A 57,671-nucleotide genomic window follows, 5' to 3' on the forward strand; every position below is an offset into this window, starting at 1 on the left:
CCGATGCGGATCGGGGTGCCGGCCTCGCCCGCGGCCCGCGCGATCTCCTTGACCTTGTCGTCGAACTGCTTGATGTTCCCGGGGTTCACCCGCACCGCCGCGCAGCCCGCGTCGATCGCCGCGAACACGTACTTCGGCTGGAAGTGGATGTCCGCGATCACCGGGATCTGCGACTTCCTCGCGATCGTCGCCAGCGCGTCCGCGTCGTCCTGCGTCGGACACGCCACCCGCACGATCTGACAGCCCGACGCCGTCAGCTCCGCGATCTGCTGCAACGTCGCACCGATGTCGGACGTGCGCGTCGTGGTCATCGACTGCACCGACACCGGCGCGTCCCCGCCCACCGCGACCGACCCGACCCGGATGCGCCGCGAGGGGCGGCGCACCGCGAGCGGTCGGGCCGGCAGGCCGGGGAGACCCAGTGAGACCGGCTCTCCAGCGGTCATGGCGTCACCGGTTCCCGGAGATCGTCTCGCGCGCGGCGCGCAGGGACTCCTTCAGCGATCCCATGGTGGCGAGCACGGCGGTGGGCTCGTAGCCGCAGTGCGCCATGCAGTTGTCGCAGCGCGGGTCCTTACCTCGGCCGTACCTGTCCCAGTCGGTCTCCTCGATGAGCTGGCGGTACGTCGGTACATAGCCGTCGCTCATCAGGTAGCAGGGCCGCTGCCAGCCGAACAGGGAGTAGTTCGGGATGGCCCAGGCCGTGCAGGGGAAGTCCGCCTTGCCCTCCAGGAAGTCCAGGAAGAGCGGCGAGTGGTTCAGCCGCCAGCGGGCACGGTTCCCTCCGGCGAACGCCTTCTTGAAGAGTTCGCGGGTCTGCTCGACGCCCAGGAAGTGTTCCTGGTCGGGCGCCTTCTCGTAGGCGTAGGCGGGCGAGAGCATCATCTCGTCGACCTTCAGATCGTCGTTGAGGTAATTGAGGACCTCGATGACGGTCTGCGGTGTGTCGGTGTTGAAGAAGGTGGAATTCGTGGTGACCCGGAAACCGCGTTGCTTGGCCTCCTTGATCGCCGCCACCGCCTCGTCGAAGACGCCTTCCTTGGCGACCGATTCGTCGTGCCGTTCGCGCAGCCCGTCGATGTGCACGGCGAAGGCGAAATACGGGGAGGGGGTGAATTTCTCGATCTTCTTCCGCAGCAGCATCGCGTTGGTGCAGAGGAAGACGTACTTCTTCCGCGCCACCAGCTGCCGGACGATTTCGTCGATCTGCGGATGCATCAGCGGTTCACCGCCCGCGATGGAAACCATCGGGGCACCCGATTCGAGCACGGCGCCCACTGCCTGGGCGACCGGCATGCGCTGCTTGAGCACTCCGGCGGGGTGCTGGATCTTCCCACAGCCCTCGCATGCGAGGTTGCAGGCGAACAGGGGCTCCAGTTCCACGATGAGCGGGAACTTGTCCCGCTTGCGGAGCTTCTGTTCGGCGAGATACGTCGCAACCTTGATGGACTGACGGAGCGGCATGGCCATCTGGCTCACCTCCTGGGGAGCAACAAAGATCGGTGCCATTCGTAGAAAGCCGGTAGGACGGCACGGAGAACACGGAAAGCCGATATTCCACCGCGTACCGTGCCGATGCGGACGAGCTCGTGCTCCGGAGCATCCACGACCACCCGTACGGCGGCAACCGGACGTGGCCCGGACCGCAGGGCGGTGCGCAGGGTGGCGGCCGACTCCATGTCGACCGCGATCGCTCCGGTGGCCCGCAGTTCGGCCCGCTCGTGTCCGCGTACGACATGGGCGGAGCCGGCCAGCGGGCCGGTGTGGACGGTGCGGCCGGGAACCGCCCTGGCCAGTGCCTCGGCGAGCAGGCCCGGGGCGGTGCAGGCCGTCGTCCCTTCGGCCTCCCGGGTCTCGTCGGCGACCACCAGGTCCCCGGGGTGCATCCCCGGGGACAGTCCGGCGCAGAACCCGGAGGCCAGGACCGCCGCACCGGACGCGCGGCCGTGGGCCAGCGCCCGGCCCACGGCCTCCTCGGCGGCCCTGGGGCCCATGCCCGTGCGCAGGACGGTGACCGGGCCGGGGGCCGCGCCGGCCCTGCCCCGGCCGCTGTGCAGGGCGAACCGCTCGATGCCGAGCGCACAGGCGATCAGCAGCGGTGCCGCGGGCCCTGACGGCCCCGGGTCGTCGTCCATCAGACCCCCTTGCGGACGGCGAACGGTTCGCCGTACACGTACCGCCCGAGGGCGGTGAGCGGGAAGACCTGCCGGTAGAGGTGGTAGTTGATGGAGAAGTCCCAGGGGAAGCCGGTACCGGTGAAGTACGGCTCGTCCCAGGAGCCGTCGGCCCGTTGGGTGCCGGTCAGCCAGGACACCCCGCGCAGCACGGCCCCGCTGTCGCGCCGTCCGGCGGCGAGCAGCGCGAGCAGCGCCCACGCGGTCTGGGAGGCGGTCGAGGCGCCGTGCCCGATCCATTCGTCCTCGTGGTACGAGCGCAGGTCCTCGCCCCAGCCGCCGTCGTCGTTCTGCACGGACTCCAGCCAGTGGACCGCGCGCCGGATCGCCGGGTGCGTGACGGGCAGTCCGGCGGCGACCAGGGCGGGCACCACCGAGCCCGTCCCGTACACGTAGTTGACGCCCCAGCGGCCGAACCAGGCGCCGCCGGCCTCCTGTTCGGCGAGCAGCCACTCGACGCCGCGCCGGGTCGCGGGGTGTCCGGCCTTCCCCTCGACGGCGAGCATCTCCACCACGTGCCCGGTGACATCGGCGGACGGCGGGTCGATGACCTCGCCGAAGTCGCAGAAGGGCAGCCGGTTGGGGAAGGCGCTGGTGTTGTCCGCGTCGAACGCGCCCCAGGCCCCGTTGCGGGACTGCATCCCGACGTTCCAGCGCACGCCCCGCCTGATGGCGGCCTCGACGCGGGCCCGGTCGGGGTGGCGGACCCGGCGCAGCGCGAGGACCACTTCCGCGGTGTCGTCGATGTCCGGGTAGTTGTCGTTGTGGAACTCGAAGGCCCAGCCGCCCGGGTTGAGCCGGGGCCGGCGCACGGACCAGTCGCCGGGCCGGACGATCTCCTCGCCGAGCATCCAGTCCGCGGCCCTGACGAGGGCCGGGTGGTCGGGGCTGACCCCGGCGTCGGCGAGTGCGATGGTGGCGAGGCAGGTGTCCCACACCGGGGACTGGCAGGCCTCGATCATGCGGGCACCGTCCTCGCGCCAGACCGCGAACCGGTCGAGCGATTCGAGTCCGGCCCGCATCACCGGGTGGTCCAGGTCGTAGCCGAGCAGGTGCAGGGCGATGACGGAGTACACGGCGGGGGGCTGGATGCCGCCCCAGCAGCCGTCGTTCTCCTGGCGTTCGATGATCCAGCGGGACGCCGCGTTCATGGCGATCCGGCGCAGTCCGCGCGGGGCGAACCGGTGGTAGACGTGCAGTGCCCGGTCGAGGCGCTGGAAGACGCCGTCCCAGCTCGCCGCCGGGGCCGGGCGCCTGGGCGGGTTCGGGTTGGCCGGGTCGGTGTGCAGTTCGTCGAGCGCGAACGGGGCGGGGCGCACCGGCCGCTTCGCCGAGACGATGGTGAGCGGCACGATGGTCTGGCGGGCCCAGCAGCCGAAGTCGTAGATGTTGAGCGGGGCCCACTTGGGGAAGAACATCAGCTCGGGCGGGAGTTCCGGCAGGTCGTCCCATCTCCACCAGCCGAACAGGGCGAGCCAGATCCGGGTGAAGACGCGGGCGGCCGCGATGCCGCCCTGTTCCCTGATCCAGGCCGAGGCGCGGGCCATGTGCGGCTCGTCCGGCCGGTCCCCGGCCAGCCGCAGGGCCACGTACGCTTCGATGGTGGTGGAGAGTTCGCCGGGCCCGCCGTGGAAGGTGGCCCAGGTGCCGTCGCCCAGCTGTTCGCCGCGGATGAAGAGGCCGGTCGCCCGGACGGTCTCGGGGTCCTGGATGCCGAGGAATTGACGCAGGAGCAGGTCCTCGGCGTCCATGGTGACGTTGGTGGCGAGGTCGCCCTTCCACCAGCCCTGCTCGTCCTGCCTGCCGAGGAGGTGCTCCACCGAGCGTTCCGCGGCCCGCCGCGCGGCGGCGAACACGTCGTCCGCGGCGATGGTTGTGTCGGTCGGTTCACTGGCCGAGGCCGCGCGGGGGTTCACGGCCCCGGTGCTTCCGTCGGTCGTCGCTGTCATGGCTTCCCCTTCGTGCAGTCGGTCCTCTGCTGTGCTGGGGTCTCCGTCGGCCGGTGCCCGCGGGGCACCGGCCGGCGACTGCGATTCATATGGACCAGATGATGATCATCTCTTTCGTACGACGACGAAGTCCGCGAGCGCCGTGAGCTGCGCCCGCACGGTCTGCGGCATGTCGACCCGGTGCAGTGCCTCGATGGCGACCGCATGCTGTCGACGGGCCTCCTGGGCGGTCCACTCGCGGCCGCCCGCCTCCTCGATGAGTGCCGCGCGGGCGGCGAACTCCTCTTCGGAGAAGCTGTCGAAATCGCTGCTCTTGGCGTCGGCCGCGAGCAGTTCGCCCAGGCGTTCCGAGGCCGGGCCGCCCGCGGCGAGCGCGGCGACCACCGGCAGCGACTTCTTGCGCTGGCGCAGGTCGCTCCAGGTCTGCTTGCCGGTGGACTCGGGGTCGCCCCAGATGCCGAGCAGGTCGTCGACGGCCTGGAAGGCGAGGCCGAGGTGGTACCCGTACGCCTCCAGGGTGTCGGCGGTGCGGTCGTCGGCACCGCCGAGCACCGCGCCGATGGAGCAGGCGCAGGCGAGCAGGGCGCCGGTCTTGTTGCCCTCCATCTCCAGGCACTCCTCGACGGTGACCCGCTCGCGGTGCTCGTAGGAGATGTCCTGGGCCTGTCCGTCGATGAGCTTGCGGCTGGCGGCGGTCAGGCGGCGCGTGGCGCGGCCCGCCTCGACGGTGCCGAGCTCCAGCAGGATCTCGTTGGCGAGCGCGAAGAGCGCGTCGCCGACCAGGATCGCCTGGGCGGGGCCGTGCACCTTCCAGACCGTGTCGCGGTGCCGCCGCTGCTCGTCGCCGTCCATCAGGTCGTCGTGCAACAGCGAGAAGTTGTGCACGAGTTCGACGGCCACGGCGCCGGGGATCCCGGCCTCGGCCGCGGCGCCGGCCGCCTCCGCGGACAGCAGGGCGAGCGCCGGGCGGACGGCCTTGCCGCCGTCGCCCTCGGCCGCCCGTCCCTGGGCGTCGATCCAGCCGAAGTGATAGGCGGCGACGGTGTCCATGGGCGGTGCGAGCCGGTCGACGGCGGCCCGGAGCACCGGCGCGGAAAGGGCCCGTCCGCGCTCCAGAAGCGCGGTGACGTCCGTGGTGTCGGCCACGGTGTCGAAAGCCGGATTCGCCGGGGTCACTGACTCTCCTCTTGTTCCGGTGGTACTGCTCATGCCGCCTCCTGCAGCGGATGTTCATGGGAGCGGCCGAGCGCCCTCAACGCGGCGGACGCGGCGCTGAACCCACTGCGCACGGCACCCTCCATCGTCGCGGGCCAGCCGGTGGCCGTCCATGCTCCGGCCAGGCACAGGCCGGGGGCGCGCGTGGGGGCGCCTGGCCTCAGCCGGCCGACCCCGGGGGCGGGGGCGAAGGTCGCCGTACGCTCCCGGGTGACGAAGAAGTCCTGGACGCCGGCGCCGCGGGCGGCCGGCAGGAGCCGCTCCAGCTCGGGCAGGTAGCGCCTGCGCAGTTCGGCGACGGGGAGGTCGATCTCCTCGTGCGCGGCGGACTGGGACACGGCGAGGTACTGGCCGGGGCCGGTGAGCCCCGAGGCGTCGGTGCGGTCGAAGACCCACTGGACCGGGGAGCCGAGCGCGGTGAAGAAGGGGCGGCGCAGCACCTTGCGGTCGTAGACGACGTGCACGTTGAGGATCGGCGAGGTGCCGATCTCCAGGAGCCTGTCCGGTTCGTCGAGCGCGCCCCCGGGCAGCAGTCCGTGGGCCTCGCGCTGCGGGACGGCGAGGACGACGGTGTCGGCCCCGATGTGTTCGCCGTCGACGTGGACGGTCCAACCTCCGCCCTCCGCACGGGTGATGGCGGTGGCCTTGGTGCGCAGTTCGGTGCGTACTCCGACGGCGTCGAGGGCCTCGCGGGCCAACTTGTCGTGGATCTCGCCCAGGGGCACGCCTGCCCAGCCGATGTCGGCGGCGCCGGGGTCGGAGAGCAGCCCGGTCTTGAACACCTTCGCGGCGAGGGCCAGCGAGGAGTCGGGCGCGGTGGCGTTGAGCGTGGCGACGCCGACCAGGTCCCAGAGTGCCTCGACGGTGCGCGGCGACTGGCCGTGCCGGGCGAGCCAGCTGCCGAAGTCCGTGGTGTCGAGCGCCGGGTCGTCCGGGTCCAGGCGGCCGAGGGCCAGTGCGGCGCGCCCGACGCCCGCCCGTTCGGCGAGCGAGAGGTGCGGGTAGCCGGCGAGTCCGGCGGCGAGGTGGAACGGCACCGGCAGCGCGTTGCGGCGCAGCCGTCCCAGTCGGGGGCCCGAGGGGCGTCCGACGTCGAGGACGGGCACGTCCAGACGGTTTTGCAGGGGTGACAGCCGGGCGCCGCCGACCCGGTCGAGGAACCACTGGTAGGCGGTGCAGCAGCGCAGGTAGACGTGCTGGCCGTTGTCGATGGTCAGTTCGCCGCGCCGGAAGGAGAAGACGAGGCCGCCGAGGCGGGGGCGCCCTTCGAGGAGGGTCACCGCCAGCCCGGCGTCGGCGAGGCGCAGCGCCGCGGTGATCCCGGCGAGCCCGCCCCCGATCACGACCGCGCGGGAGGAACGCGGGGTGTCGTCCGTCATGCGTCCTCCTTTCGTCGGGTCACTTCAGTCAGGGACGCGTCGGAACCGCAGAGGGTTGACCACTCAACGATTGTGTCCGTGCTGCACATGGTGCGCGAGATCTCCGTACGGCGCATCAGACACGCCCCCGGCCCGTCCGCCGGGAGACGTACCGGGCGTCGAGGCCCGACAGCCCGCGCACCGCGACGTACGCCTTCTCGTGGCCCGGCAGCGAGACCCGGCCGCGCAGGACCGCCTCGGGGTCGCGCTCGATCCGGTCGAGCAGTCTGCGGTAGATGCCCGCCATGGCCGCGACGCACGCGCCGCTGCGCCGGTCGAGCATGGGCAGCAGCCGGTAGCCCTCGGCGAACAACGTGCGGGCCCGGCGCACCTCGAAGTGGACCAGTCCCGCGAAGTCGGCGCCCTGCGGCGGGGTGGCCCGGTGGAACCCCGCCGAGCAGCCGAACTTGGCGAGGTCGTCGGAGGGCAGGTACGTGCGCCCGTTGCCCGCGTCCTCGCGGACGTCGCGCAGGATGTTGGTGAGCTGGAGCGCGAGGCCGAGCGTGTCGGCGTACTCCGCGGCCCGGTCGGCGCCCGGCGCGCCGGGTTCCGTGCCGAAGACGCCGAGGCTGAGTCGGCCGATGGCACCCGCGACGCAGCGGCAGTAGACCTTGAGGTCGTCCCAGGTCTCGTACGTCGCCCCGCGCACGTCCATCAGCACGCCGTCGATCAGTTCGTCGAGCCCGCCGAGCGGGAGCGGGAACCTGCGCGCGGCGTCGGCGAGCGCGACGGCCACCGGGTCGGTGTCGTCCTCGTCCACCTCGCCGGCCCGGATCCGGTCCAGCACGGTGCGGGTGCCCTCCAGCCGGGTCCGCTTGGTCTCCGGATCGAGCTCGCCGTCACCGATGTCGTCGACACGACGGGAGAAGGCGTACAACGCCGACATGGCGTGCCGCTTCGCGGCCGGCAGCAGTCTGATGCCGTACGCGAAGTTGCGCGCCTGCTGTCCGGTGACCGCCTCGCAGTAACTGTATGCGGCCTGTACCGGTGCCGACATGTACGTCGTCTGACCCTCCACGGTCCGGCTCACCTTTCTCTACGCGCTCTTCGCAGGACAACTCCCACCTCGCGCAGCAGGCCGGGCCTGGTGGGCTTGGGCGGTCCGGGCAGTACGTCGAACCCGGCGGCCGTGATCGCGGCGAGGGCCGCGCGCCCTCCGCCCACGAATCCGGCGAGGAGCAGCTTGAGCCTGCCGTGCACACTGCCCACCAGGGGGATGCCCTCGTCCAGCAGCTGCCGGGCGCGTTCCGCTTCGTACGCGACCAGGGAACGCACCGACGCGTTCCCCGAGGGGGCCGCCAGATCGGCCTCTCCGACGCGGAACCGCGCCATGTCCTCGGCGGGCAGGTAGATCCGGTCGCGGCCGAGGTCCTCGGTGACGTCCTGGAGGTGTTCGATGATCTGCAGGGCCGTGCAGACGGCGTCGGAACGGCGGATGCGTTCGGGGCTGGCGGTCCCGGTGACCTGCAGGACCAGCCGGCCGACGGGGTTGGCGGACAGTTCGCAGTAGGCGAGCAGTTCGTCGTACGTCCCGTAGCGGCGGACCCGCTGGTCCTGCCGGTTCGCCTCGACGAGGCCGAGGAACGGCTCGGGGGTGAGTCCGCGGCGCCGCACGGTGGGGCGCAGTCCGCGCAGCAGGGGGTGGCGGGGGCCGTCGCCCGTGGTGTCGAAGACCCGGTGGAGATCGGCCTCGAAGGCGTCGAGCACGGCGAGCCGGTCATCGGCCGCCGCCGGGTCCAGACCGAGGTGGCGGGCGTCCGCCCCGCCCTCGGCGAGGTCCCCGTCGCCGATGTCGTCGACGAGGCGGGCGAAGCCGTACAGGGCCATCAGGTCGTCCCGCCAGGCCCGGGGCAGGAAGAAGGGGGCCACGGGGAAGTTCTCGTCGGCGGCCTTGTCGAGGGTGCCGGGCGCCGTGGCGTCGGGGTGTGCCTGCGGGGTGAGGGTCACCGGCGGCCGCCCGGTGCGGGGACGGCGTGAGCACCTCGGAGCTGGAGATCTTCCGTCATTGCCGTCACATCTCCCGTTCTACACTGCTGACCCAAAACATCCCATTCCGGACACGCCGCCCGCTCTGCCGAGTGCGGAGCGCTGCCTACGATCCGTACGGCCAGGCGGTATCGCCCCACTTGCCTCGAATCAGCACCGGTACAGCTTACGTTGTACAACGCTCATCCATACGGCGGGGTGCGGAGCACGCCGCGAGGGCGTTCCCCTCCCCGCCAACCTTTCCTGCACCCAAGGGGATTGACGTCATCCGCCGGTAGGAGATCTTGCCCCGGGCGTACCGCCGGGCGTGCAGGAGCACGGCGGTCGTCCATGATCCGGACAGCGGGACGGCCCCCGCCGGAATCCTCCGGCAGAGGCCGTCGCGGGACCGCGGGAGCGACTACTTCCCGGTCTCGCGCTCGTACGCCTTGAGCACCTCGTCCGTGGGGCCGTCCATCAGCAGCTCGCCCTTCTCCAGCCACAGGACCCGGTCGCAGGTGTCCCTGATGGACTTGTTGCTGTGGCTGACCAGGAACACGGTGCCCGCCTCCTTGCGGAGCTCCCGGATGCGCTTCTCGGAGCGGATCTGGAACTTGCGGTCACCGGTCGCCAGCGCCTCGTCGATCATGAGGACGTCGTGGTTCTTCGCGGCGGCGATGGAGAAGCGCAGCCGGGCGGCCATGCCGGAGGAGTACGTGCGCATCGGCAGGGTGATGAAGTCGCCCTTCTCGTTGATGCCGGAGAAGTCGACGATCCCCTGGTAGCGCTCGCGGATCTCCTCGCGGGACATGCCCATCGCGAGGCCGCCGAGCACCACGTTGCGCTCGCCGGTCAGGTCGCTCATCAGCGCCGCGTTCACGCCGAGCAGCGAGGGCTGGCCGTCGGTGTAGACCTTGCCCTTCTCGGTCGGCAGCAGCCCGGCGATGGCCCGCAGCAGCGTGGACTTGCCGGAGCCGTTGGTCCCGATGAGGCCGATCGCCTCGCCCCGGTAGGCGGTGAAGGTGACGCCGCGCACGGCGTGCACCTTGCGCACCCCTCGCGCCTCGCCCTTGCCGCGGCGCAGTATCCGGCTCAGCGCCGCGGTGGCGCTGCCCCTGCCGCCGCCCGCGCCGTTCACCCGGTAGACGATGTGCACATCGTCGGCGATGACGGTGGGGACGCGCCCCTGGGTCTTGTCGTCAGCCACGGCCGTACCGTTCCTCTGCCTTCCAGAAGTACACGAAGCCCACCAGGCCGACGACGAGCGCCCAGGCCAGCGCCACCATCCAGACGTGCGCCGGCAGGTTCTCCGCGCCGTACCCGTCGATCAGCGCGAAGCGGATCAGATCCATGTAGACGGCCGCCGGGTTGTACTGGAGGACGTCGGCGATCCAGGCCGGCTTGTCCTTGAGCATCACCGGGATGGAGAACATGACGCCCGAGGCGTACATCCAGGTCCGCATGACGAACGGCATCAGCTGGGCGAGGTCGGGGGTCTTGCTGCCGAGCCGGGCCATGATCAGCGCCAGACCGGTGTTGAAGACGAACTGCATGGCCAGCGCCGGGATGATCAGCAGCCAGGACAGGCTCGGGTAACTGCCGAAGACCACGGCCACGACCCCGAGCACGATCATCGAGAACAGCAGCTGCTGGAGCTGCTGCAGCGAGAACGAGACGGGCAGCGAGGCACGCGGGAAGTGCAGCGCCCGGACCAGGCCCAGGTTGCCGGAGATCGCCCGTACGCCCGCCATCACCGAGCTCTGGGTGAAGGTGAAGACGAAGACCCCGGTCACCAGGAACGGGATGAAGACCTCCTGGGTCATTCCCTTCCTGGTGCCCAGGATCAGTCCGAAGATCAAGTAGTAGACCAGGGCGTTGAGCAGCGGGGTCGCCACCTGCCACAGCTGGCCCAGCTTCGCCTGGCTGTACTGGGCGGTCAGCTTCGCCCTGGAGAACGCCATGATGAAGTGGCGCCGGCCCCAGAGCTGCCGGATGTACTCGAAGAGCCCCGGCCGGGCGCCGCTCACCGTGAGGCCGTACTTGGCGGCCAGCTCTGCCGGGCTCAGACCGTCGTCGGCGGATGGTGGGGTGCTCAGTGCGACCGCACCATCAGGGGTTGTGTCACTCACCAGATGAAACTCTCGTATTCAAGATGCGCAGCCAGTCGCGGGCGCGGCTCGGAGCGGACAGGTCCCATAGGGAAAACGTACGACTCATGCTCTCAGAAGGAGAGCTTCTCAGATCACGGGAGGTCGGCCGAGCCTGGTCAGCAGCCACACCGTGCGCCACTTCATCGGGCGGCGGGTGCCGCACGGGGTGGTCCAGCCCTCCCGGAAGCCGCCGAACCACGCCTTCAGTGCCGGGACGGACGGCCTGCGCAGCAGGGTCAGCAGCAGCCACACCCCGAGGTAGACGGGGATCAGGGGGGCGGGCAGGTTGCGACGGGCCAGCCAGACCCGGTTGCGGGCCACCATGCGGTGGTACACCGCGTGCCGCGACGGGGCGGTCGTGGGGTGGTTGAGGACCATGTCCGCGCGGTAGTCGATCATCCAGCCGGCGTCCAGCGCCCGCCAGGCGAGATCGGTCTCCTCGTGCGCGTAGAAGAACCGGCCGGGCAGCGGTCCGACCTCGGCGATGACCTCGGTGCGCACGGCGTTGGCGCCGCCCAGGAAGGTCGTCACGCGGGAGGAGCGCAGCGGGTCGGAGGCGCGCAGCCGCGGCACGTGGCGGCGCTGGGTGACACCGGTGTCCGGGTCGGCGATGCGGAAGCTGACGATGCCCAGCCGGGGGTCCGACCCGAACGCCCGGCGGCACAGCTCGGCGGTGTCGGTGAGCGGCAGCAGTCCGTCGTCGTCGAGGAAGAGCAGGACGTCCACGTCGCTGCCGGACGGGCCGAATGCCTCGATCCCGACGTTGCGGCCGCCGGGGATGCCGAGGTTCTCCGGCAGCTCGACGGTGCGCACCCCGGCGGGGACCTCCGGGACGGGGGCGCCGTTGCCGACGACCACCACCTCGACCCGGTCGCCCTCCTGGCGGGCGACCGAGTCGAGGAGGGCGCGGAGCTCGTCCGGGCGGTTGCCCATCGTGATGATGACCGCGCCGATCTTCATGGGGGTGCTCACTTCAGCCTGCTCGACGCCAGGATCGACACGAGGTGCAGGAGGGTCTGCAGCAGCGCGATGCCGGCCAGCACCGCGACCATCAGACGGCTGAAGAACAGGTCGTCCCTGACCGCGTCGAGGACGGCCGCCGCCAGGATCACCAGCGACGCCTCGACCCCGAGGATCAGCCGGTGGAACTTGAGCGCTCCGGCGGCCCGGCGGGCGAGCGCCATGCCGGACGAGCGCGGCTCGGACGCGGACTCCTTGACGGGCGGCAGGCCGCCCTGGTGCCGGGCGACCCCGACGAGGTCGGTCTCGGCCTTGATCAGGATCGCGCCGAGGGCGGCGAGCGTGCCCAGGAAGGCCCACAGCCAGTCGATCCGCCCGGAGCCCCACAGGTCCGCGGCGCGCAGGCCGAAGCCGACCAGCACGGCCGCGTCGCAGAGGTAGGCGCCGACCCGGTCCAGGTAGACCCCGCCCAGCGAGAACTGCTTCTTCCAGCGGGCGATCTCGCCGTCGACGCAGTCGAGCAGCAGGTAGAGCTGGACCATGAGGACCCCGAGCAGCGCGCCGGGAATGCCCGGGACGAGCAGGGCGGGGGCGGAGAGCACACCCGCGACGGTCATCAGGTAGGTCAGCTGGTTGGGGGTGACCTTGGTGTTCACCAGGTGCCGGTCGATGCGCAGCGAGATCTCGCGCATGTAGAGCCGACCGGCCCAGTGCTCGCCGCTGCGCCGGTCCTTCACGCCCGGCGGGTGCACGACCGGGCGGAGTTCAGCTATGGATGGCTTTTGCATAGTCGGCGTACGCGTCCCTGATCTGGTCGGTGGACAGGTTGAGGTGTTCCAGGATCGTGAAGCGCCCGGGGCGGGTCTGCGGGGCGTACTCGACGGCCCGGACGAACTCCTCGGCGGTGAACCCGATCTCCTCGGGCAGGACCGGCAGCCCGTGCCGGCGCAGGGTCCTCGCCATGAGGAGCGACTCCTCGTGGGCACCCCGCAGCCGCATCGCGAAGCAGGCGCCGAGGCCGACCTGCTCGCCGTGGCTGGCCGCGCGCCGGGGGTGGAGCAGGTCGAAGGCGTGGTTGATCTCGTGGCAGGCGCCCGAGGCGGGCCGGGAGTCCCCGGCGACGGACATCGATATGCCGGTCAGCACCAGGCCCTCGGCGAGCACCTTCAGGAAGGCGTCGTCGCCGATCCCGCCGGGGTGGCGCAGCACGGCCTCGCCGGCCTGCCGGGCCATCGCGGCGGCCAGGCCGTCGATCTCCTCGCCGGTGATCTCGTGGGCCAGCTCCCAGTCGGCCACGCAGGAGATGTTGGAGACCGCGTCGCCGATGCCGGAGCGCACGAAGCGGGCGGGTGCCTGGCGGACCGTGTCGAGGTCGATGACGACGGCGATCGGGGTGGGGACCCCGTAGGAGCCCCGGCCGTTGTCGTTGTCCAGGGTCGCGACCGGCGAGCACAGGCCGTCGTGGGCGAGGTTCGTCGCCACCGCGACCATGGGCAGGCCGACCCGCGCCGCGGCGTACTTGGCCACGTCGACGATCTTGCCGCCGCCGAGGCCGACCACCGCGTCGTACCGGTTGCCCTTGATGTCGTCGGCCAGCTTGACCGCCGAGTCGAGGGTGCCGTCGGTGACCGGGTACCAGTGGGCGCCGGGCAGCGCGGGGGCCAGCCGCTCGCGCAGGGCCCGCCCCGAGCCGTCGCTGATCGCCACGGCGAGCTTGCCGGAGGCGGAGATCCGCTGGTCCGCGAGGAGACCGGCCAGGTCGTCCAGGGCGCCGCGACGGATGTCGACGACGACCGGGGACGGGATGAGCCGGGTCAGTACTGGCACGCGATCTCACGGCCCTTCGCGAGGTCGTCGTGGTTGTCGATCTCCACCCACGCCACCTCGCCGATGGGAGCCACGTCGATGGTGAAGCCGCGGTTCACGAGCTCCTGGTAACCGTCCTCGTAGTAGAGGTCGGGGTCGCGCTCGAAGGTCGTCCTCAGCGCGTCGGCCAGCTCCGCGGCGGCCTCGGGCTCGATCAGGGTGACGCCGATGTACTCGCCGGTCGCGGTCGCCGGGTCCATCAGCTTGGTGATGTGCCGCACACCCCTGCCGTCCTCGGTGACGACCTTCATCTCCTCGTCCGCCAGCTGCTTCAGCGTGTCGAGGGCGAGGATGATCCGCCGGCCCTCGCCGCGGGCGGCGAGCAGGGTCTTCTCGACGGAGGCGGGGTGGACGGTGTCGCCGTTGGCCAGGATGACGCCGCGGCCCAGGACCTCACGGGCGCACCACAGGGAGTAGGCGTTGTTCCACTCCTCGGCCTTGTCGTTGTCGATCAGGGTGAGGGTGACGCCGTACTTCGCCTCGAACTCGGCCTTGCGGGCGTACACCGCCTCCTTGCGGTAGCCGACGACGACGGCGACCTCGGTGAGGCCGATTTCCGCGAAGTTGGCCAGCGTCAGGTCCAGGACCGTCTTCTCGCCGTCCACAGGCACGAGAGCCTTCGGGAGCGTGTCGGTGTAGGGGCGCAGACGCCGTCCTGCACCGGCTGCCAGTACGAGGCCGATCATGCGGGTTCTCCTTCGTCGTGAACGGCGGGTGCGCCTGAGGACACCCAGAAGCGGATGGACTCCACGAGCACCACCAGTGCCACGGCCACGGCGAGCGCGGTGAGTGCCGCGGTGAAGGCCGAGTTCCGGGTGAACACGGCGGCGAACACGGTCACCACCAGGGTGCGGCCCTCGTGCCCGCCGATCGTGCGGACCAGCCATCGGGGCGGCGCACCGGTGCCGCCGCGGATGCGGTACACCGTGTCGTAGTGATGGTAGGCGACGGCCGAGACCAGTCCGAAGGCCGCGGGAAGCGCCCCCGGGACGTCGCTGCGGGCGGCGAGGACCAGGACGGTGCAGTACTCCGCGGCCCTGAACGCCGGGGGCACGAGCCAGTCGAGCGCGCCCTTGAGCGGGCGGGAGACGGCCATGCCGGAGAGCATCGCGTAGACCACCGCGGCCAGGATGGTGTGCCAGCTGCCGAAGGGCTGGGTGAGCGCGGAGGCGATCATGAGCGCCCCGGCGAGCAGGGCCGTGACGGGGGCGCTCCAGCTGCCGCCGAGCCGGGGCCCGACCGCGGCGACGGCCTCGGCGAGCGGTCCGGAGTCGGCGAGGTCCGCGAGGGCCCGGGCGGCGCGGTCGGTGCGCTTCGCCTTGCGGGTCAGCGAGCGCAGCAGCCGGCCCGCGGTGGTGTAGCAGGCGGCGAAGGAGCAGCCGACGAGCAGGGCGTAGAAGACGATCCGGGGGGTGGTCACCGCGGTGAGGACCGCGATCATCGCCCAGCGCTCGCCGATCGGCAGCACGATCATCCGGCGCACCCAGACCGTCCAGCCGACGCTGTCGAGCTTGGTGGACAGGGCCGCCGTGGGGCTCGAATTGGCCACCGCGTCGTGGTTGGCCTCGTTGAACGAGAAGTCGATGACGTGCCGGCAGGCCTGGAGCACCATCGCGCCCAGGGCGAGCGCCCACACGTCGTCGCCGCCCCGGGCGGCACCGAGGGCGAGGCCCGCGTAGTAGGCGTACTCCTTGGCCCGGTCGAAGGTGGCGTCGAGCCAGGCGCCCATCGTCGAGTACTGCAGCGAGTAGCGGGCGAGCTGCCCGTCGGTGCAGTCCAGGACGAAGGACAGGAGCAGCAGCACCCCGGCGGCGACGTAGCCGCCCCGGGTGCCGGTCGCCGCGCTGCCGGCCGCGATCAGCGCGGTCAGCAGGGAGGCGGTGGTGACCTGGTTCGGCGTGAGGCCGCGGCGGGCGCACCAGCGGGCGATGTAGCGGGAGTACGGGCTGATGAAGAACGTGGTGAAGAAGCCGTCGTGCGCCTTCACCGCGCTGCGCAGCCGCACCGCCTCGTCGTCGACCGAGGCCAGGGCGCTCTCCGCCTCGGCGCGCGTGGCGTCGTCCGTCGGTACGGCGGCGACCAGCGAGCCCAGCTCGGGGCGCCGCACCTCGGTGCCCCCGGCGTCCAGGGCGGCGGCGAGGCGGCCCGGCACGGTGCGGTCGGTGACCGGGGCGCCGGGCGCGCCCGTGGGCACGCCCGCGCCGACGGCGGCGGTCGCGGTGTCCAGGGCCCGGACGAGCGCGGGGCGCGCCTCGGGCCGGGCGGTGAGCGCGCCGGGCACGGCGGCGACGGGGAAGCGCGGGTCGGTCAGTCCGAGCCGGAGGGCGTGGACGTGGCCGATGAAACGGGGGTCGACCAGTGCGACGCGGTGGTCGGCGGGGACGGCCGAGATCAGCCGTGCGGCCTCGGCCACATCGGCGGCGACCCGTACGTCGAAGCCCAGCGACCGCAGATCGTCCGCGAGCGACGACCCGGGTACCGGTGCACCGGTGAGGATGGCGGTCGACAGACGAACTCACTCCTTGGTGCTGACGGGGTCGGCGCGCGACAGTGCGGTCCTGATGTGGACCGGCGGCACGTCGGCAGAGGCTATCGGATGAACGGAAGCGCGAGTTCACCGACCGTTTGTGCTCCGTTCGGGGCTGATCGGCATCATGCGGCACCGCCCGCGATCATCATCGTCGATCCCCGCCCCGCCTGACAAAAACGCCCCGTCCCGACGGGCCTCCGGCAGCGCGGCACGGCCTCTGCGGCAGGTTCCCGGGCGGGGTCCCCCGGTTCTCCGCAGCAGCTCGTCGGCGATCTCCCCACCCCTCTGACCTGCGAGCATTTCCGCAGGTCAGAGCATATGACAACGGTGTTCAGTACCGTGTTGCCACATACCCCCCACCCGTAGTTCACTGGCTGTGCCCGGCCCCCGATCGGGGGCCGGACCGACGAGACGACCGGGAGGCGTTTCCCATGGGGGCAGGGCACGACCACGGACACACACACGGCGGGCCGACCACCGGCACCGCGGCCGCCGCCCACCGCGGACGGTTGCGGATCGCGCTCTGCATCACACTCACCGTGATGGCCGTGGAGATCGTCGGCGGGGTGCTCTCCGACTCGCTCGCCCTGATCGCCGACGCGGCCCACATGGCGACCGACGCCCTGGGGCTGGGCATGGCGCTGCTGGCGATCCACTTCGCCAACCGGCCGGCCGGGCTCAACCGCACCTTCGGCTACGCCCGCGCCGAGATCCTCGCCGCCCTGGCCAACTGCCTGCTGCTGCTCGGGGTGGGCGGCTTCCTGCTCTTCGAGGCCGTCGAGCGCTTCATCACCCCGGCCGAGACCAGGAGCGGGCTGACCATCGTCTTCGCCCTCGTCGGCATGGCCGCCAACATCGTCTCGCTGTCGCTGCTGATGCGCGGGCAGCAGGAGAGCCTCAATGTGCGCGGCGCCTATCTGGAGGTGCTCGCGGACACGCTCGGTTCGTTGGCCGTGCTGGTCTCGGCGGGAATCATCCTGGCCACCGGCTGGCAGGCCGCCGACCCGATCGCCTCGCTGGTGATCGGCCTGATGATCATCCCCCGTACCGTGAAGCTGTTCCGGGAGACGCTCGACGTCCTGCTGGAGTCGGCGCCCAAGGGCGTGGACATGGCCGAGGTACGGGCCCACATCGTCGCCCTGCCCGGGGTGCTGGACGTCCACGACCTGCACGCCTGGACGATCACTTCGGGGATGCCGGTGCTCTCCGCCCATGTGGTGGTGAGCCAGGACATGCTCGACTCGGTCGGGCACGAGAAGCTCCTCCACGAACTGCAGGGCTGCCTCGGGGGCCACTTCGACGTGGAGCACTGCACGTTCCAGCTGGAGCCGAGCGGCCATGCCGAGCACGAGGCCGGGTTCTGCCACTGAGCCCTCACCCGGGGCCGGTGTAAAGTGCCCGCAGAGGCGTTCGAGCCTCCGCACTCGGAACAAGAGCCCGCGAGGAGAGCCCCGGAGGGGCCCTCGAAGAGAGGAGCTGAGGTTGATGACCGTCGCGACGGCGCCTTCCCGGCGCACCATCCGGTCCTTCCTCAACTCCCGGGTTCTCGGCTAGCGCCCCGACTCGCACCGGGTCGACACCGTTGGCCGGAGCCCTCGCACACAAGGGTTCCCACGTTGACCGACAACGATCACACCTTCCGTACCGAGACGTCTTCCTCCCCGGACCGGCAGGACTCCGGCTCCGACGCCGCCACCCGGCGTCTGCTGGAGCTCGCCGGCCCGCTGCCGCGCCGTCCGCGCGTGCTCGGCCTGGGCCGCGGTCCCGGCCGGGCCCTGCTGCCGCTCGCCGCGGAGGCCGGCGCCGAGGTGACCGCCGTCGACCCCCACCAGCCGTTCCTGGACGAACTGCGCGCGGCGGCCGACGCCCGGGGGCTCGGCGACCGTGTCCGCACCCTGCGGGCCGACACGGCCGGGCCGTCCGGCCCCGGCCTCCCGGACGGGTCGTTCGACCTCGTCCTGGCGGAGGGTGCCACGCACCTCACCGGTCTCGGCACCGCGCTGCGGGACTGGAAGCGGCTGCTCGCCCCGGGCGGCTCCCTCGTCCTCACCGACTGCGTCCAAACGACCGGCACACCGACGGCCGGGGCGCGTGCCTGCTCCGACCGGCGGCCCCCGGCACCGGGCATCGCGGCGGCGGTGGCGGCCGGCTACCACGTCCTGGGGTCGTCGGCGCGGCCCGACGACCACGGCGCGGAGCACGGCTGCGCCGTCCATGTGCTGCGTCCCGTCGATCCCCGGTGGCCGGCCAGGCCGGAGACCCCGGCGGACCGGGCCGCCGTGTTCGCGGTCAACGCGGCGGCGTTCCCCACCCCGGACGAAGCCGCGCTCGTGGACGCGCTGCGCGACGATCCGGCGGCCTGGCTGCCGGGGCTCGGCCACGTCGTGACGGACGGTCCGGACGGGGACGTGGTCGCGTACGCGCTGCTGACCCGGTGCCTGGTCGGTGACGCCCCGGCCCTGGCACTGGCCCCGGTGGCGACGGTCCCGGACCGTCAGCGGCGGGGAGCGGGCCGGGCCGCGGTACGGGCGGCGCTGGACGCGGCCCGGCTGCGCGGCGAGTCACTCGTTCTGGTGCTCGGACATCCCGAGTACTACCCGGCGTTCGGCTTCGTGCCGGCGTCGCGGTACGGGATCCGGCCGGGCTTCGACGTCCCCGACGAAGCGATGATGGCCCTGGTCCTCGACGGGTCGGTGCCGGTCCCGCGGGGCACGATCCACTACCCGGCCGCCTTCGGCGTCTGAGGCACCGTCCGGTCCCGTCGCACCACACCGGTGCGGCGGGGCCGGACATGCCAGACCCCGAAGTGCGGACAAGCGGCTTTTGTACGGCAGACTTGGCCGGACTCGACGGGACCGGCGCACGGGGCCGGGACCACAGCGAAGGATGGGTATGCCGACCACACCAGCCCCCTCGGCGAACAGCTCGTCGAACGGCACAGCAGAAGCGATCATGCTCGAACTGGTCGACGAGAACGGCACCACCATCGGCACGGAGGAGAAGCTCACCGCCCATCAGCCGCCCGGCCAACTGCACCGCGCCTTCTCCGTGTTCCTCTTCGACGAGCGGGGCCGGCTGCTGCTGCAGCGCCGCGCGCTCGGCAAGTACCACTCCCCCGGTGTCTGGTCGAACACCTGCTGCGGCCACCCCTACCCCGGTGAGGCGCCCTTCGCCGCCGCCGCCCGGCGCACGTACGAGGAGCTGGGAGTCTCCCCCTCGCTGCTGGCCGAGGCGGGCACGGTCCGCTACAACCACCCCGACCCGGCCTCCGGGCTGGTGGAGCAGGAGTTCAACCACCTCTTCGTGGGAATGGTGCAGGACCTGCCGCGGCCCGACCCGGAGGAGATCGGCGAGACCGTGTTCGTCACCGCCGACGAACTCGTCGAGCGGCACGCCCGGTCGCCGTTCTCGGCCTGGTTCATGACGGTGCTGGACGCCGCGCGTCCGGCGATCAGGGAGCTGACCGGACCGTCCGCCGGCTGGTGACGGGCGGACGGCACCGGGGGCGGGCGGTCAGGGCCGCGGGCTCAGCGGCAGGGCCGCCCAGATGATCTTCCCGCCGCCTGCGGTGTGTTCCACATCGCAGGCTCCGCCCGCCTCCCGGGTGATCTCCCGGACCAGCAGCAGGCCGCGCCCGCCGGTCTGTCCGTGGTCCGTCTCCAGCGCCGTCGGACGGTAGGGGTGGTTGTCCTCGACGGAGACCCTGACCCACTCCTCGCCGACGGCCACCTCGACGGCGAGCTCCGGCGAGAGCAACGCGGCGTGCTTCACCGCGTTGGTGACCAGTTCGGAGACGATGAGCAGCAGCCCCTCGGCGATGTCGTCGTCCACCGGTACGCCCTGGCGGTCCAGCAGATCGCGTACCGCGTGCCGGGCCCGCGGTACGGAGACGTCCACGGCCGGGGCGGTGAACCGCCAGACTCCCTCGTACGACACGGGCCGGGCGGGGACACTCCCGCGGCTCTCCATAGTCCGGTACCCGCTCTCCACTCGATGGTGACTGCACGTCGGGTACAGAGTGCGGGGCGTAGTCGGCCCGAGCCGTGCTACTGAACATAAGTCGACTTCTATTGACGGCTTTTGACCGGACAAGACCGAAAGAATCATTCCTTCGACCACTTGTGTCGCTCTTCCGACGGTGAGGCCGACGGCTCCCCGGTCACCCTCCGTTCCGACCGCCCCGGCTGCTCCGGGGTCATGGACTCCGAGACCATGGAGACGACGCGACGGCCGCCCAGCCCCGTCGCGAGCAGGCCGAGCCCGTCGAAGAGCAGCGCCAGCGAGAAGAAGAGCCCCAGGACGTAGAGGCTGCTGTGCGGCCAGTCGAAGAGCACCAGCAGCCCCAGCAGCAGCCCGAAGACCCCCTGCAGGAGCGTCCAGCCGAACTGCGGGCCGCGCACCACGACGCTGCCCACCAGGCGGAACACCCCGCCGGTCAGGAAGAGCAGCGCGGCGAACATGGTCAGCGCCTCGGCCGTGCCCTGCGGATGGCGGATGACGACGACCCCGGCGGCGATGTTCAGCGCGGCCACCACGACGCCGAGCCAGAAGTAGTTGGTGCCCCGGGAGTCGATGGCGTGCAGCAGCCCGACGAAGCCGCCGATCAGCAGCAGCCAGCCGAACAGGAGCATCGAGGTCAGCGTCGCGAGGCCGGTGTACACGAGGCCCACCAGACCGGCCACGACGAGCAGTGCGCCCAGGACGGCGAGCCGGCCGAAGCTGCGGCGCAGCCTCCGGCCCTCGGTTGCGGGATCGGCCATGGGAAGCTCCTCACGGTGCGTGCCTGGTCGGCGACCCCTTCTTGATCATAGGTTCGAACCGTACGGATAGCATCCGGCGCATGGACCGTACGGAACCCCGACTGGAGCACGGCGTCGCGAACGGCGTGGCCACCGTCGTCATCAGCAATCCCGCGAAACGCAACGCGATGACGGCCGCGATGTGGAGCGCGCTGCCCGTCCTGCTGGAGCGGCTGGCGGCCGACCCGGCGGTCCGGGTGCTGGTGCTGACCGGCGCCGGGGACACCTTCTGCGCCGGTGCGGACATCTCCTCGCTCCGGGAGGGGGCGGGCGATCCGCAGGCGCTCGCCGTGGCGGCCGAGGAGGCGCTGGCCGCGTTCCCCCGGCCGACCCTCGCGGTGGTCCGGGGCTACTGCGTGGGCGGCGGCAGCCAGCTCGCGGCCGCCTGCGACCTGCGGTTCGCGGCCGAGGGCGCGTCCTTCGGGGTCACCCCGGCCAAGCTCGGCATCGTGTACGCCGCCTCGTCGACCCGGCGGCTGGTGGCGCTGATCGGCCCGGCCGCGACGAAGCACCTGCTGTTCTCCGGCGAACTGATCGGGACCGCACGGGCGCTGCGGACCGGGCTGGTGGACGAGGTGCTGCCGGCCGACGGGCTGGACGAGCGGGTCGGGGCGTACACCGCGACCCTGGCGGCACGTTCGCAGCTGACCCAGGCGGCGGCGAAGGAGTTCGCCGCCGGACGCGAGGACCGGGACGCGTACTGGGCGGAGCAGGCGCGCCGCAGCGACGACACCGCGGAGGGTGTCGCCGCCTTCCTGGAGCGGCGCGCGCCCCGCTTCACCTGGACGACCGGGGCGTGACGGCCCGCCCCTACCGGAGCAGGTAGTGGCGCCGGGCGCGGAACTTCTCGACCAGGGCCGCCGGGGCCTTGTCCGGTGAGCCCGCGTCGTACGGCGGCCGCGGGTCGTACTCGGTCAGCAGCTGTACGGCCATGGCGTGCTCGTCGCCCTCGATCCGGCCGAGCAGGGTGAGCCCCATGTCGATGCCGGCGGAGACCCCGGCCGCCGTGACGTACTTGCCGTCGACGACGACGCGCTCGCCGGTCGGTTCGGCGCCGAAGGTCTTCAGCGCGTCCAGCAGGAGCCAGTGCGAGGTGGCGCGGCGCCCCGTCAGCAGCCCGGCCGCGGCGAGCAGCAGCGAACCGGTGCAGACCGAGGTGGTCCAGGTGCTGGTGGCGTCGGCGACGCGCAGCCAGTCGAGCAGCGCCTCGTTCTCCATCTGGTCCTGCTGGCCGGGGCCGCCGGGCACGATCACCACGTCCGGGGCCGGGACGTCGGCGAAGGTCCGGTCGGCGACGATCGCGAGGCTTCCGGTGTCGTTGCGCACGGGTCCGGGCCGTTCGGCGACGAACACGCTCTCGCCGCCGGGGATGCGGGCGAGCGTTTCGTGGGGCCCCACCGCGTCGAGTGCGGTGAAGCGGTCGTAGAGGACGATCGCGATCTGCATGGGAGTCCTTTCGGCGGTCGGCCACCGGCGGGATGCCGGTGGCCGGTGGTCGGCGGGGTGCCGGTGATCGACGGTCAGTGGTCGGCGGGGTGGGCGCGGAAGCGCCTGCGGTATTCGGCGGGGGCCGTGCCCAGGGCCTTGACGAAGGCGCGGCGCATGGCCTCCGGGGTGCCGTAGCCGCAGGCGCGCGAGATGCCGAGGACCCCGTCGGTGGTGTCCTCCAGCAGCCGGCGGGCCTGTTCGAGCCGTACGCCTTCGACGTAGCGGCCCGGGGTCAGGCCCGTCTCGGTCCGGAAGGCGCGGGCGAAGTGGCGGGGCGAGAGCCGGGCACGGGCGGCGAGCGCGCCGATCGAGAGGTCCTCGTCCGGGTGCTCGCTGATCCACCGCTGGACCTCGCGCAGCGGTTCGCGCCGGGCGGTCTGGGCGGTGAGCTGGGCGCTGAACTGCGCCTGGTTGCCGGGTCTGCGCAGGAAGACCACGAGGTGGCGGGCGATGGTCAGGGCGATCTCCCGGCCCCGGTCCTCCTCGACGAGGGCGAGGGCGAGATCGATGCCCGCGGTGACCCCGGCGGAGGTGGCCAGCCGACCGTCCCGTACGAAGATGGGGTCCGGGTCGACCTCGACGGCCGGGTGGGTGCGGGCGAGGTGGTCGCAGACCGTCCAGTGCGTGGTCACCCGGTGCCCGTCCAGCAGTCCGGCCGCGGCGAGCAGCAGTGCGCCCGTGCAGACGGAGACGAGGCGTTCGGCCCGCGGGGCGTTGTCCCGCAGCCAGTCGACGAGCGCCGGGGCGGGGGTGCGGGTGCCCTCCCCGCCCGGGACCAGCAGGGTGTGCGGCGCCCGCGCGCCGGCGAGGCCGCCGTCCGGGACCAGGAGCAGTCCGCTGCTCGTGCGGACCGGGGCGCCGTCGAGCGAGGCGGTGCGCAGTTCGTACCCGGCCCCGGGGAAATGGGAGGCCCCGGCGAAGACCTCCATCGGTCCGGTCACGTCGAGGCTCTGGACGCCGTCGTACAGGACGACGAGCACGGATCGCTGCGTCATGTCCACCATCCTGGGCGGCGCCGGGGCGCGGCCGCAATGACGAGAAACCCACCTTTCCTGCCATGCCGGGTCGCGGGGCGGGACGGTCCGGAGGCACCGGGCAGCGGGGTACCGAGGGGCGCCGGGCGGTCCGGGGGGTTACGGTGCGTACCGACCAGTCGGTAGCGTGCCTGCATGAGTACTCTTCCGCCACGCGCCGGACGCCGCTGCCACAACGCCATCAACCCGCTGCACTCGACGGTCTACTTCTCGCCGGACCTCGGCAAGGAGTTCGCGGAGCTCGGCATCGACGACTCGAGCGCCGTCTACTTCGCCACGCGTTCGGCGGCGATGGGCGCCGTCGGCCCGGGCACGGTCACCGCGGCCTTCTACAACTTCAACCACGAGCTCGTCGCCCGACACCTGCCCGCCGTGTGGTCCGTCGCCCCGCCGCGGGCGGCCCTGGAGGCCCGGCTGCGCGCGGCCGACTCCACGCTCCGGCGGCTGCTGGGCGAGGAAATCATCGCCTCCCCCGAGCTGGCCGAGGCGGCCGGGCTGGCGCTGCGCGCGGCCGAGGGGTGCACCCGACACGCCCGGCCGCTCTACGCCGCCCACGCCGACCTCCCGGTGCCCGAGGAGCCCCATCTGGCCTACTGGCACGCCGGCGCGCTGCTGCGCGAGCACCGCGGCGACGGCCACATCGCCGCGCTCCTGACCGCCGGGCTCGACCCGCTGGAGGCCCTGGTCAGCCACACGGCGACCGGCAAGGGGATGTCCCCCCGCTGGGTGCTCGCCAGCCGGGGCTGGCACCGCGACGACTGGGACGCCGCCCGCGAACGGCTGCGCGGGCGCGGACTCCTGGACGCCGAGGGCGAGTTGACCGAGGCGGGCGTCGCGCTCCGGGCGGAGCTGGAGGAGGCCACGGACCGGATGGACGCGGCACCGTACGAGCACCTGGGCGCGCAGGGCGTGGAGCGGCTCACCGAGCTGGCGCGCGGCTTCCTCCTCACGGCGGCGTCGGCGGGCGCGTTCCCGGCCGATCTGATCAGCAAGGGCTGACGCCCCGTCCCGGCCACGACGGGCGGCGCGGTGCCGCCGCCCGTCGTGGGCGTGGTCGTGGGCGGTCGTCCGGAGCGGCCGGGCGACACGGCGCCCGGCCACCCGGCACAATGCAGGCGGAGGGGCCCCGCCCCGGTAAGCACAGCCCGTACGAGAAGGCGAGTCGGTAGAACCGTGACGACGTCCATCGAAGGCAGGATCGCCGAGGAGCTCGGCGTACGCGAACGGCAGGTGAAGGCGGCCGTCGAGCTGCTCGACGGCGGTTCGACCGTGCCGTTCATCGCGCGTTACCGCAAGGAAGCGACCGAGATGCTCGACGACGCGCAGCTGCGCACGTTGGAGGAGCGGCTGCGGTATCTGCGGGAACTGGAGGACCGCCGGGCGGCGATCCTCGACTCCGTGCGCGAGCAGGGCAAGCTGGACGAGGCCCTGGAGGCGCAGATCCGGGCCGCCGGGACCAAGGCACGGCTCGAGGACATCTACCTGCCGTTCAAGCCCAAGCGGCGCACGAAGGCGCAGATCGCCCGGGAGGCGGGGCTCGAACCGCTCGCCGACGGCCTGCTCGGCGACCCCTCGGTGGATCCGCTCGCCGCTGCCGCCGCCTTCGTCGACGCCGACAAGGGGGTCGCGGACGGCGCGGCCGCGCTGGAAGGCGCGCGCGCCATCCTCACCGAGCGGTTCTCCGAGGACGCGGACCTGATCGGCGAGCTGCGCGAGCGCATGTGGACGCGCGGGCGGCTGGCCGCCAAGGTGCGGGAGGGCAAGGAGGAGGCGGGGGCGAAGTTCGCCGACTACTTCGACTTCGCCGAGCCGTTCACCGAGCTGCCCTCGCACCGGGTGCTCGCGATGCTCCGGGGCGAGAAGGAGGACGTGCTCGACCTGGTCCTGGAGCCGGAGGAGCCGTCCGAAACCCCCGGCCCCTCGACGTACGAGAGCATGGTCGCCCGGCGCTTCGGGGTGAGCGACCGGGGCCGTCCCGGCGACAAGTGGCTCGGCGACACCGTGCGCTGGGCCTGGCGGACCCGCATCCTGGTGCACCTCGGCATCGACCTGCGGCTGCGGCTGCGCACGGCCGCGGAGGACGAGGCGGTGCGTGTCTTCGCGTCGAACCTGCGCGACCTGCTGCTGGCCGCGCCGGCCGGGACGCGGGCCACGCTCGGGCTCGACCCCGGTTTCCGCACCGGTGTGAAGGTCGCCGTCGTCGACGCGACCGGCAAGGTCGTCGCGACGGACGTCATCCACCCGCATGTGCCCGCGAACAAGTGGGACCAGTCGCTGGCCGCGCTGGAGCGGCTGGCGAAGGCCCACGACGTCGACCTGATCGCGATCGGCAACGGCACCGCGTCCCGCGAGACCGACAAGCTCGCCGGTGAACTCATCGACAAGCACCCGGAGTTGAAGCTCACCAAGGTGATGGTGTCGGAGGCGGGTGCTTCGGTGTACTCGGCGTCGGCCTTCGCCTCGCAGGAACTCCCCGACATGGACGTGTCGTTGCGCGGCGCCGTCTCCATCGCGCGGCGGCTGCAGGACCCCCTCGCCGAGCTGGTGAAGATCGACCCGAAGTCGATCGGTGTCGGCCAGTACCAGCACGACCTGTCCGAGGTGAAGCTGTCGCGCTCGCTGGACGCGGTCGTCGAGGACTGTGTGAACGGTGTCGGTGTCGACGTCAACACGGCTTCCGCGCCACTGCTCTCGCGGGTGTCCGGGATCAGCTCGGGGCTCGCGGAGAACATCGTCGCGCACCGCGACGCCAACGGCCCCTTCCGGTCCCGCAAGTCGCTCAAGGACGTGACGCGGCTGGGCCCGAAGGCGTACGAGCAGTGCGCGGGCTTCCTGCGCATCCGGGGCGACGACCCGCTGGACGCCTCCAGCGTGCACCCGGAGGCGTACCCGGTGGTGCGGGCGATGGTGAAGCGGACGGGCGGCGACGTCGCCTCGCTGATCGGCAACACGGGTGTGCTGCGGTCGCTGCGGGCCGACGACTTCGTGGACGAGAAGTTCGGTCTGCCGACGGTCACCGACATCCTGAGGGAGCTGGAGAAGCCGGGCCGCGACCCGCGTCCGGCGTTCCGCACGGCCACCTTCAAGGAGGGCGTCGAGAAGATCGGCGACCTGGCGGCCGGGATGGTGCTGGAGGGCGTCGTCACCAACGTCGCGGCGTTCGGCGCGTTCGTGGACGTCGGCGTGCACCAGGACGGTCTGGTGCACGTGTCGGCGATGTCGCGGACGTTCGTGAAGGACCCGCGGGACGTCGTGAAGCCGGGCGACATCGTGAAGGTCAAGGTCATGGACGTCGACATCCCGCGGAAGCGGATCTCGTTGACGCTGCGGCTGGACGACGGGGCGGCGGGTCCGGCGGCCCCGGGCGGCGAGCGGGGCGGACGCCCGCCCCGCCAGCGCCAGGGGCAGGGCGGCGGCGAGCGGCGCGGTGGTCAGGGACGCGAGCGGCGCGGCGGCGGCGCGCCCGCCCGTCCGGCCCCGGCGCCGGTGAACAGCGCGATGGCGGACGCCCTGCGGCGGGCCGGGCTGGCCGATCCGGAGCAGGGCGGCAGGAAGCGGTGACGGGGCGGGAGGGGCGCGCCCGCGGCGTGTCCCTCCCCCCGGTCCCGGCCGGTCCCCCGACGCGGAGGGGCCGGCCGTCCCGGTCGGTCAGCCGACGAGTTCCAGGCCGTCGGCGACGACCCGGCCCGCGTGCAGGACCGTGCGGTCGCCGCTGCGGTCCATGACTGCGGACGTCACCGTCTCGCCCTCGACCAGCAGCAGGTCGGCGGCGTCGCCCACGGCGACGCCGGGGCGGTCGGCGACTGAGCTCAGGCGCGGCAGGTCCGGGTGGAGGATCGAGGCGCCGCCGCGGCCGGCGACGGCCACGCAGTGCTCGATCAGTTCGTCGGCGCGGTAGCGGTTGGTGAAGGCCAGCTGCCAGGTCCGGTCCAGCATGTCCCCGTTGCCGTAGGGCGACCAGAAGTCGCGCTGGCCGTCCTCGCCCAGGCCCACGCGCACACCGGCGGCCGTCAGTTCGGCCAGGGGCAGGGCCCGGTGCTGGGCGGGGGCCACGGTCGCCATCGCGATGTCCAGTTCCGCGAACTCCTCGACGAGCCGTCGTGTCGTCGCCTCGTCCACGCCGCCGAGGTCGTACGCGTGCGAGATCGTCACCCGGCCGGCCATGTCGAGGGCGCGCACCCGTTCCAGGATGAGGTCGACGCTGAACACGCCCAGCGCACCGGGTTCGTGGAGGTGGACGTCGATCGGTGCCCGGTGGCGCTCGGCGAGGCCGAAGAGGACGTCCAGGTGGCGCACCGGGTCCCGGTCCAGGGTGCAGGGGTCGATGCCGCCGACGACGGCCGCGCCCGCGGACAGCGCCCGGTCCATCAGTTCCGGCACGCCCTTCTCCTTGAGCAGGCCGGCCTGCGGGAAGGCCATGATCTCGACCTCGCACCGGCCGGCGTGCGCCTCCTTGGCGGCGAGGACGCCCTCGAACCGCTCCAGTCCGCAGTCCGCGTCGATCTGCGCGTAGCTGCGGACCCGGGTCGTGCCGCGTTCGATCATGCGGCCCAGGGTGTGCGTGGCCCGTTCGGCGACGCTCCACTCGTCCTCGCGCCAGTGGGCGCGGTCGTTCATGGTCATGGCCCAGACGCCGGGGCCTCCGGTGTGGGGGCGGAAGGGCAGGCCGATCCGGGTGGAGTCCAGGTGGCAGTGGACGTCGGAGAACGACGGCAGGGCGAGCCGGCCCCGCCCCGCCACGGTGTCGTCGGCCGTGGCGCGGTCCGGGTCGTGCGGAACGAGCGCGGTGATCGTGCCGTTCCCGATCTCGATGTCGCACGGCTCGCCGCCCCAGGGACGGACGTTCGTGATCAGCATGGGGTGTCTCTCCTTCGGTCCGGGGTGCCGGCCCTCGGGGCCGGGGCGGGGAGCGCCGGGCGGTCCGCTCACACGGATGGTTCCTGGAACGGCGGGAACGTCGGCGGGAACAGCTCCGCGGTGTCGCGGCGGAGCAGGTCGCGCTCGCTGTACGCGGCGCGCATCCGGTCGAACAGTTCCTGGGCGCGGCGGCGCAGGTTCGCCAGGTCGATGCCGGGGATCCGGCCGTCGGTCAGGACCGGGCGTCCCGCCACGACGGAGTGACTGGCCTGCCGGGCGGTGCCGTTGAGCAGGAAGGTGCGGACGGGGTCGTCCTGGACGCCGTCGCGGATGTCGTCCAGCCGGAACGCGACGAGGTCGGCCTGCGCGCCCGGTTCCAGCCGCCCGAGGTCGGTGCGGCCGAGCGCGCGGGCACCGCCGAGGGTGGCCGCCTCGACATAGCGTTCGGCGGGCGCCGCGTCGGCGCGGCCGTCGACGACCTTCGCGAGGTGGACGCCGAGGTCCATGCCCCGGATCAGGTCCGGCGGGAAGGAGTCGGTGCCCAGGCAGAGGTTGACGCCCGCGCGCCGGTACGCGTCGAAGGAGTGCAGGACCTGTCCGTAGCGCAGCGAGGTCTGCGGGCAGTGGACGACCGAGACGCCCGCGGCGGCGAGGGTCGCCAGGTCGCCGCGGTCCTCGCCGTGCACGTCGGGGTGCCGGTCGATCACGATGCCGTGCGGCACGAGGAGCCGGGTGTCCAGCAGCCCGGTGCGCTCCAGCAGGCGCAGCGGGGTGGTGCCGTGCAGTTCCCGTACGAGGTTCCGTTCGGTCGTGCCCTGGAGGCAGTGCAGTCGTACGAGGGCGTCGCGCCGCCGGGCGGCATCGGCGGTCTCCCGCAGGAGTTCCACCGTGAGCGTCTCGATGCGGCACGGCAGCAGCACCCCGTTGACCAGCGGGTCGGCCAGCGCGGCCGTGTGGTCGAGGAAGCGCAGGGCGTCCCGCAGCCCCGCGCGGCCGCGTTCCTCGTCGAACTCGACGCCCCGGCCGCCGTCGGGCAGTGTCACGTTGACGCCGGAGCGGTAGGCGGGTCCCAGGTAGCCCCGCAGGCCGATCCGCCGGGACGTCTCCGCCATGTCGACGAGTTCGTCGTACGGCTCGGCCCAGGCGCTGTGGATCTCCGACGCGATGGGCATGTAGGTGGTGATGCCGTGCAGTGCCAGCTGGACGAGCGCGTACTCGCGGACGGTGGCCCGTTCCGCGGGTGTGAAGACGTCGCGGCGCCGGTCGGTGAAGTACTCCCGCGACCAGAGGAGTCCGCCGTCGCGTTCCGGCGCCGCCCACGAGTCCAGGACGAGGTGGTCGATGTCGGTGAGGGCGTCCAGGTCGATGAGGCCGGGCATCACCAGCGCCTCGCCGAGGTCCAGTTCCTCGTCCACCGGGCCGTCGTACCGCGTCCCGACGTACACGATCGTGTCCCCGTCCCACACGATCTCGCCGTCGCGCAGCAGCGCGTGGGTTCCGTCGCGGTGGGCGAGGACGTGGGCGGCGCGCCAGCGGGTTCGCACGGGGGTCTCCTGCGGATGCGGTGTCAGGACCGTTCCGGCCGGATGGCGGTCCACGGCTGAACCGACACTAACACTTGGCATACCAAAACCGGGCACCCCGGAATGGCATGCCCACGCGACCAGGGGTTTCCCGCCACTCAAAGCGGATTCAGCCGGGGCGACCATCCATTTGGCATACCAACTGGGCGTACGAGGGGCCGCCTCGTTCCTCGGCCCGGCGGGCCGGGGACGACGCCCCGGCCCGGACCTCAGACCTCGGTCACCTTCCCCGCCGCCACCTCGACGCGCCGTGTCGTGCGCACGGCGTCCAGCATCCGCCGGTCGTGCGTGACCAGCAGGAGCGTTCCCGGGTACGACTCCAGCGCCGATTCCAGCTGCTCGATCGCGGGCAGGTCGAGGTGGTTCGTCGGCTCGTCGAGCACGAGGAGGTTGACGCCCCTGCCCTGGAGCAGGGCGAGGGCGGCCCTGGTGCGCTCGCCCGGGGAGAGGGTCGTCGCGGAGCGCGTCACGTGGTCCGCGCGCAGGCCGAACTTGGCGAGCAGCGTGCGCACCTCGGCCGGTTCGGTGTCGGGCACGGCCGCGCAGAACGCCTCCAGCAGCGATTCCGTGCCGTGGAAGAGCTTGCGCGCCTGGTCGACCTCGCCGACCACCACGCCCGAACCGAGCGTCGCGTGGCCGGAGTCCAGCGGGAGGCGGCCGAGCAGCGCGGCGAGGAGCGTGGACTTGCCCGATCCGTTGGCGCCGGTGATGGCGACCCGGTCCGCCCAGTCGATCTGCAGCGACGCCGGTCCGAAGACGAAGTCGCCGCGCACGGCCCGCGCCTCGCGCAGGGTCGCGACGACCGAGCCCGAGCGGGGCGCGGCGGCGATCTCCATCCGCAGCTCCCACTCCTTGCGCGGTTCCTCGACGACGTCGAGCCGTTCGATCATGCGCTGGGTCTGCCGCGCCTTGGCGGCCTGCTTCTCGCTCGACTCGCTGCGGAACTTGCGGCCGATCTTGTCGGAGTCGGTGGCCTTGCGGCGGGCGTTCTTGACGCCCTTCTCCATCCAGGCCCGCTGGGTCTGGGCGCGCCCTTCGAGGGCGGCACGCTTGTCGGCGTACTCCTCGTACTCCTCGCGGGCGTGCCGGCGGGCGCGCTCGCGCTCCTCCAGGTAGGCCGCGTATCCGCCGCCGTACAGGTTGATCTGCTGCTGCGCCAGGTCCAGTTCGAGGACCTTGGTGACCGTGCGCATCAGGAATTCGCGGTCGTGGCTGATGACCACGGTGCCCGAGCGCAGCCCGGAGACGTAGCGCTCCAGCCGTTCCAGTCCGTCCAGGTCGAGGTCGTTGGTGGGTTCGTCCAGCAGGAAGACGTCGTAGCGGGAGAGCAGGAGGGAGGCCAGACCCGCGCGGGCGGCCTGGCCGCCGGAGAGCGCGGTCATCGGCAGGTCGAGCCCGACGGTCAGTCCGAGGTCGTCCGCGACCTCGGCGGCGCGCTCGTCCAGGTCGGCGCCGCCGAGGGACAGCCAGCGCTCCAGGGTCTCGGCGTACGCGTCGTCCGCGCCCGGGGTCCCGTCGACGAGGCCCTGCGTCGCGGCGTCCATCGCGGCCTGCGCATCGGCGACCCCGGTGCGGCGGGCCAGGAACTCCCGCACCGTCTCGCCCGGCCGCCGCTCCGGCTCCTGCGGGAGGTGGCCGACGGTGGCGGTGGGCGGGGAGAGCCGCAGCTCGCCCTCCTCCGGCCGGTCGAGTCCGGCGAGCAGCCGGAGGAGGGACGATTTGCCGGCTCCGTTGACTCCGACGAGACCGATCACGTCCCCGGGCGCGACGACGAGGTCGAGTCCGGCGAAGAGCGTGCGGTCGCCGTGTCCGGCGGCGAGATCCTTGGCGACGAGAGTGGCAGTCATCAGGGTGCCGATCCTAAGGGCTGCCCCGTGCCCGACGACGTGCGGCCGTCAGCCGCCCGGGGTCTTCGCGGGGCCGGAGGAGGCTTCCGGCGGGGGTGTGCCGCGGTCGTGGAGTCCGGTGGTGATCCGGCTGCCGCCGGGGCCGATCCGGATCTCGAAGTCGCCGGCGTACTTCGCGTGCCCCTCGATGACCGCGGACTCCACGGCCTCCACGCCGAATTCGCGCCGTACGATCAGCGGGTCCTGGCGCAGGTCCCGCATCAGTGCCACGCACATGCCGATCATCACGAGGGTGAACGGCGCGGCGACCAGGATCGTCAGGTTCTGGAGTCCGGCGAGGGCGTCGCCCTCGCCGTTGCCGATGAGCAGCATGATCGCGGCCACCGCGCCGGTGGTCACGCCCCAGAAGACGACGACCCACCTGGCCGGTTCGAGGACGCCCTTCTGGGAGAGGGTGCCCATGACGATGGAGGCGGCGTCCGCGCCCGAGACGAAGAAGATGCCGACCAGGATCATCACCACCAGGCTCATCGCCGTGGCGAGCGGGAACTGCTGGAGCACTCCGAAGAGCTGGGCCTCCTGGGTGACGGCGCCGCCGAGCTCGCCCGCCTCCTGGAGGTGGATCGCCGTACCGCCGAAGACCGCGAACCAGACCAGGCTGACGGCGCTGGGCACCAGGATGACCCCGCCGATGAACTGCCGGATCGTCCGGCCGCGGCTGATGCGGGCGATGAACATGCCGACGAAGGGCGTCCAGGAGATCCACCAGGCCCAGTAGAAGACGGTCCAGCTGCCGAGCCATTCGGCCACGTCGCCCCCGCCGGTGGCCTCGGTGCGCCCGGCGAGCTGGGCCAGGTTGCCGAAGTAGGCGGCGATCGAGGTGGGCAGCAGGTCGAGCACGATGATGGTGGGGCCCGCGACGAAGACGAAGACGGCCAGGAACAGGGCCAGCACCATGTTGGTGTTGGAGAGCCACTGGATGCCCTTCTCGACGCCGGAGACCGCCGAGGCGACGAAGGCGACGGTCAGGACCGCGATGATCAGGACCAGGAGTCCGGTGCCGGTCTTCTCCTTCCAGTTCAGTTCGTGGAAGCCGCTGCCGATCTGGAGGGCGCCGAGGCCCAGGGAGGCGGCGGAGCCGAAGAGCGTCGCGAAGATGGCGAGGATGTCGATCAGCCGGCCGATCCCGCCGTGCGCGTGCCGGGCGCCGATGAGCGGCTCGAAGACGGCGCTGATCGTCTGCCGCCTGCGGCGCCGGAAGGTGCTGTACGCGATGGCCAGGCCGACGACGGCGTAGATCGCCCAGGGGTGGAGGGTCCAGTGGAAGAGGGTGGTGGCCATCGCCGTCTGCATCGCATCGGCGGCGTCGGCGGGATGGGTGCCGGGCGGCGGGGCGGTGAAGTGGGCGAGCGGCTCGCTGACCCCGTAGAACATCAGGCCGATGCCCATGCCCGCGCTGAACATCATGGCGACCCAGGACACCGTACGGAACTCGGGCTCCTCCCCCTCCTGGCCGAGGGAGATGTTGCCGTAGCGGCTGATGGCGAGCCAGAGGGCGAAGACGACGAAGCCGGAAGCGGCCAGCATGAAGGCCCAGCCGCCGTTGTGGATCAGGCCGTTGAGCATGGAGCTGGAGATCTTCTCCAGCGAGTCGGTGGCGGTGGCTCCCCACACCACGAAGGCGAGGGTGAGGACGGCGGTGACGCCGAACACCACCCGGTCCGTCCTGGGGTGCCGGTTCCGGTCCGGGTCGCCGAGGAGGTCCGCCGTCACCGGCAGATCCCCCCGGCCGCCCGTTCTCTGTTCGTCCTGCGACACGAATGGCACCTTTCACGGAAGCTCTTTTTTCGCTCTCCGTAGGCAGTACCACACGCGGCGCTCATCTCATGGGATCAACAAGCGGTATCGACTTGACCGTTTGTGAGGTGATATGTCGCCCTCCCGTCCAGGAGGAGGGGGATCAGACCGCGGGCCGACTGCCGCATCGGTACGTACGCTCCGTCACCGTCGCGCCGGGAGGCGACGCCGTGCAGCGCGAGTTCGTCCCCGACCTCGTCGAACTGCTCCCGGGTGAGCCGGTATCCGCACGGCGGGTCCCGGAGGACGCGGTCCGGTTCGGGCGCCTGGTTGTCGGCGCCGCCGAGGTACACCGGCCCCCGGTCCCGGAGGCCCTGCGCGCGGGACGCGGCGGTGGCGGCCCCGATCCTGCCGCGGCGCCCGTCGGCGAACTCGAACAGTCCGTCGAGCGCGGCGAGTTGGGAGTCGACACGGCGTCGCCGGTTGAGCGCGGGGTCGTTCTTCTCGGCGTCGCTCAGCGCGTCGACGCGGGATTCGACGAGGATGCCGACGGCGTGCTTGAGCCCGGAGGTGTTGCGCAGGATGCGTTCCTGTCCGTCGCCCGCGGTCTGCTTGACCGGGTCCCCGGTGACCGGGTCGGTCCAGATGCCGTAGACGCCGCTGCCGTATCCGGCCTCCGCGGCGGCGGGCCGTACGTAACGGTCGGCCAGGGTCCGCGACTCGCCGTGCACCCCGGCGGAGACGTTGAGGTTGCGGGGCCACAGGACGAACAGGTCCTTGTCGTAGTACGGCGGGGTGGCGCCGTACTCGTGCAGGTCGTGGATGACGTCGGGCCTCCGGTCCCGGACGACCGCCGCGACGGCACGGGCCTCGGCGGTCCGCAGCGCGAGGTGGTCACGGTTGATGTCGACGCCGTCGGAATTGCCGCGGGTGCCGGCGGCGCGCCCGTCCGGGTTGGCGGTGGGGACGACGAGGACGTTCGTGCGGGAGAGGAAGGCGCGGGTCGCCGGGTCCCGGGCGTACGCCAGGTCGCGGACGGTGGTCAGGCATGCCTCGCGGCCGGCCGGTTCGTCGCCGTGCTGGCTGCAGATCAGCAGCACCGTGCCGGTGGCCCGCCGGTCGCCGATCCGGACCAGTCGGAGCGGGCGGCCCTGCTCCGTCGTGCCGATCCGGTCGACGCGGACCCGGTCGCTGCCCCGGTCGACGGCGGCCAGGAAGGACTGCTCCTCCGCCAGTCCGGTCCAGCGGGCCCCGCCGCCGGCCTCGAAGCCGGTGCGGGGCGGGACGGTCGCCGCTCCGGCCGGYGCGGGGACCAGGGGCACGGCCAGTACGGCGGCCGCCAGCGCCAGCAGCGCGTTGCGGCAAGCGGAGGGGATACGGGCGTTCGTGGGCGGGTGTCCCGCGCGCGTCGGCATGGGCGGAAGGTACCCCGGGCGGCTCCCGCGCGACAGGGGGCGCTCTCCCGCGGGACCGAGGGTGCCCCCATCGGCGGATCCGGCGTGATCATGATGCGAAAGCCTCTTGCCGTCGTGGCGGCCCCATGGCGATCGTGTGACAGCGACCGTCGTGGACACGACCAGTACGGCAGTCGCTGCGTAGTGTCGGCCTGACGGTTCGAAAGATCATTCGCCCCGACGACTTGGAGCATTCGTGCACCGCAGATTCATCGTCCCGAGCGCACTCGCGGTCTCCCTCCTGCTGGCGATCCCGGCCTCGGCCGCCGAGGACACCGTGGGCGCCCCGGGCATCGGCGACCCCTACTATCCGGCGAGCGGCAACGGCGGCTACGACGTGTCGCACTACGACCTGCGGCTGAAGTACCAGCCCGCGACCGACCTGCTGGAGGGCACGGCGACGATCCTCGCCACGACCACCCAGGAACTCTCCCGCTTCAACCTGGACCTCGGGCTGGACGTCTCCGAGGTGCGGGTGAACGGCAGGAAGGCCGGCCATGTGAAGAACGGCGAGCAGGAACTGGAGATCACCCCGGCGGCCCCGTTGGCGAAGGGCCGGACCGTCTCGGTGGTCGTGCGGTACGCGGGCAGGCCCTCCGAGGTGAAGATCAACGGCTGGACGTCCTGGGTGCGCACCCCGGACGGCGCGGTGGCCGCCCAGGAACCGGAGTCGGCCGCCTGGTGGTACCCGAGCAACGACCACCCGCTGGACAAGGCGACGTACGACATCTCGGTCTCCGTCCCCGACGGCGTCCAGGCCATCAGCAACGGCACGCTCCAGTCGCAGAGTTCGAAGCTCGGCTGGACCCGCTTCAACTGGCGCTCCGGCAAGCCGCAGGCCACGTACCTGACGACGCTGGCGGTCGGGAAGTTCGACATCACCACGGACACCACGGCGGACGGGCTGCCGGTCGTCAACGCGTACAGCAAGGACCTCGGCGCCAACGACGGGGCGGCCCGCGCCAGCATCGAGCGGACCGCCGAGGTCGCCGAGTGGCTGACGGAGGTCTTCGGGCCGTACCCCTTCGACGCGCTCGGCGGTTACGCGCCGAATGTGAAGAGCGGGTTCGCGCTGGAGACCCAGACCAGACCGTTCTACAGCCCGAAGCAGTTCGCGAACGGGTCGAACGTCTCGGTCGTCGTCCACGAACTGGCACACCAGTGGTACGGCGACAGCGTCTCGGTCAAGGGCTGGAAGGACATCTGGATCAACGAGGGCTTCGCCCGCTACAGCCAGTGGCTGTGGTCGGAGAAGGAGGGCGAGGGCACCGCGCAGGAGCTCGCGGACTACACCTACGCCCAGCACCCGGCCGACGACCCGTTCTGGACCGTGAAGCCGGGCGACCCGGGCCCGGACGACCAGTTCGCCGCGGCCGTCTACGACCGGGGTGCGCTGGCGCTCCAGGCGCTGCGCAACGAGGTCGGCGACGACACCTTCTTCGAGCTGCTGAAGGGCTGGCCGGCCGAGCACGCGTACGGGAACGCGAGCGTGGGCGACTTCGTGGCGTACGCGGAGCGGGTCTCGGGCAAGCCGCTCGCCGGCTTCTTCGACACCTGGCTGTTCCAGCCGACGCGCCCGCAGGCCCCGGCCGCGGCCGGCGCGCACGCGCTGAACGCCCCGGAGCGGCCCGCCTCGTGGAAGAAGATCGCGGCGACGAACACGATCCACGACCACCGCTGACCGCCGCACGGGTCCGCTTCCGGCGCCGTCGCCCGGTTCTCCGGAACGGGGCGACGGCGCCCGATGGCGGGGCGGACCCGCCGGATAGGCTGGTGGGGCCGGTGCGGTCCAGCCGGCCGCGGCCGTCTCCGGCCCGATCCCGCGCGTACGAGGAGCGTCCCTTGCCCGGCCCGTCCCATGGTTCCCCTCGCGACGCCCGCCCCACCCTGGAGGCCGTGGCGGCCCGTGCCGGGGTCTCCCGGGCGACGGTCTCCCGGGTGGTGAACGGCGGTGCGGGGGTGCGCAAACCGTTGGTGGAGCAGGTGCGCAAGGCGGTCGAGGAGCTGGGCTACGTGCCCAACCACGCCGCCCGGACCCTGGTCACCCGGCGCAACGGGGCGGTCGCCGTGATCATCGACGAGCCGGAGTCCCGGATCTTCTCCGATCCGTTCTTCTACCGGCAACTCCGCGGCATAAGCCGCGAACTGTCCCTGCACGACTCCCAGTTGGTGCTGCTCCTGGTGGAGGGCAGCGGCGACTTCGACCGGGTCGCCCGTTATCTGGCGGGGGGCCATGTGGACGGTGTGCTGGCCTTCTCACTGCACACGGACGACGAACTCCCGGCGGTCATCCGCCGGTTCCGGGTGCCCACGGTCTACGGGGGCCGCCCCGGCCCGCCGGACGCCTCCCGCGAAGCGGCCGTCCCGTACGTGGACTGCGACAACCGCGGCGGCGCGGCCGAGGCCGTGCGCCATCTCGTCTCCCTGGGCCGACGGCGGATCGCGCACATCGCCGGGCCGCGCGACCAGACCTCGGCCCTCGACCGGGTCGACGGCTACCGCGACGCACTGCCCGACGGAGCGCCGGAACTGCTCGCGGACGGCGACTTCACCGTCGAGGGCGGCGCGCGGGCGATGGCGGAGCTGCTGGATCGCCGGCCCGTCCCGGACGCGGTCTTCGCCGCCAACGACCTGATGGCATCGGGCGCCCTGCGGGTGCTGCGCGAACGCGGGCTCGACGTGCCCGGGGACGTGGCCCTGGTCGGCTTCGACGACATGGCGTCGATCGCCACGACCACCGATCCACCGTTGACGACGGTCCGTCAGGACGTGGAGGGGATGGGCCGGTTGATGGTGCGGATGCTGATGCGGCACCTCGACGACAGGGCCGGGGACGGGGAGCAGGAACCGGTGATCACGCCGACCGAGCTGGTGCGCCGGGGCTCCGCCTGAGTCCGCCGCGCCGGACGGCCTCGCGGTGTGCCGCCCGCGCCCGGCGGGCGTACGGCAGGTAGCGCAGCCGCTCGGGGAGCACCGGCACGACGTGCCGCACCACCGCGCACCACCGTCGCAGGCTCCGCTCCTGCGCGTCCGTCCATTCCAGTCCGATCGCCTCCCGGGCGTCCGGCGGCATCAGTCCGACGGTGACGAAGCGGCGGAACCGGGCCAGCGGTGGCCACAGCACCGGCCACAGCGCCCGCAGCAGCAGCCTGACCGACAGCGGGCCGCGGTCCGGCGGCGGTACCGGCCGGTCGGTGGCGACCAGTTCCTCGACGACGGCGTTCGTCCCGATCTCGTCGGCGAGCACCTTGCGGTAGTACGGCCAGAACTCCTCGATCGTCTGCGGCATGTCCCGGTCGTGGATGCCGAGGATCCTGCCGACCTGGAGCCACTCCCGGTAGAGGGCCCGCTCCTGTGCCCCGGTGAGCGGGCGAAGCAGGTAGCGGGCGCCGTGCCGGTAGACGGGGAAGCCCGTGGCGTGCACCCACGCGTAGTTCGCGGGCGACAGCGCGTGGTAGCGGCGGCCCCGGGCGTCGGTGCCCTGGATGGTGCGGTGCAGGACGCGCAGTCTGCGCCCCTCCTCGGCCGCCGCCTCGCCCCCGTACACCCAGAGCTGGAGCGAGCGCAGGGAGCGCTCGCCGCGTCCCCAGGGGTCGGTGCGGAAGACGGAGTGCTCGTCGACGCCCGCGCCGACCGCCGGGTGGGCGACCTGGAGGGTGAGGGCGGCGGGCAGCATCAGCAGGGCCCGGACGTCGCCGGACAGGCTCCACAGGACGCCGCCGGGCGGGGGCGGCGCGGGGTTCTCGCCCCGTACGCCCCTCGTGTCCCGATCGCCCTGTGCTGCTTCGCTGCTCATGCGGTGCTCCCGGGGGCCGGTGGGACGGGGTCCTCGTCCCGTCCCCTGTGGTCCAGTATGCGATCGGTCCGGGACGGGTGTGCACGGGGCCCTCGCACCCCGGGCGGAACGGGCGGCGGGGCGCGCACCGGASTCCGGTGCGCGCCCCTCGTTGCCGGTGCGGTGCGGGACTACTCGCAGGTACCGGCGAACGTCGCGCGGGTCACCACGTCGGTGGCCGCGGCGGTGGTGTCCAGCCAGGCGATGCGCTGCCCGTCACCGAGCGACGGGGCCAGCTGGGCGCCGGAGGAGCAGGAGACCCGGGTGTAGTCGTCGAGACCGGCGAGCACGTCGGCGGTCCTGGAGACCTTCACCTTGCCGGGGCCGCTCCAGGAGCCGAGGGCGCCCCAGAGGTCGTACGTGGAGTAGGCGAAGTACTCGTCGTTGACCGAGAACTGGGCGCCGTACACGCTCGACGGGTAGCGCAGCTTGGCCGCCTTCGACAGGTCGTCCAGCGGGGCGGACATGAACTTCGAGCCCGGGATCAGGAAGCCGCCCGTCTCGCGCCAGAAGACGCGGTCGGAGGTGAGCTGGATGTCCGAGACGTAGTCGAAGATGAATCCTGCGATGCGCTTGACCTGGGTGGTGCCCGTCGCGATGTCGTGGACGTACACGTACGTGCCGTCGCCGCCGGCCCAGGCGATCCGGCCGTTCTTCATTGCGAGGCGGGCGGCCCTGGTACCGGCCTCGGGGGTCACATCGACGGTGGTGCCGTCGGCCTTGCGGAGCATGACGTCCTGCTCGCCGTCGGCGGTGGTGCTGATGTAGGCGAGCGCGCCGTTCTCGGTCACCGGCTCGGTCTCGTCGGCGTCGGGGCGGTCGACCAGCTTCTTGATCGCTCCCTGGCCCTTGGAACCGGCCCGGTAGATACCGATGCCGTCGGCGGTGATCCGGGTGAAGACGATGCGGTCGTCGTCCAGGGACGGGTCGAGCAGGTAGGCGTCCTGCTGGGCCAGCTCGTGCGTCGGCTTCTTGCCGAAGCGGCCCACGGTGATGCCGAAGGCGGCGCTGCCCCGGTCCCAGGCGATGGCGTCGCCGTGGCCGATCGCGTAGACGTCGCCGTTGATCTGCGCGGCCTGCTCGTCGACCCCGCTGTACACCTCGTACGCGGGCAGGACGTCGGCGCCGATGGTGGTGCCGTCGTGCGTGCCGCTCTTCTTCTCCCAGCCGGTCTCGATGCCGTGGTCGTCGAAGGCCTTGTCGATGGCGGCGAGTTCGGCGGCCGAGACGTTCAGGGACTTGGCGGCGAGGGTGACCGCGTTGCGCATGTCGGTGAAGCCGGACAGCGGGGTGAGGTAGTTCTGCGCGGACCGGTAGACGATCCGGTCGGCGAGCTTGCTGTCGAGGTTCTTGCGCATGTCCCACAGCGCGCCGCCGACGATGGTGGAGTTGTAGTGGACCCCGCCGTTGTCGATGTCGAGCGTGATGGGCTGGTAGTCCTTCTGCGCGTCGCGCCCGTCGTTCAGGTCGCGCAGGGCGCACTCCTCCAGCGGCTTGGTGCCGTTGCAGAGGTACTCCCCGACGAGGCCGGACGTGGGGTCGCTCATCGCGACGCCCTTGTCGGCGGTCTCCATGGCGTTGCCGAAGTAGTCGGATATCGCCTCGTTGAGCGCGCCCGACTGGTTGAGGTAGACGAGCCCGGCGGAGTGCTCGGTGACGCCGTGCGTCATCTCGTGGCCGACGACGTCCAGGCCGACGGACAGCGGCACGCCGTCCATGTGGCCGTAGACCATCTTGGAGCCGTCCCAGAAGGCGTTGGCGTAGTCCTTGCCGTTGGAGGCGACGTTGACGACGGAGTGGATCGTGCCGCCCTTGCCGTCGATGCCGTCCCGGCCGATCTGCTCCTTGTAGTACTCGTAGACCTTCGCCGCGTTGAGGTGGGCGTCGACCGCGCCCGACGAGGTGTTGGCGCCGTCGAAGCGGTCGCTCGCCGAGGTGCTCAGCGGGATGTCGTCGGTGACCGGCCCGCCCGCGACGTCCGTGTACTGCTTGCGCTGCGCGTCGTACGTGCGGATCTGGCCGCCGGTGGCCGGGTACATGGCGCGCGTGGAGTCGACCAGCGTGTACGAGCCGTCCGCCTCCTTGTTGACGTCCAGCTCCGCCTCGGTGCCGTCGACCCGTACGCCCGTCCCCTGTGCGGGCGACGCGTCGGCCGCGTCGATGTTGTTGTACGAGAGCGCGATGCCGCCCACCCGTGCGTCGACATACACCTCCTGGCGCACCGGGCCGCCGTTCGTCCTGCCGCCGGTGACGGTGAAGTGCCAGGCCAGCCTGCCCCCCTGGGCATCGGGCAGCACGGACAGGCCGTGCGCCTCGGTCCGCGCGTCCCGTACGCCGGACAGGCCGCGGTCGAGCGCGAACATCCGCCGCTTCGCGGTGGCCTCGCTCACCTTCGGCGTGGTGGAGACCGTGAGGGCCGTGTAGAGCGTGCCGGTCGCGGAGGTGATCCGCTGGCCGCCGTCGGCCGCCTCGGTCTGCACCGCGTACTCGGCGCCGAAGACCGGGACGCCGTCGTGCTTCTGCCGGAAGCGCACCGAGGACTGCTTGCCGTCCTTGGTGGTCCGCACCGTGCTCAGGTCGGAGGCGGGGACCTTGTACGTGTCCTCGTGCGCCTTGAGGTGGGCGCGGGCGGCCTGGGCGGGGGTGCCTTCGCGGGCCGAGTCGTCCAGCCCCCGGGTCATCGCGGGGGCCACCGGCACCGCGCCGGCCGGCGCGGTGGTGGCGGGCGCGGGTTCGTCGTTCGCCCAGGCCGGCGCGGTCAGCAGTGCCGATCCCGTGGCGGCGGCGACCACACCCGTCGCCAGCATCCGCCGGATACTCGTTCTCCTCACAGAGCCCTCCCCATCACACAGCTGTCCGTGGAACGCGAGCGTCCCTTTCGGTTGACGGGGTCGATGTTTCGGTACGCGGGGTTCCGCCAACAAGAGATGGCGCTGGCGCGAACGTGCCGTGGCGTAAATACGCCTCAGGGGCGCCTCGGTGGAACCGAGTTGCCGTTCTCCCCGTCCAGCCATCCCGCGCGGGCCGCATACCAGCCGAGCTGGAAGCGGGTCGCGGCGCCCACCTCGTCCATCAGGGCGTGCAGCCGCCGCTGCACGGTGCGGTGGCCCATGCCCAGCTGGCGGGCGATGGCGGCGTCCGTCAGGCCGACGTGCAGCAGGGCGACGATCTCCCGGTCGACCGCCGCGACCGGGGACTCGTCCCGCTCCACGGTGCCCGAGGCGTTCAGCCGCCATCCCCTCTCGAAGTGCAGGTCGAAGAGCGAGCCGAGGGCGGTGAGCAGCCCGGTCCTGTGGACCACGAGCGCCACCGGTTCGGTCTCGCGCTCCGGGTCCAGGGGCAGCAGCGCGATGCGGCGGTCCACGATGACGAGCTTGATGGGCAGCCGGTCCGTGACGGAGATGTGCTGGCCCTGGGAGACGCAGGAGGTCAGCACGGCCGCGGTCTCCGGCCGTTCCAGCCATTCGCGTTCGACGACGCTGCGCACGGTCACACCGCGGCGCGTCATCTCGGAGTCCACCTCCGCGTGGTTGTCCGCGAAGGAGAGCACCGGGGCCACGCGTCTGGTCGGGACCATGGTGCACACCTCGTCCCTGGCCTGCCGCTGCATCGTCAGCAGGCGGCGCCGGATCGCCGCCGGGCCGGACAGCACCTCCACCGGGGCGCCCGAGGCATGGCTCTGCGCGGAGCGGTGACGTTCGGTGAGGTCGCCGACGAGTGACTCGACCCGGTGCAGCGCCGCCCTCCGGGACTCCAGGAGGGGGCCGAGCGCGAGGACGGGCGAGGCGGCCCGGTAGCGGACGACGCCGTCGCCGTCCGGCCGTGCGGCACTGGCGAGTCCGCGCTCGACGAGCGATTCGAGGGCCCGCGCGACCTCGGGACCGCTCAACGGGCCCGCGAAAGCGCCCGGTTCGCTGTCGGGACGGTCCACGAGCAGGCGGTAGACCGCGTCCTCCTCCGCGCCGAGGCCGAGCAGGGTCAGCAACGACGCGTCGATCGGCTCCTGCGGCCGGTGATCGGGGTGCAGTGCTCAGGCTCCGTTCCGCCGGGTCCGGGACGCGCCGCGCGAATCCCGCGGGTCACCGCTCGCGCCTTCGCCGCCCACGGCCCTTCGAACACCCCGCGCGGCAGCCGCGCCACGACGGTCGGGCGCCTCGCGCACCGTCCTGCCGTCCAGCATCCGGCCCACCCCTTTTCCGCCCGCCGTCCACCGACAGCGGTCAGATTATCCGGCGGACGCCGTCGGCCGTGACCAGCGAAAGCCCCCCGCACCCCCTCCGTTAGCATGTTCGAACTCACGACGATCGCCTCACCCCTGCCCTTCGCCGGAAAACCATGCCAGCCGTCACGAAAAGCGCCCGAGTCCGCCCACACCTAACAAATCGGCCAAACAATTGATACCTATAGCATCGCGGGTGTTTTCGCGAATAAACCGCATAATTCCGTTCGCCGAACTGCGTCGACCACGGGTGATGCTGTGGGCCGCGGCGGGTGTGACGACCCTCGGATTCCTGATCGCGCTGGAAATAGCCGCGCGTCATTACGACTTGCCGGGGCCGATCGTCAACCAGGCGCGGGAGGTGATATTCGCCCCCAAATCCGGCTTCCTGCTGTACGCCAGCATGGCGTTGATGATGGTGGTGCTCACCTGGCGGCAGCGGTTCATCGCCCTCGGCACCGCGCTCGGCATCGACCTCGTCATCTTCCTGGTGCGGTGGGCGTTCGACGCCCTGGTGCCCCTCGACGAGGGCCATCCCTTCGGCAGCGGCGCGCTGTGGGTGATCCTGGGCTGCGCGGTCATCGCCATCACCCGCCGCACGGGCAATGAACGCACCCTGCTGCTGAAGGGCGTGGGGCTGGGGCTGCTGCTGGTGACCGGCCGCAAGACCGGCGACACCTGGCTGCTCATCACGTCGAAGACCCGCCCGATGGTGCTCGACCAGTACGTGGCGACCGCCGATCACGCGCTGGGCAACCCGTCGTGGCTGGTGGGCCGGATCGTCGAGGCCACCGGCCCGATCGGCACCCATCTCCTCGACTACGTCTACGTCCAGCTCGCGGTGGCCGCGGTCATCGCCTCGCTGTACCAGCTGCGCAACGTGGCGACCGAACGCCGCTTCCCGAGCCACCACCTGGTGCGCACCTTCCTGGTGATCGGCCTGCTCGGACCGGGCATCTACATGATCTTCCCGGTGGTCGGACCGATCTTCGCCTACGGCGCCGACGGCGGGCAGTGGGCGACGGCCGACCTGTGGCCGGACACGCTGCCGGCGCTCAGCACCCCGCAGCACATGCCGTTCGACGAGATCACCCCGCGCAACTGCATGCCCAGCCTGCACACGGCGTGGGCCACCGCGATCTTCCTCCACACCCGCAGGAGCCCGCGGTTCCTGCGCGCCGCGGGCACGTTCTGGCTGATCGCCACGCTCGGCGCGACGCTGGGGTTCGGGTACCACTACGGCGCGGACCTCGTCGCCGGCGTGGTGTTCACCCTCACCATCGAGGCGGCGCTGCGCTCGCTCGCACGCGGCTGGGACCGGTCGGGAATCCAGCTGGTCGCCTACGGCGTGGCGGTCTTCACCGCGATGCTGGTGTCGTACCGCTACCTGCCGATGGAGATGGCCGGGTACCCGTGGCTGTTCGGGCCGCTCCTCGTCCTGGCGATGTGCTCGGTGATCTACGGCTACGTACGGACCACCAGGCAGTGGGACCCGAAGCCCGTACCGGTACGGCAGCCGGAACCACAGCCCGAACCGGTCTGAGCCGCGGCACACCCGGACATCCGTGATTCCCGCCGTCGGGGCCGGTCGCACACCGCGACCGGCCCCGACCGCTCCGTACGCGCCCCGGGGCCGGTCCGGCGCTCAGTCGAAGTCGTACACCGTGACCGGTATGTCCCGGCTCAGCAGCCGGTCCGCTATCAGCGGCTCCACCCGGGACCACTTCCCGCCGGCCAGGCCGCACCCGATCCGCGGCATGTGGACCGAGGCGCCCAGCTCGACCGCCCGGTCGGCCACCGCGCCCAGCCCCGTGTCGATCGCCTCGTAGCGGACCGGGACCCCCTTGCTGCCGGTGCGCATCCCGCGCTGGCCCACCATGTTGGCCACCCACACATATGGGCCCACCTGGACGAACTGCACCGCGCCGAGGCCGAAGTCGTTGTCCGCGCGCTCCCGGTGCCAGCGGCGGTACGCCGCCTCCGGCTCGGGCCAGCGGCGCGAGAGGGCCAGGACGAAGCCCTTGCCCCAGCCCCCCAGGTCGTTGCAGACGTGCACGATGATCTTGACGCCCTTGCCCTGCGGAGCGGTGGCGTCTCCCTGTACGTATGTGATCTCCCGCATGACTTCAGGGTAGGTGTCACCACCGACAACCGGGATCATGGTCGTGGCCACCGCCCCCGCCTCCGCACCGGCCGGCCCGGCCGGTGCCGCGGTCGAGGCACTTTCACAACAGTGGTGAGACAGCAATACTGTTGCACCTGATGGACGCAGACGCGGCAGTCCGCCGCCGGGTCGGGACGCGAGGAGCAGACATGGCGACCGGGACCGAGGAGCCGACGCTCACCGTCGACGAGCTTGCGGCGCGTGCCGGTGTCACCGTACGCACCGTGCGCTTCTACAGCACCCGGGGGCTGCTGCCGCCCCCGGTGATCGGGCCGCGGCGGGTCGGGCACTACGGGCCCGAGCACCTGTCCCGGCTCGCGCTCATCGAGGAGCTCCAGCACCAGGGCATGACGCTGGCGGCGATCGAGCGCTACCTGGAGCAGCTGCCGCCGGACCTGAGCGCGCACGACCTGGCGATCCACCGCGCGCTGGTCGCGTCCTGGGCACCGGACACGGCGGAGGACGTGACGCGGGCGGAGCTGGAGCGGCGCGCGGGCCGGACGCTGAGCGGGCAGGACATCGCGCGGCTGGCCGCGATGGGGGTGCTGGAGCGGGCGGAGCCGGTCGACGGCCGCCACCGGGTGGACCCGGGACTGCTGCGGCTCGGGGTCGAGCTGCTCGGGGTGCCGATCGCCCACGAGACGATCCTGGCCGCCCGCACGGTCCTGCTGGAGCACTCCCGGTCCGCCGCCCAGGAGCTGACCCGGCTGTTCCGGGACGAGGTGTGGGGGCCGTACCGGGAGCGGGAATCGGACCCGGAGCACGTGGCGGCGATGAAGTCGCTGTCGGCCCACATGCAGCCGATGGTGATCCAGGCGCTGGTGACCGCGTTCCAGCGGTCGTTGAAGGAGGAGCTGCGGGCCGCGTTCACCGCGGAGTGAGCCGTGGCGGCCGGTGCCCCGTGCGGGGTGCCGGCCGCCGCGGACCGGGCCGTCAGTCGTGGAAGGTCTCGCCCTTCTCGGCCTTCTCCACGAGCAGCGCGGGCGGCAGGAAGCGGTCGCCGTAGCGCTCCGCGAGTTGCCGGGCGCGGGCCACGAAGCCGGGCAGGCCGCCCTCGTACCCGTTGATGTACTGGAGCACGCCGCCCGTCCACGGCGGGAAGCCGATGCCCATGATGGAGCCGATGTTGGCGTCCGCGACGGAGGTCAGGACGTTCTCCTCCAGGCAGCGGACGCTGTCCAGCGCCTCGGAGAACAGCATCCGTTCCTTCATGTCCTCGAAGGGGACGTCCGTGTCCGGCTTCGCGAAGTGCTCGCGCAGGCCGGGCCAGAGGCGGGTGCGGCCGCCGTTCTCGTCGTACTCGTAGAAGCCCGCGCCGCCGCTGCGTCCGGTCCGGCCGAACTCGTCGACCATCCGGTCGATGACCTCGTCCGCCGGGTGTCCGGGCCAGCTGCCGCCGGCCTCCTCCACGGCCTTGCGGGTCTCGTTGCGGATCTTGCGGGGCAGGGTGAGGGTCAGCTCGTCCATCAGGGAGAGCACCTTGGCCGGGTAGCCGGACTGGGCCGCGGCCTGCTCGACCGACGCGGGCTCCACGCCCTCGCCGACCATGGCGACACCCTCGTTGATGAACTGGCCGATGACGCGGGAGGTGAAGAAGCCGCGCGAGTCGTTGACGACGATCGGGGTCTTCCTGATCCGGCGGACCAGGTCGAAGGCGCGGGCCAGGGCCTCGTCGCCGGTCTTCTCGCCCTTGATGATCTCGACGAGCGGCATCTTGTCGACCGGCGAGAAGAAGTGCAGCCCGATGAAGTCGGCGGGGCGCTCGACGCCCTCGGCGAGGACGGTGATGGGCAGGGTCGAGGTGTTGGAGCAGAGCAGCGCGTCCGGTTCGATGACGTCCTGGATCTCCTGGAACACCTTGTGCTTGAGCGCGGTGTCCTCGAAGACGGCCTCGATGACGGCGTCGCAGCCCGCCAGGTCGGCCGGGTCGGCGGTCGGGGTGATGCGGGCCAGCAGCTCGTCGCGCTTCACCTCGGTCGTACGGCCCCGGGAGAGCGCCTTGGCGAGCAGCTTCTCGCTGTACGCCTTGCCCTTGGCCGCGGCCTCCTCGGAGACGTCCTTGAGGACGACCTCGATGCCGGCCCGTGCGCAGGAGTAGGCGATGCCCGCGCCCATCATCCCGGCGCCGAGCACGGCGACCTTGGTGACCTGGCGCTCCTCGATGCCCTTGGGGCGGCTGGCGCCGGAGTTGACGGCCTGGAGGTCGAAGAAAAACGCCTGGATCATGTTCTTCGCGACCTGACCGGTGACCAGCTCGGTGAAGTAGCGGGCCTCGATGGTCAGCGCGGTCTCGAAGTCGACCTGGGAGCCCTCGACGGCGGCGGCCAGGATGTTGCGGGGCGCGGGCATCGGGGCGCCCGCGATCTGCTTCTTCAGGTTGGACGGGAAGGCGGGCAGGTTCGCGGCGAACTTCGGGTTGGACGGGGTGCCGCCGGGGATCCGGTAGCCCTTGACGTCCCAGGGCTGCCGGGACTCGGGGTTGGCGTCGATGAAGGCGCGGGCCTTTTCGAGCATCTCCTCCCGGGTGGCCACGACCTCGTGGACCAGGCCGTTCTCCTGGGCGCGGCGCGGGGTGTACTGGGTGCCCTGGAGGAGGACCTTCAGCAGTGCGTCGGCGATGCCCATGAGGCGGACGGTGCGGGTGACGCCGCCGCCCGCGGGCAGCAGGCCGAGCGTGACCTCGGGCAGGCCGATCCGGGAACCGGGGGCGTCGAGGGCGATCCGGTGGTGGGCGGCGAGCGCGATCTCGTAACCGCCGCCGAGCGCCGCGCCGTTGATGGCGGCGACGACGGGCTTGCCGAGGGTCTCGATGCGGCGCAGCGAGTTCTTGATGGCGGTGCCGGTGTCGAACGCGAGCTGCGCGTTCTCCGGACCGATCCTGATCATGTCCTTGAGGTCGCCGCCCGCGAAGAAGGTCTTCTTGGCGGAGGTGTAGATGATGCCGCGGATGGAGTCCTTCTCGGCCTCGGCGCGGTCGGCGACGGCCGCGATGGAGTCCTTGAAGGCCTGGTTCATCGTGTTGGCGGACTGGTCGGGGTCGTCGAGTACGAGGGTGACGACGCCGGTCTCGTCCTGTTCCCAGCGGATGGTCGTGCTCTCGGTCATTGTTCTTCTTCTCCGTAGGCGGGGGGACGGTCAGACGCGCTCGATGACGGTGGCGATGCCCATGCCGCCGCCCACGCAGAGGGTGGCGAGGCCGTATCGCTGGTCACGGCGCTCCAGTTCGTCGATGAGGGTGCCGATGATCATCGCGCCGGTGGCGCCGAGCGGGTGGCCGAGCGCGATGGCGCCGCCGTTGACGTTGATCTTGTCGAGGGAGAGTCCCATGTCCCTGGCGAAGCGGAGGACAACACCGGCGAACGCCTCGTTGATCTCGACGAGGTCGATGTCGTCGATGGTCAGCCCGGCCTTGGCGAGGGCCTTGCGGGTGGCGGGCGCGGGGCCGGTGAGCATGATGGTGGGCTCGGAGCCGGAGACGGCCGCGGAGACGATCCGGGCGCGCGGGGTGAGCCCGTGGCGCTCGCCGATCTCCTTGTTGCCGATGGCGACGAGAGCGGCGCCGTCGACGATGCCGGAGGAGTTGCCCGCGTGGTGGACGTGGTCGATCTTCTCGACCCAGTGGTACTTCTGCAGCGCCACCGCGTCGAAGCCGCCCATCTCGCCGATCGTGGCGAAGGACGGCTTGAGCGCGGCGAGCGAGTCGGCGGTGGTGCCGGGGCGCATGTGCTCGTCGTGGTCGAGGACGACGAGGCCGTTGCGGTCCTTGACGGGAACCACGGAGCGGGCGAAGCGGCCCTCCTTCCACGCCTCGGCGGCGCGCTCCTGGGAGAGCGCGGCGAACTCGTCGACGTCGCGGCGGGAGAAGCCCTCGATGGTGGCGATGAGGTCGGCGCCGACGCCCTGCGGGGCGAAGCCGGTCTCGAAGTTGGTCATCGGGTCCATCGCCCAGGCGCCGCCGTCGGAGCCCATCGGGACACGGGACATCGACTCGACGCCGCCCGCGAGGACGAGGTCCTCCCAGCCCGAACGGACCTTGGCCGCGGCCAGGTTGACGGCTTCCAGGCCGGAGGCACAGAAGCGGTTCTCCTGGACGCCGGCGACGGTGTCGGGGAGACCGGCCGCGATGGCGGCGATCCGGGCGATGTCGGAGCCCTGGTCGCCGAGCGGGCTGACCACGCCGAGGACGATGTCGTCGATGGCCGCCGGGTCCAGCCCCGGGAAGCGGCTGCGGATCTCGTGGATGAGGCCGACGACCAGATCGATCGGCTTGGTGCCGTGCAGGGCGCCGTTGGCCTTGCCGCGACCGCGCGGGGTGCGGATCGCGTCGTAGACGTACGCTTCGGTGCTCAAGTCAGCAGCCTTTCGGGGGTGTTGTGCGAAGAGGGTGGGTCAGGCGAGCAGCGAACGGCCGATGATCTCCTTCATGATCTCGGTCGTGCCGCCGTAGATGGTCTGGATGCGGCCGTCGGTGAAGGCCCTGGCGATCGGGTACTCCGCCATGTACCCGTATCCGCCGTGCAGTTGGAGGCAGCGGTCGGCGACGCGCTTCTGCAGTTCGGTGGCCCACCACTTGGCCATCGAGGCGTGCACGGCGTCGAGGGTGCCGTCGGAGTGGTCGACGATGCAGCGGTCCAGGAAGGTGCGGGTGACGGCGCACTCGGTGGCCATCTCGGCGATCTCGAACCGGACGTGCTGGAGCTTGGCGAGCGGCCGGCCGAAGGCCTCGCGCTCCTTGACGTACCGCGTGGTGATCTCCAGCAGGTGTTCGGCCGCGGCGATCCCGGCGACCGCTATGCCCATCCGTTCCTGTGCCAGGTTGGTCATGAGGTGGATGAAGGCGCCGTCCCGTTCACCGAGCAGGTTCTCCTTGGGGACCCGGACGTCGTTGAAGAACAGTTCGGCGGTGTCCTGGGACTTCTGGCCGATCTTGTCGAGGTTGCGGCCGCGCTCGAAGCCCTCCGCGCCGCGTTCGACGACGATCAGCGACAGCCCCTTGGCGCCGCCCTCGGGGGTGGTCCTGGCCACCACGATCACCAGGTCGGCGAGGATGCCGTTGGAGATGAAGGTCTTGGAGCCGTTGAGCAGCCAGTGGTCGCCCCTGTCCTCGGCGGTGGTGCGGATGCCCTGGAGGTCGGAGCCCGCGCCGGGTTCGGTCATGGCAATGGCGGTGATGGTCTCGCCGCTGCAGAATCCGGGCAGCCAGCGCCGCTTCTGCTCGTCGGTGCCGAGCCCGGTGAGATAGGGGCCGATGATGTCGTTGTGCAGGCCGAGCGCGAGTCCGGGGGTGCCGGCCCGGGTGAACTCCTCGGCGAGGACGGCGCTGTAGCGGAAGTCGGTGTTGCCGCCGCCCCCGTACTCCTCGGGCACCGCGAGGCCGAGCAGACCCTGCCGGCCGGCCGCGAGCCACGCCCCGCGCGAGACGATGCCGTCCTTCTCCCACTGCTCGTAGTGCGGGAGGACCTCCTTGTCGAGAAAGGTGCGCACGGTCTCGCGGAACGCTTCGTGCTCCTCGGTGAAGATCTGCCGCTGCACTGGGGTCCTCCTGGGCCGGTTCTTGAACTTGAAGGGGGAGCGGGGCTCGGCATCGACCCCGCGTACGACCTCACCAACCGCAACAAGCGCTCCGTGCTCGACGAAGGTGGCGCGGGCGGCGAGGTGCGGGTGGTGGGGTGCCTCGCGGAGCGAGAGCACGGGGGCGACGCAGGCGTCCGTTCCCTCGAACACCTCGGTCCACTGCTCGCGCGTCCGGGTCCTGAACCGGTCGGCGACGGCCGTGCGCAGTTCCTCCCAGCGGGCGATGTCCCCCCGGTCCGGGAGCTCGTCCCCGATCCCGAGGAGTTCGACGAACTCGTCGTAGAACCGCTGCTCCAGCGGCCCGACCGCCATGTACTGGCCGTCGGCGGTCTCGTACGAACCGTAGAACGGGCAGCCGCCGTCCAGGAGATTGGAGCCGCGCCGGTCCTGCCAGCCGCCGGCCGCCAGCATGCCGTGGATCATCGTCGCGAGGTGGGCGGCGCCGTCGACGATCGCCGCGTCCACGACCTGGCCCCGGCCGCCGGGGGTGCGGGCGTGCTGGAGGGCGGCGAGGACTCCGACGACGAGGTAGAGCGAGCCGCCCGCGTAGTCGCCGACGAGATTGGCCGGGAGGGTGGGCGGCTCGCCGGTCCTGCCGATCATGGAGAGCGTGCCGGAGAGGGCGATGTAGGAGACGTCGTGCCCGGCCCGTTCGGCGAGGGGCCCGTCCTGGCCCCAGCCGGTCATCCGCCCGTACACGAGCCGCGGGTTGCGGGCCAGCGCGGCCTCGGGGCCGACGCCGAGGCGTTCGGCGACGCCCGGTCGGTATCCCTCGATCAGGATGTCGGCGCGTTCGGCCAGGTCGAGCACCCGGTCGGCGCCGCCCTCGGCCTTGAGGTCGACGAGCACGGAGCGCTTGTTGCGGTTGGTGAGGTCGTACGCGGGGTCGATGCCGAGCCCCGCTCCCCCGGGCCGGTCGACCCGGACGACGTCGGCGCCGAGGTCGGCCAGGAGCATCGCGGCGAACGGGCCGGGGCCGATGCCGGCCAGCTCGACCACCCGCACCCCTGCCAACGGACCGTGCGAGCCGTGCCCTGTCGTTGCCATCAAGCCCCCAGCGGTATGACACAACTGATGTAACATCGATGATGCTAAGAATGCGCCGCGCTCCGCACAACCCCTTGGGCCGAGCAAGCGCTTAGTACTTCCCTCCGGGATCCTCCCCCACGATCCCCGCCCGGCCGTTCACCGCCACGGCCCCCGCGCGGACCCGCGCCGTTCACCACCGCGGACTCCTGCCCGCCGCTCCGAGGGAGCCCGTCCCGTACGCATGCCGGTGTCCGGCCACCCCCGACGGGGCGGCCGGACACCGTTCGCGGGTCGTGCGGCCGGGGTCAGCGGGACCAGCCGCAGTGCACGTGACGGCCGTGTCCGGCGTCGCCCGGCCCGAGGACCTCCGGCGCGCCGAGCTTCTTGCAGGCCGCCATGAACTGCTTGTGCGGGGCACCGCTGCCGACGTGCCGGCCGTTGATGTGCGTGATGTCGAAGGCGATTCCGGCGTAGTGCCTGGAGTTGCCGCTGTGGTCGCCGCCGACGATCTCGGAGACGGAGATCCGGTAGCCGTACTGGGTGCGCAGCTTCAGCAGGCCGTTCAGCATCCGCGGGTCGAGAGCGACCCGCCGATTGGGCTTGTCGCCCCACGGGCTGGTGAGCGCTCCCCTGCCGTTCGCCGTGTCGACGATGTTCTGCCGGGCGGTCGAGCCGGCGTGCTTGCCGCCCGGGTGGACGGTGGCCAGGACGATCTGCTTCCGGGCCAGGATCTGCTTGGCCAGTGCCGCCCTGTCGCCGCCGGACGGGGTGCCGTTCAGCAGCGCCGCCCAGGTGCGGGCGCCGACGACGCCGTCGGCGGTGAGACCGGCCGACTTCTGGAACGCCTTGACCTTCGCCGTCACCGCGGCGGTGAACGCCCCGTCGACGGCCACCGCCTGGCCGCGCGCCTTCAGCAGGGTCTGCGCGGCCTTCACGGCCGGTCCCTTCGCGCCGTCGCGCAGGGTGGCGACCAGCCGGGACCAGGTACCGGCCCCCACGACGCCGTCCGCGGCGAGGCGGTTCGCCTTCTGGAACGCCTTCACCGCGGCCGTCGTGGCCGGGCCGAAGGAGCCGTCGACCGTCAGCGACTGTCCCCGTGAGTTCAGCAGGTGCTGGAGGGCGGTGACGGAGGTGCCCTTGCCGCCCGCCCGCAGGGTCGGCCAGTCGGCCGCCGCGGCGGCGGTCCGGAGCCCGGCGGCGGTCCGGGCCGCCGGGACCTCGCCCGCGGTCGCGAGGGAGGCCGCGGGGCCGGTCAGCGCGGCGACGGCGACGATTCCGGCGACGAGCCGGGCGGCGGTGCGACGGGGAAGGGCGGGGACGGAGAACGTGGGCGTGGTGGACATGGGTGACTCCTCGGTGTGAGTGGTGATGGTGGTGCGGTTGGCCCGCCCGGTGGTGCGGGTGAGCCGATGGGGGACGCGGGCGGTCCGGGGCGGGGCGTGTGCGGTGCCGGGCGCGGGCCTCACGGGCGGGAGAGCAGGGCCGCCCAGGTGCGGGCGCCGACGACACCGTCGGCGGGGAGCGCGACCTTCTTCTGGAAGGCCCGGACGTTCGCGGCGGTCCCGCTGCCGTAGACCCCGTCCGTGGCGCCCTTGTGCCCATGGGCCGCCAGCCGGCGCTGGGCCGCCTCGACGGCCCTGCCCCGGTCGCCGGAGGAAAGCTCCGGCGCGAGCGCCCGCCAGGTGCGTTCACCGATCACGCCGTCGGCCTTCAGCCCCGCGCCCTGCTGGAACTTCTTGACCGCGGCGACCGTCGCGGGGCCGAAGTCGCCGTCCGCCGCGACCCGGTGCCCCTTGGCGGCCAGCAGCAGTTGCGCGGTGGCCACCTCGTCCCCGCGCTGTCCGGAGCGCAGCACCGGGAAGTCGTGGGCCGGTCGCGGAGCACCGCCCCCGGCCATCGCCCGCAGCTCCGCCGCGCTGCCGCGGAAGACGTCGCGATCGACCGGTCCGTCGATGCCCGGCACGGCTCCGTCCTGGGTGTACTGCCAGAAGGTCCAGGAGCGTCCGGCACCGGGCACCTGGTGCGGTTCGTCCGATCCGCTGCCGTACCGGGCGAGCCACAGCGGGTACCCGGCGAACACCTCGCCCCTGCCGCCCATGCACTCCTTCACGAAGGACGCCCGGGTGTAGACGATCGGGGTGACCCCGAGCTCCTTCTCCACCTCGTTCAGGAAGGCCCGCACCTGCGGGGCGTGCAGCGCCTTCGGGCAGACCTCCCCGCCGCCCCTGGCGGGCAGTTTCTCCACGTCGAGCACCGGCGGCAGTTCGCCCGCCCGGCCGCCCCGGTAGCCGGCGGCGCGGACGGTCGAGACGAAGTGCCGGGCCTGGGCCGCGCCGTCGGTCGTGCTCCGGGGGTGGAAGAAGTGGTACGGGGCACGCAGCAGCGAGGTCCTGGAGACGGCGGCGTGGTCCCGGGCGAACCAGCCGTCCTTGCCGGAGACCCCCTGGGTGGCCTTGAGGAAGGCGAAGTCGTTCGAGGCAGCCACCCGCTTCCAGTCGATCGGGATGTCCTTCCTCCCCTTCCGCTCGTGGTTGTGGTGGCTGGTGTCCACGCCGGTGACCCCGTACGACGAGGGCGGCGCGGCCTCGACGGCGGGGGCGATCACGCCCAGCGCGACCAGGGCCGCTCCCACGACCGTGCCGGTCAGGGCGACACGCACTCGTACGGGTGATGTCGGATGCATACGCAGATCTCCTCGTTTCTCGGGCGAAAGAGCCCCGGCGTCCCCGTCCGCCGCGAATGCGCAGGCAGGAGCACCCCCTCGAAGGGGTGGGAACGGGGTGGGGTTCGCGGGGCTCTCGGGCCGGCCGCTCCTCAACTGTGCAGCACCCGACGGCGGTTTCACTACGATCTGCGTCCCGCGGGTCGATGCGCCTATGCACGCTCCCGATGCACGGCGTTGACCTGCGGCTATGCACACGGAAAGTCGGGAAGGCACGATGACGGACAACACTGTGGCGGGCCGCGGACCGCATCCGGGGCGCGCTCTCGCGGAGTTACTGAGGAACTGGTGGGAGTCGTCGGCGCGCGACGGCCGCGAGAAACCCACCCAGCAGTCCCTCGCCAAGCGGCTGGGGATCGACCAGACCACCCTGTCGCGCTATCTGAATCCTTCTCACTCCTCCAACGCGCCGCGCAGGATCGTCGAGCAGTTGCACACGGTGCTGCGGGCCCCGGCCGACGACCTGGCCCGGGCGTGCGCCCTGGCGGAGGCGGCGGCCGACGCCGCGCCGGGCCGCAGGCGCACCGCGGTCGCGCAACCGCCCGGCCCGCCGTCGGCGGGGAACGGTACGGCGAAGACCCCCGGGCCCGCGGCGGCCGGTGCGAAGGAGGCCGCGACGTCCGCCGGTTCCGGTACGGGGAAGGTCCCCGGGCCCGCGACGGCCGGGGCGGGAACGGTCGTGGCCGAAGCGTCCGCCCCCGTCGGACCGGCCGACGGCTCCGGTCCCGGGGGCCGGCGGTGGGACCGCTTCCCCGTCGCGTTCCCGACCCTGGCCGTCTCGGCGCTGCTCCTGCTGGTGTTCGGCGGTCTGGCGTGGTGGGCGGTGCCGGCCCCGGGCCGTGACGACGCCAAGACGACGGCCGAGGTGACGGACCGTCCGTCGGAGGGCACCGCCTGGCCCCTGGCCCGCAGGGGCAACGTGCTCTGGAAGGCCCGTACGGTGCAGCTGCTGCTGCGGGCGCACGGTCACGACGTGGAGGTCGACGCCGACTACGGTCCCGCCACCGCGGAGGCCGTGAAGAAGTTCCAGTCCGCGCACGGACTGACCCCGGACGGCAAGGTCGGGAAGGACACCTGGCCGTTGCTGATCGTGGCGATCGACTCGGGCACGAAGGAGCCGGAGGCCATCACGGCGGTGCAGTACCTGCTGCACCACGCCGGGGTGCCGACCGACAGCACCGGTACCTACACCCCGTCGACCATGCGCTCGTTGAAGGAGTTCCAGGCGTCCCGGAACCTGCCGGTGACGGGTGTCGGGGACGAGGACACCTGGCGCGCGCTGCTCAACGCCCAGGGTCCGGACCAGCACAAGTGACCGGGCGGGAGGGGCAGCGGTCGTCCTCGGGGGGTCAGAGCATCCAGGACACCAGCGTGCAGACCATCGAGACGGCCCAGACCACTCCCGCGACGATGCCGAGCGTCATTCCCACCGCGACCCGGCGCTGAGCGAGGTAGACGGTTCCGGGCCCCATGGGTGTTCGATGTTCGTTCATGCGTACCAGTCTGCCGGTCGGGACCGACAAACATCATCCGTCCCCGTACTCAGCCGGTACCGGCACTCGGCCCGTCGCTTCCCGCAGGGCCTTGCGGCACAGGGCGTCGGCCCTGCGGGTGGTCTCCGGCTGACGGAAGTCCCGGGCCAGCCGCAGGGTGTGGGCGCACGCGTTGTCGAGGCCGACGCGGTGTCCGACGGAGACGAAGACGGGTTTGACGCCGTCCTGGGTGCGCAGGGCCCGGCCCACCTCCTCCTCGCCGTCGAGCAACGGCGACCAGTCGCCGCGGTGCGGCCCCGGCTGCTCGTACGAGAAGGTGAACGGGTTCTTGGCGACGCCGATGGCCGGGAGCCCGGTGAGCACCCCGAGGTGGCTGGCGAGGCCGAAGCGGCGCGGGTGTGCCAGGCCGTATCCGTCACAGACCACGAGCCCGGGGTCGACCGGCAGGGATTCGAGCGCGGCGAGCACGGTCGGTATCTCCCGGAAGGCGAGGAGGCCCGGGACGTACGGGAAGGTGACCCGGCCGACGGCGGTGGTCTCGGCGAGCACCTCGAACGTCGCCCCGTCGAGGACGACCGCCGCCGCGACGACGACGTCGCGCTCGTCGTCGTAGGCCACGTCGACCCCGGTGACCCGGCCCGTGCCGGGCGGCGGCCCGGGTTCGTCGAGCACCATCCTGGCGCGCAGGGTTTCCTGGATGGCTCGTGCCCCGGCCTCGTCGGCGGGCATCGGGAAAGTCGTCATGATGCGGTCGAGTCTAAGGACTGCCCCGTAATCCCCGGCGGCCGCGGGGACCGGACGACGCGCCCCGCCCCGCAGGGGCCGTCCCGTAGCCTGGCGATCATGTTTGTACTCGAACTGACCTACACGGCCCCCGTCGAACGCGTCGACGCGCTGCTCCAGGACCATGTGGCCTGGCTGGACGCCCAGTACACGGCCGGGGTGTTCATCGCGTCGGGTCGCAAGAACCCCCGCGACGGCGGGGTGATCCTGGCCGTCGGGGACGACCGCGCCCGGATCGAGGAGATCACCTCGGCGGACCCGTTCGTGGTCGAGGGCGTGTGCGCGTACCGCGTCACCGAGTTCATCGCGACGAAGACCTCGGACGAACTCGCCCCGTACCGCCAGCAGCTGCCCGGCTGATCGCCTCGGCCCCGCGGGCGGCGCCGGGCGGGCCCTCCGTCCGGTGGCGACGGCGTCGCCGGAAGGAGGGCCCGCCCGCGCGGATCAGTGGCCGTGGCGCCCCGCGTGTGCCACGCGCCCCTTCTCGCCCGCGGCCCAGCAGCCGCCGTCCGGGGTGCAGTCGACGGTGTCGTACGACCCCGTGTCGACCGTGCGCCAGGTGCGGCCGCCGTCCAGGGTGAGGTCGGTGCCCGTCGGGCCGACCGCCAGCGCGGCCGACCTGCTGTGCGGCAGCCAGGCGACGCCCGAACGGTAGGCGGTCGGCGGGGTCGTGGACCGGCGCCAGGTGCGGCCGGCGTCGCCCGTCACCGCCGCGGCGTCCGGCGACGCCTCGCCCGCCCGGTAGTCGCCGCCGACCGCGATGCCG

48 protein-coding genes and 1 pseudogene (1 of these 49 cut by a window edge) are annotated in these 57,671 nt (G+C 72.1%); 12 read left to right on the forward strand and 37 right to left on the reverse strand.

Going from position 1 to position 57,671, the window contains the following annotated elements; genetic code table 11:
- The 15 genes from EAO76_RS38495 to EAO76_RS38565 form a co-directional block, all read right to left on the reverse strand.
- The coding region (locus tag EAO76_RS38495) for a flavodoxin-dependent (E)-4-hydroxy-3-methylbut-2-enyl-diphosphate synthase (protein WP_187438961.1) at positions 1–446 on the reverse strand (446 nt) is incomplete at its 3' end.
- Positions 447–450: 4 nt separating this feature from the next.
- Positions 451–1,470, reverse strand: a complete 1,020-nt coding sequence (gene hpnH, locus EAO76_RS38500) for an adenosyl-hopene transferase HpnH (RefSeq protein WP_148840899.1) — start codon at positions 1,468–1,470, stop codon at positions 451–453.
- Between the two features lie 5 nt (positions 1,471–1,475).
- Positions 1,476–2,135 carry a 1-hydroxy-2-methyl-2-butenyl 4-diphosphate reductase gene (locus tag EAO76_RS38505; protein ID WP_148840900.1) on the reverse strand — a complete coding sequence of 220 codons (660 nt, stop codon included), beginning with the start codon at positions 2,133–2,135 and terminating at the stop codon, positions 1,476–1,478.
- Positions 2,135–4,123, reverse strand: coding sequence for a squalene--hopene cyclase (shc, locus tag EAO76_RS38510; RefSeq protein WP_148840901.1), 1,989 nt, complete (start codon positions 4,121–4,123; stop codon positions 2,135–2,137). The genes EAO76_RS38505 and shc overlap by 1 nt, the downstream gene beginning before the upstream one ends.
- 105 nt (positions 4,124–4,228) lie before the next feature.
- On the reverse strand, positions 4,229–5,332 hold the full coding sequence (locus EAO76_RS38515; RefSeq protein WP_187438956.1) for a polyprenyl synthetase family protein: 1,104 nt from the start codon (positions 5,330–5,332) through the stop codon (positions 4,229–4,231).
- A complete protein-coding gene (hpnE, locus tag EAO76_RS38520; protein WP_148840902.1) occupies positions 5,329–6,717 on the reverse strand; it encodes a hydroxysqualene dehydroxylase HpnE in 1,389 nt (462 codons plus the stop codon). Before hpnE ends, EAO76_RS38515 begins: the two co-directional genes overlap by 4 nt.
- Before the next feature lie 115 nt (positions 6,718–6,832).
- Positions 6,833–7,753: a presqualene diphosphate synthase HpnD gene (gene hpnD, locus EAO76_RS38525; RefSeq protein WP_187438962.1), complete on the reverse strand. Its 921-nt coding sequence runs from the start codon at positions 7,751–7,753 to the stop codon at positions 6,833–6,835.
- 29 nt (positions 7,754–7,782) lie between these two features.
- Positions 7,783–8,703 (reverse strand): squalene synthase HpnC, encoded by a 921-nt coding sequence (hpnC, locus tag EAO76_RS38530; RefSeq protein ID WP_148840904.1) that lies wholly within the window; start codon positions 8,701–8,703, stop codon positions 7,783–7,785.
- A gap of 439 nt (positions 8,704–9,142) precedes the next feature.
- The gene (locus tag EAO76_RS38535) at positions 9,143–9,928 is read right to left on the reverse strand and encodes an ABC transporter ATP-binding protein (protein ID WP_148840905.1); all 786 of its coding nucleotides are present in this window, start codon (positions 9,926–9,928) and stop codon (positions 9,143–9,145) included.
- Positions 9,921–10,850 carry an ABC transporter permease gene (locus EAO76_RS38540; RefSeq protein ID WP_148840906.1) on the reverse strand — a complete coding sequence of 310 codons (930 nt, stop codon included), beginning with the start codon at positions 10,848–10,850 and terminating at the stop codon, positions 9,921–9,923. The genes EAO76_RS38535 and EAO76_RS38540 overlap by 8 nt, the downstream gene beginning before the upstream one ends.
- Before the next feature lie 108 nt (positions 10,851–10,958).
- Positions 10,959–11,831: a glycosyltransferase gene (locus EAO76_RS38545; protein ID WP_187438963.1), complete on the reverse strand. Its 873-nt coding sequence runs from the start codon at positions 11,829–11,831 to the stop codon at positions 10,959–10,961.
- 8 nt (positions 11,832–11,839) lie between these two features.
- Positions 11,840–12,619, reverse strand: a complete 780-nt coding sequence (locus EAO76_RS38550) for a CDP-alcohol phosphatidyltransferase family protein (RefSeq protein WP_148840908.1) — start codon at positions 12,617–12,619, stop codon at positions 11,840–11,842.
- Positions 12,597–13,658 (reverse strand): iron-containing alcohol dehydrogenase family protein, encoded by a 1,062-nt coding sequence (locus tag EAO76_RS38555; RefSeq protein WP_148840909.1) that lies wholly within the window; start codon positions 13,656–13,658, stop codon positions 12,597–12,599. Before EAO76_RS38555 ends, EAO76_RS38550 begins: the two co-directional genes overlap by 23 nt.
- Positions 13,646–14,383 carry a sugar phosphate nucleotidyltransferase gene (locus EAO76_RS38560; RefSeq protein WP_148840910.1) on the reverse strand — a complete coding sequence of 246 codons (738 nt, stop codon included), beginning with the start codon at positions 14,381–14,383 and terminating at the stop codon, positions 13,646–13,648. Before EAO76_RS38560 ends, EAO76_RS38555 begins: the two co-directional genes overlap by 13 nt.
- Positions 14,380–16,149, reverse strand: coding sequence for a CDP-alcohol phosphatidyltransferase family protein (locus EAO76_RS38565; protein WP_262376131.1), 1,770 nt, complete (start codon positions 16,147–16,149; stop codon positions 14,380–14,382). The genes EAO76_RS38560 and EAO76_RS38565 overlap by 4 nt, the downstream gene beginning before the upstream one ends.
- A gap of 509 nt (positions 16,150–16,658) precedes the next feature.
- On the opposite strand from EAO76_RS38565, the gene EAO76_RS38570 reads away from it, so the two are divergent.
- The 3 genes from EAO76_RS38570 to idi all read left to right on the forward strand — a co-directional run bounded on the left by EAO76_RS38570 (position 16,659) and on the right by idi (position 19,713).
- Positions 16,659–17,597 (forward strand): cation diffusion facilitator family transporter, encoded by a 939-nt coding sequence (locus tag EAO76_RS38570; RefSeq protein WP_148840912.1) that lies wholly within the window; start codon positions 16,659–16,661, stop codon positions 17,595–17,597.
- 246 nt (positions 17,598–17,843) lie between these two features.
- Entirely contained in the window at positions 17,844–18,971 is a 1,128-nt protein-coding gene (locus EAO76_RS38575; RefSeq protein ID WP_148840913.1) for a GNAT family N-acetyltransferase, read from the forward strand.
- A gap of 148 nt (positions 18,972–19,119) precedes the next feature.
- Entirely contained in the window at positions 19,120–19,713 is a 594-nt protein-coding gene (gene idi / locus EAO76_RS38580) for an isopentenyl-diphosphate Delta-isomerase (protein ID WP_148840914.1), read from the forward strand.
- A 27-nt stretch (positions 19,714–19,740) separates the two neighbouring features.
- On the opposite strand, the gene EAO76_RS38585 is transcribed toward idi, so the two are convergent.
- On the reverse strand, positions 19,741–20,196 hold the full coding sequence (locus EAO76_RS38585; protein ID WP_148840915.1) for an ATP-binding protein: 456 nt from the start codon (positions 20,194–20,196) through the stop codon (positions 19,741–19,743).
- Positions 20,197–20,330: 134 nt separating this feature from the next.
- Positions 20,331–20,987: an HdeD family acid-resistance protein gene (locus tag EAO76_RS38590; RefSeq protein WP_148840916.1), complete on the reverse strand. Its 657-nt coding sequence runs from the start codon at positions 20,985–20,987 to the stop codon at positions 20,331–20,333.
- Between the two features lie 80 nt (positions 20,988–21,067).
- Between EAO76_RS38590 and EAO76_RS38595 the strand changes: the two genes are divergently transcribed.
- The gene (locus EAO76_RS38595; protein ID WP_148840917.1) at positions 21,068–21,826 is read left to right on the forward strand and encodes an enoyl-CoA hydratase/isomerase family protein; all 759 of its coding nucleotides are present in this window, start codon (positions 21,068–21,070) and stop codon (positions 21,824–21,826) included.
- A 10-nt stretch (positions 21,827–21,836) separates the two neighbouring features.
- Here EAO76_RS38595 and EAO76_RS38600 read toward each other — a convergent pair whose 3' ends face one another.
- Positions 21,837–22,472, reverse strand: a complete 636-nt coding sequence (locus EAO76_RS38600) for a DJ-1/PfpI family protein (RefSeq protein WP_148840918.1) — start codon at positions 22,470–22,472, stop codon at positions 21,837–21,839.
- Between the two features lie 74 nt (positions 22,473–22,546).
- Complete coding sequence (locus EAO76_RS38605) at positions 22,547–23,509, reverse strand: GlxA family transcriptional regulator (RefSeq protein WP_148840919.1); 963 nt, start codon at positions 23,507–23,509, stop codon at positions 22,547–22,549.
- Positions 23,510–23,683: 174 nt separating this feature from the next.
- On the opposite strand from EAO76_RS38605, the gene EAO76_RS38610 reads away from it, so the two are divergent.
- The gene (locus EAO76_RS38610) at positions 23,684–24,547 is read left to right on the forward strand and encodes an SCO6745 family protein (RefSeq protein ID WP_148840920.1); all 864 of its coding nucleotides are present in this window, start codon (positions 23,684–23,686) and stop codon (positions 24,545–24,547) included.
- A 174-nt stretch (positions 24,548–24,721) separates the two neighbouring features.
- Positions 24,722–27,109, forward strand: a complete 2,388-nt coding sequence (locus EAO76_RS38615) for a Tex family protein (RefSeq protein WP_148840921.1) — start codon at positions 24,722–24,724, stop codon at positions 27,107–27,109.
- 87 nt (positions 27,110–27,196) lie between these two features.
- On the opposite strand, the gene EAO76_RS38620 is transcribed toward EAO76_RS38615, so the two are convergent.
- From EAO76_RS38620 to EAO76_RS38640, 5 genes are all read right to left on the reverse strand, one after another.
- Complete coding sequence (locus EAO76_RS38620) at positions 27,197–28,405, reverse strand: amidohydrolase family protein (RefSeq protein WP_148840922.1); 1,209 nt, start codon at positions 28,403–28,405, stop codon at positions 27,197–27,199.
- Positions 28,406–28,473: 68 nt separating this feature from the next.
- Positions 28,474–29,949, reverse strand: a complete 1,476-nt coding sequence (locus EAO76_RS38625) for a chlorohydrolase family protein (RefSeq protein ID WP_148840923.1) — start codon at positions 29,947–29,949, stop codon at positions 28,474–28,476.
- A 248-nt stretch (positions 29,950–30,197) separates the two neighbouring features.
- Entirely contained in the window at positions 30,198–31,835 is a 1,638-nt protein-coding gene (locus EAO76_RS38630) for an ABC-F family ATP-binding cassette domain-containing protein (protein ID WP_148840924.1), read from the reverse strand.
- Positions 31,836–31,883: 48 nt separating this feature from the next.
- A complete protein-coding gene (locus tag EAO76_RS38635; protein ID WP_262376129.1) occupies positions 31,884–33,653 on the reverse strand; it encodes a BCCT family transporter in 1,770 nt (589 codons plus the stop codon).
- A 74-nt stretch (positions 33,654–33,727) separates the two neighbouring features.
- The gene (locus EAO76_RS38640) at positions 33,728–35,047 is read right to left on the reverse strand and encodes a M14 family metallocarboxypeptidase (protein ID WP_148840925.1); all 1,320 of its coding nucleotides are present in this window, start codon (positions 35,045–35,047) and stop codon (positions 33,728–33,730) included.
- Between the two features lie 235 nt (positions 35,048–35,282).
- Between EAO76_RS38640 and EAO76_RS38645 the strand changes: the two genes are divergently transcribed.
- Together EAO76_RS38645 and EAO76_RS38650 are read left to right on the forward strand one after the other, a co-directional pair.
- Entirely contained in the window at positions 35,283–36,767 is a 1,485-nt protein-coding gene (locus EAO76_RS38645) for a M1 family metallopeptidase (protein ID WP_148840926.1), read from the forward strand.
- Positions 36,768–36,928: 161 nt separating this feature from the next.
- Entirely contained in the window at positions 36,929–37,978 is a 1,050-nt protein-coding gene (locus EAO76_RS38650) for a LacI family DNA-binding transcriptional regulator (RefSeq protein WP_148840927.1), read from the forward strand.
- Here the strand turns inward: EAO76_RS38650 and EAO76_RS38655 are convergent.
- From EAO76_RS38655 to EAO76_RS38665, 3 genes are all read right to left on the reverse strand, one after another.
- Entirely contained in the window at positions 37,941–38,882 is a 942-nt protein-coding gene (locus EAO76_RS38655; RefSeq protein ID WP_148840928.1) for an oxygenase MpaB family protein, read from the reverse strand. The two genes, EAO76_RS38650 and EAO76_RS38655, sit on opposite strands and share 38 nt — an antisense overlap.
- A 170-nt stretch (positions 38,883–39,052) precedes the next feature.
- Entirely contained in the window at positions 39,053–41,752 is a 2,700-nt protein-coding gene (locus EAO76_RS38660; protein WP_187438957.1) for a M4 family metallopeptidase, read from the reverse strand.
- Positions 41,753–41,886: 134 nt separating this feature from the next.
- Positions 41,887–42,906, reverse strand: coding sequence for a hypothetical protein (locus tag EAO76_RS38665; RefSeq protein ID WP_148840930.1), 1,020 nt, complete (start codon positions 42,904–42,906; stop codon positions 41,887–41,889).
- A 487-nt stretch (positions 42,907–43,393) separates the two neighbouring features.
- On the opposite strand from EAO76_RS38665, the gene EAO76_RS38670 reads away from it, so the two are divergent.
- Complete coding sequence (locus EAO76_RS38670) at positions 43,394–44,683, forward strand: phosphatase PAP2 family protein (protein WP_148840965.1); 1,290 nt, start codon at positions 43,394–43,396, stop codon at positions 44,681–44,683.
- 102 nt (positions 44,684–44,785) lie between these two features.
- Here the strand turns inward: EAO76_RS38670 and EAO76_RS38675 are convergent, their stop codons facing one another.
- A complete protein-coding gene (locus tag EAO76_RS38675) occupies positions 44,786–45,262 on the reverse strand; it encodes a macro domain-containing protein (RefSeq protein ID WP_148840931.1) in 477 nt (158 codons plus the stop codon).
- 191 nt (positions 45,263–45,453) lie between these two features.
- Here EAO76_RS38675 and EAO76_RS38680 point away from each other — a divergent pair, with 191 nt between their 5' ends.
- Positions 45,454–46,185: a MerR family transcriptional regulator gene (locus EAO76_RS38680; RefSeq protein WP_148840932.1), complete on the forward strand. Its 732-nt coding sequence runs from the start codon at positions 45,454–45,456 to the stop codon at positions 46,183–46,185.
- A 52-nt stretch (positions 46,186–46,237) separates the two neighbouring features.
- On the opposite strand, the gene EAO76_RS38685 is transcribed toward EAO76_RS38680, so the two are convergent.
- The 6 genes and pseudogenes from EAO76_RS38685 to EAO76_RS38710 form a co-directional block, all read right to left on the reverse strand.
- Entirely contained in the window at positions 46,238–48,409 is a 2,172-nt protein-coding gene (locus EAO76_RS38685) for a 3-hydroxyacyl-CoA dehydrogenase NAD-binding domain-containing protein (RefSeq protein ID WP_148840933.1), read from the reverse strand.
- Positions 48,410–48,439: 30 nt separating this feature from the next.
- Positions 48,440–49,654 (reverse strand): acetyl-CoA C-acetyltransferase, encoded by a 1,215-nt coding sequence (locus EAO76_RS38690; protein WP_148840934.1) that lies wholly within the window; start codon positions 49,652–49,654, stop codon positions 48,440–48,442.
- A gap of 39 nt (positions 49,655–49,693) precedes the next feature.
- Positions 49,694–50,836: an acyl-CoA dehydrogenase family protein gene (locus EAO76_RS38695; RefSeq protein WP_148840935.1), complete on the reverse strand. Its 1,143-nt coding sequence runs from the start codon at positions 50,834–50,836 to the stop codon at positions 49,694–49,696.
- 2 nt (positions 50,837–50,838) lie between these two features.
- Positions 50,839–51,925, reverse strand: a pseudogene (locus EAO76_RS38700) (CaiB/BaiF CoA transferase family protein); the annotation flags it as partial.
- Between the two features lie 287 nt (positions 51,926–52,212).
- Complete coding sequence (locus tag EAO76_RS38705; protein ID WP_148840936.1) at positions 52,213–53,250, reverse strand: peptidoglycan-binding protein; 1,038 nt, start codon at positions 53,248–53,250, stop codon at positions 52,213–52,215.
- Positions 53,251–53,369: 119 nt separating this feature from the next.
- Complete coding sequence (locus EAO76_RS38710) at positions 53,370–54,590, reverse strand: GH25 family lysozyme (protein ID WP_148840937.1); 1,221 nt, start codon at positions 54,588–54,590, stop codon at positions 53,370–53,372.
- 256 nt (positions 54,591–54,846) lie between these two features.
- On the opposite strand from EAO76_RS38710, the gene EAO76_RS38715 reads away from it, so the two are divergent.
- Positions 54,847–55,944, forward strand: coding sequence for a peptidoglycan-binding protein (locus tag EAO76_RS38715; RefSeq protein WP_187438958.1), 1,098 nt, complete (start codon positions 54,847–54,849; stop codon positions 55,942–55,944).
- A 34-nt stretch (positions 55,945–55,978) separates the two neighbouring features.
- Here EAO76_RS38715 and mmpA read toward each other — a convergent pair whose 3' ends face one another.
- Both mmpA and EAO76_RS38720 read right to left on the reverse strand, forming a co-directional pair.
- Positions 55,979–56,122, reverse strand: a complete 144-nt coding sequence (gene mmpA, locus EAO76_RS44990) for a morphogenic membrane protein MmpA (protein ID WP_187438959.1) — start codon at positions 56,120–56,122, stop codon at positions 55,979–55,981.
- Positions 56,123–56,155: 33 nt separating this feature from the next.
- A complete protein-coding gene (locus EAO76_RS38720) occupies positions 56,156–56,866 on the reverse strand; it encodes an endonuclease V (protein ID WP_262376130.1) in 711 nt (236 codons plus the stop codon).
- 99 nt (positions 56,867–56,965) lie between these two features.
- Here EAO76_RS38720 and EAO76_RS38725 point away from each other — a divergent pair, with 99 nt between their 5' ends.
- Positions 56,966–57,265: a YciI family protein gene (locus EAO76_RS38725; protein ID WP_148840939.1), complete on the forward strand. Its 300-nt coding sequence runs from the start codon at positions 56,966–56,968 to the stop codon at positions 57,263–57,265.
- 84 nt (positions 57,266–57,349) lie between these two features.
- Here EAO76_RS38725 and EAO76_RS38730 read toward each other — a convergent pair whose 3' ends face one another.
- Positions 57,350–57,671, reverse strand: the final stretch of a protein-coding gene (locus EAO76_RS38730; RefSeq protein ID WP_187438960.1) for a YCF48-related protein. Its footprint extends 788 nt past the window's final position; only the last 322 of its 1,110 coding nucleotides appear in the window; its start codon lies off the right edge, out of view — the gene reads right to left on this strand; it ends in the stop codon at positions 57,350–57,352.

Source organism: Streptomyces sp. sk2.1 (assembly GCF_008120935.1).
Classification (GTDB): Bacteria; Actinomycetota; Actinomycetes; order Streptomycetales; family Streptomycetaceae; genus Streptomyces.

Bases quoted from the DNA above. Each gene is read 5' to 3' on its own strand.
- hpnH (WP_148840899.1), bottom strand. From the start codon at position 1,470: ATGGCCATGCCGCTCCGTCAGTCCATCAAGGTTGCGACGTATCTCGCC.
- EAO76_RS38505 (WP_148840900.1), bottom strand. From the start codon at position 2,135: ATGGACGACGACCCGGGGCCGTCAGGGCCCGCGGCACCGCTGCTGATC.
- shc (WP_148840901.1), bottom strand. From the start codon at position 4,123: ATGACAGCGACGACCGACGGAAGCACCGGGGCCGTGAACCCCCGCGCG.
- EAO76_RS38515 (WP_187438956.1), bottom strand. From the start codon at position 5,332: ATGAGCAGTACCACCGGAACAAGAGGAGAGTCAGTGACCCCGGCGAAT.
- hpnE (WP_148840902.1), bottom strand. From the start codon at position 6,717: ATGACGGACGACACCCCGCGTTCCTCCCGCGCGGTCGTGATCGGGGGC.
- hpnD (WP_187438962.1), bottom strand. From the start codon at position 7,753: ATGTCGGCACCGGTACAGGCCGCATACAGTTACTGCGAGGCGGTCACC.
- EAO76_RS38545 (WP_187438963.1), bottom strand. From the start codon at position 11,831: ATGAAGATCGGCGCGGTCATCATCACGATGGGCAACCGCCCGGACGAG.
- EAO76_RS38550 (WP_148840908.1), bottom strand. From the start codon at position 12,619: ATGCAAAAGCCATCCATAGCTGAACTCCGCCCGGTCGTGCACCCGCCG.
- EAO76_RS38560 (WP_148840910.1), bottom strand. From the start codon at position 14,383: ATGATCGGCCTCGTACTGGCAGCCGGTGCAGGACGGCGTCTGCGCCCC.
- EAO76_RS38570 (WP_148840912.1), top strand. From the start codon at position 16,659: ATGGGGGCAGGGCACGACCACGGACACACACACGGCGGGCCGACCACC.
- idi (WP_148840914.1), top strand. From the start codon at position 19,120: ATGCCGACCACACCAGCCCCCTCGGCGAACAGCTCGTCGAACGGCACA.
- EAO76_RS38585 (WP_148840915.1), bottom strand. From the start codon at position 20,196: ATGGAGAGCCGCGGGAGTGTCCCCGCCCGGCCCGTGTCGTACGAGGGA.
- EAO76_RS38590 (WP_148840916.1), bottom strand. From the start codon at position 20,987: ATGGCCGATCCCGCAACCGAGGGCCGGAGGCTGCGCCGCAGCTTCGGC.
- EAO76_RS38595 (WP_148840917.1), top strand. From the start codon at position 21,068: ATGGACCGTACGGAACCCCGACTGGAGCACGGCGTCGCGAACGGCGTG.
- EAO76_RS38600 (WP_148840918.1), bottom strand. From the start codon at position 22,472: ATGCAGATCGCGATCGTCCTCTACGACCGCTTCACCGCACTCGACGCG.
- EAO76_RS38605 (WP_148840919.1), bottom strand. From the start codon at position 23,509: ATGACGCAGCGATCCGTGCTCGTCGTCCTGTACGACGGCGTCCAGAGC.
- EAO76_RS38610 (WP_148840920.1), top strand. From the start codon at position 23,684: ATGAGTACTCTTCCGCCACGCGCCGGACGCCGCTGCCACAACGCCATC.
- EAO76_RS38620 (WP_148840922.1), bottom strand. From the start codon at position 28,405: ATGCTGATCACGAACGTCCGTCCCTGGGGCGGCGAGCCGTGCGACATC.
- EAO76_RS38630 (WP_148840924.1), bottom strand. From the start codon at position 31,835: ATGACTGCCACTCTCGTCGCCAAGGATCTCGCCGCCGGACACGGCGAC.
- EAO76_RS38655 (WP_148840928.1), bottom strand. From the start codon at position 38,882: ATGAGCAGCGAAGCAGCACAGGGCGATCGGGACACGAGGGGCGTACGG.
- EAO76_RS38670 (WP_148840965.1), top strand. From the start codon at position 43,394: ATGCTGTGGGCCGCGGCGGGTGTGACGACCCTCGGATTCCTGATCGCG.
- EAO76_RS38675 (WP_148840931.1), bottom strand. From the start codon at position 45,262: ATGCGGGAGATCACATACGTACAGGGAGACGCCACCGCTCCGCAGGGC.
- EAO76_RS38680 (WP_148840932.1), top strand. From the start codon at position 45,454: ATGGCGACCGGGACCGAGGAGCCGACGCTCACCGTCGACGAGCTTGCG.
- EAO76_RS38685 (WP_148840933.1), bottom strand. From the start codon at position 48,409: ATGACCGAGAGCACGACCATCCGCTGGGAACAGGACGAGACCGGCGTC.
- EAO76_RS38705 (WP_148840936.1), bottom strand. From the start codon at position 53,250: ATGTCCACCACGCCCACGTTCTCCGTCCCCGCCCTTCCCCGTCGCACC.
- EAO76_RS38710 (WP_148840937.1), bottom strand. From the start codon at position 54,590: ATGCATCCGACATCACCCGTACGAGTGCGTGTCGCCCTGACCGGCACG.
- EAO76_RS38715 (WP_187438958.1), top strand. From the start codon at position 54,847: ATGACGGACAACACTGTGGCGGGCCGCGGACCGCATCCGGGGCGCGCT.
- mmpA (WP_187438959.1), bottom strand. From the start codon at position 56,122: ATGAACGAACATCGAACACCCATGGGGCCCGGAACCGTCTACCTCGCT.
- EAO76_RS38720 (WP_262376130.1), bottom strand. From the start codon at position 56,866: ATGACGACTTTCCCGATGCCCGCCGACGAGGCCGGGGCACGAGCCATC.
- EAO76_RS38725 (WP_148840939.1), top strand. From the start codon at position 56,966: ATGTTTGTACTCGAACTGACCTACACGGCCCCCGTCGAACGCGTCGAC.